The 55923-nt window shown below is 70.6% G+C and carries 51 protein-coding genes and 1 other RNA gene; 18 read left to right on the forward strand and 34 right to left on the reverse strand.

Annotation, left to right across the window (positions count from 1 at the left end; translation table 11 throughout):
* Positions 1-116: 116 nt before the first annotated feature.
* On the forward strand, positions 117-1241 hold the full coding sequence (locus tag ASG51_RS19050) for a DUF2336 domain-containing protein (RefSeq protein ID WP_056382476.1): 1125 nt from the start codon (positions 117-119) through the stop codon (positions 1239-1241).
* 32 nt (positions 1242-1273) lie between these two features.
* On the opposite strand, the gene ASG51_RS19055 is transcribed toward ASG51_RS19050, so the two are convergent.
* From ASG51_RS19055 to ASG51_RS19065, 3 genes are all read right to left on the reverse strand, one after another.
* Positions 1274-1615 (reverse strand): DUF1491 family protein, encoded by a 342-nt coding sequence (locus ASG51_RS19055; protein WP_056269799.1) that lies wholly within the window; start codon positions 1613-1615, stop codon positions 1274-1276.
* 31 nt (positions 1616-1646) lie between these two features.
* Entirely contained in the window at positions 1647-2375 is a 729-nt protein-coding gene (locus ASG51_RS19060; protein WP_056382477.1) for a peptidoglycan-binding domain-containing protein, read from the reverse strand.
* Between the two features lie 89 nt (positions 2376-2464).
* Entirely contained in the window at positions 2465-4405 is a 1941-nt protein-coding gene (locus ASG51_RS19065; RefSeq protein ID WP_056382480.1) for a PAS domain-containing sensor histidine kinase, read from the reverse strand.
* Between the two features lie 321 nt (positions 4406-4726).
* On the opposite strand from ASG51_RS19065, the gene ASG51_RS19070 reads away from it, so the two are divergent.
* Genes ASG51_RS19070 through ASG51_RS25410 form a run of 3 tightly spaced genes read left to right on the forward strand, consistent with a single transcriptional unit; the run spans position 4727 to position 6246 of the window.
* Entirely contained in the window at positions 4727-5041 is a 315-nt protein-coding gene (locus ASG51_RS19070) for a hypothetical protein (RefSeq protein ID WP_056217016.1), read from the forward strand.
* Between the two features lie 39 nt (positions 5042-5080).
* A complete protein-coding gene (gene cydB / locus ASG51_RS19075; protein ID WP_056217013.1) occupies positions 5081-6127 on the forward strand; it encodes a cytochrome d ubiquinol oxidase subunit II in 1047 nt (348 codons plus the stop codon).
* Positions 6124-6246: a hypothetical protein gene (locus ASG51_RS25410; RefSeq protein ID WP_277996216.1), complete on the forward strand. Its 123-nt coding sequence runs from the start codon at positions 6124-6126 to the stop codon at positions 6244-6246. Before cydB ends, ASG51_RS25410 begins: the two co-directional genes overlap by 4 nt.
* A 46-nt stretch (positions 6247-6292) precedes the next feature.
* On the opposite strand, the gene dgcA is transcribed toward ASG51_RS25410, so the two are convergent.
* Both dgcA and dgcN read right to left on the reverse strand, forming a co-directional pair.
* Complete coding sequence (gene dgcA, locus ASG51_RS19080; RefSeq protein WP_056382482.1) at positions 6293-7279, reverse strand: N-acetyl-D-Glu racemase DgcA; 987 nt, start codon at positions 7277-7279, stop codon at positions 6293-6295.
* Positions 7276-8307 (reverse strand): N-acetyltransferase DgcN, encoded by a 1032-nt coding sequence (gene dgcN / locus ASG51_RS19085; protein WP_056382484.1) that lies wholly within the window; start codon positions 8305-8307, stop codon positions 7276-7278. The genes dgcA and dgcN overlap by 4 nt, the downstream gene beginning before the upstream one ends.
* Positions 8308-8492: 185 nt before the next feature.
* Here dgcN and maiA point away from each other — a divergent pair, with 185 nt between their 5' ends.
* The 3 genes from maiA to ASG51_RS19100 all read left to right on the forward strand — a co-directional run bounded on the left by maiA (position 8493) and on the right by ASG51_RS19100 (position 10937).
* Positions 8493-9137, forward strand: a complete 645-nt coding sequence (gene maiA / locus ASG51_RS19090) for a maleylacetoacetate isomerase (protein WP_056217001.1) — start codon at positions 8493-8495, stop codon at positions 9135-9137.
* Between the two features lie 113 nt (positions 9138-9250).
* Positions 9251-10582 carry an NAD(P)/FAD-dependent oxidoreductase gene (locus ASG51_RS19095; RefSeq protein ID WP_056216997.1) on the forward strand — a complete coding sequence of 444 codons (1332 nt, stop codon included), beginning with the start codon at positions 9251-9253 and terminating at the stop codon, positions 10580-10582.
* Between the two features lie 22 nt (positions 10583-10604).
* A complete protein-coding gene (locus tag ASG51_RS19100; protein WP_056216991.1) occupies positions 10605-10937 on the forward strand; it encodes a hypothetical protein in 333 nt (110 codons plus the stop codon).
* Positions 10938-10960: 23 nt separating this feature from the next.
* Here ASG51_RS19100 and ASG51_RS19105 read toward each other — a convergent pair whose 3' ends face one another.
* From ASG51_RS19105 to rnpB, 9 genes are all read right to left on the reverse strand, one after another.
* Positions 10961-12220 (reverse strand): O-antigen ligase family protein, encoded by a 1260-nt coding sequence (locus ASG51_RS19105; RefSeq protein ID WP_056382486.1) that lies wholly within the window; start codon positions 12218-12220, stop codon positions 10961-10963.
* Positions 12221-12329: 109 nt separating this feature from the next.
* Positions 12330-13691, reverse strand: a complete 1362-nt coding sequence (gene murD / locus ASG51_RS19110; protein ID WP_056382488.1) for a UDP-N-acetylmuramoyl-L-alanine--D-glutamate ligase — start codon at positions 13689-13691, stop codon at positions 12330-12332.
* A gap of 5 nt (positions 13692-13696) precedes the next feature.
* Positions 13697-14782 carry a phospho-N-acetylmuramoyl-pentapeptide-transferase gene (gene mraY, locus ASG51_RS19115; RefSeq protein WP_056216982.1) on the reverse strand — a complete coding sequence of 362 codons (1086 nt, stop codon included), beginning with the start codon at positions 14780-14782 and terminating at the stop codon, positions 13697-13699.
* Between the two features lie 85 nt (positions 14783-14867).
* Positions 14868-16343 carry a UDP-N-acetylmuramoylalanyl-D-glutamyl-2,6-diaminopimelate--D-alanyl-D-alanine ligase gene (locus ASG51_RS19120; RefSeq protein WP_056382489.1) on the reverse strand — a complete coding sequence of 492 codons (1476 nt, stop codon included), beginning with the start codon at positions 16341-16343 and terminating at the stop codon, positions 14868-14870.
* The gene (locus tag ASG51_RS19125) at positions 16340-17818 is read right to left on the reverse strand and encodes a UDP-N-acetylmuramoyl-L-alanyl-D-glutamate--2,6-diaminopimelate ligase (protein ID WP_056382492.1); all 1479 of its coding nucleotides are present in this window, start codon (positions 17816-17818) and stop codon (positions 16340-16342) included. The genes ASG51_RS19120 and ASG51_RS19125 overlap by 4 nt, the downstream gene beginning before the upstream one ends.
* The gene (locus tag ASG51_RS19130; protein ID WP_056269988.1) at positions 17815-19608 is read right to left on the reverse strand and encodes a penicillin-binding protein 2; all 1794 of its coding nucleotides are present in this window, start codon (positions 19606-19608) and stop codon (positions 17815-17817) included. Before ASG51_RS19130 ends, ASG51_RS19125 begins: the two co-directional genes overlap by 4 nt.
* A gap of 119 nt (positions 19609-19727) precedes the next feature.
* Positions 19728-20156, reverse strand: coding sequence for a hypothetical protein (locus ASG51_RS19135; protein WP_056216973.1), 429 nt, complete (start codon positions 20154-20156; stop codon positions 19728-19730).
* Positions 20153-21211 (reverse strand): 16S rRNA (cytosine(1402)-N(4))-methyltransferase RsmH, encoded by a 1059-nt coding sequence (rsmH, locus tag ASG51_RS19140; RefSeq protein ID WP_056382494.1) that lies wholly within the window; start codon positions 21209-21211, stop codon positions 20153-20155. Before rsmH ends, ASG51_RS19135 begins: the two co-directional genes overlap by 4 nt.
* A 511-nt stretch (positions 21212-21722) precedes the next feature.
* Positions 21723-22133, reverse strand: an RNA gene (gene rnpB / locus ASG51_RS19670) — RNase P RNA component class A.
* A 237-nt stretch (positions 22134-22370) separates the two neighbouring features.
* On the opposite strand from rnpB, the gene ASG51_RS24695 reads away from it, so the two are divergent.
* Positions 22371-22544, forward strand: coding sequence for a hypothetical protein (locus tag ASG51_RS24695; protein WP_200927173.1), 174 nt, complete (start codon positions 22371-22373; stop codon positions 22542-22544).
* A gap of 73 nt (positions 22545-22617) precedes the next feature.
* On the opposite strand, the gene gloA is transcribed toward ASG51_RS24695, so the two are convergent.
* Complete coding sequence (gloA, locus tag ASG51_RS19145; RefSeq protein WP_056216966.1) at positions 22618-23058, reverse strand: lactoylglutathione lyase; 441 nt, start codon at positions 23056-23058, stop codon at positions 22618-22620.
* 130 nt (positions 23059-23188) lie between these two features.
* Here gloA and pepN point away from each other — a divergent pair, with 130 nt between their 5' ends.
* Together pepN and ASG51_RS19155 are read left to right on the forward strand one after the other, a co-directional pair.
* Positions 23189-25819, forward strand: coding sequence for an aminopeptidase N (pepN, locus tag ASG51_RS19150; protein ID WP_056382496.1), 2631 nt, complete (start codon positions 23189-23191; stop codon positions 25817-25819).
* A gap of 193 nt (positions 25820-26012) precedes the next feature.
* Positions 26013-28403, forward strand: a complete 2391-nt coding sequence (locus ASG51_RS19155; protein ID WP_056269829.1) for an ATP-binding protein — start codon at positions 26013-26015, stop codon at positions 28401-28403.
* A 256-nt stretch (positions 28404-28659) separates the two neighbouring features.
* Here the strand turns inward: ASG51_RS19155 and ASG51_RS19160 are convergent, their stop codons facing one another.
* From ASG51_RS19160 to ASG51_RS19180, 5 genes are all read right to left on the reverse strand, one after another.
* Complete coding sequence (locus ASG51_RS19160) at positions 28660-31578, reverse strand: bifunctional [glutamine synthetase] adenylyltransferase/[glutamine synthetase]-adenylyl-L-tyrosine phosphorylase (RefSeq protein WP_056382498.1); 2919 nt, start codon at positions 31576-31578, stop codon at positions 28660-28662.
* Between the two features lie 3 nt (positions 31579-31581).
* Positions 31582-32994, reverse strand: coding sequence for an ATP-binding protein (locus ASG51_RS19165; RefSeq protein ID WP_056350483.1), 1413 nt, complete (start codon positions 32992-32994; stop codon positions 31582-31584).
* The gene (locus ASG51_RS19170; RefSeq protein WP_056216948.1) at positions 32991-33701 is read right to left on the reverse strand and encodes a response regulator transcription factor; all 711 of its coding nucleotides are present in this window, start codon (positions 33699-33701) and stop codon (positions 32991-32993) included. The genes ASG51_RS19165 and ASG51_RS19170 overlap by 4 nt, the downstream gene beginning before the upstream one ends.
* A 180-nt stretch (positions 33702-33881) precedes the next feature.
* The gene (locus ASG51_RS19175; protein ID WP_056217447.1) at positions 33882-34394 is read right to left on the reverse strand and encodes a DUF3016 domain-containing protein; all 513 of its coding nucleotides are present in this window, start codon (positions 34392-34394) and stop codon (positions 33882-33884) included.
* A gap of 31 nt (positions 34395-34425) precedes the next feature.
* Positions 34426-34962 carry a DUF2244 domain-containing protein gene (locus tag ASG51_RS19180; RefSeq protein WP_056382501.1) on the reverse strand — a complete coding sequence of 179 codons (537 nt, stop codon included), beginning with the start codon at positions 34960-34962 and terminating at the stop codon, positions 34426-34428.
* Positions 34963-34982: 20 nt separating this feature from the next.
* Between ASG51_RS19180 and nth the strand changes: the two genes are divergently transcribed.
* Both nth and purC read left to right on the forward strand, forming a co-directional pair.
* The gene (nth, locus tag ASG51_RS19185; protein WP_082514125.1) at positions 34983-35717 is read left to right on the forward strand and encodes an endonuclease III; all 735 of its coding nucleotides are present in this window, start codon (positions 34983-34985) and stop codon (positions 35715-35717) included.
* 271 nt (positions 35718-35988) lie between these two features.
* Positions 35989-36783, forward strand: coding sequence for a phosphoribosylaminoimidazolesuccinocarboxamide synthase (gene purC / locus ASG51_RS19190; protein ID WP_055955211.1), 795 nt, complete (start codon positions 35989-35991; stop codon positions 36781-36783).
* Between the two features lie 285 nt (positions 36784-37068).
* Here purC and ASG51_RS19195 read toward each other — a convergent pair whose 3' ends face one another.
* The 4 genes from ASG51_RS19195 to ASG51_RS19210 all read right to left on the reverse strand — a co-directional run bounded on the left by ASG51_RS19195 (position 37069) and on the right by ASG51_RS19210 (position 42071).
* Positions 37069-38637, reverse strand: coding sequence for a glycosyltransferase (locus ASG51_RS19195; RefSeq protein WP_082514126.1), 1569 nt, complete (start codon positions 38635-38637; stop codon positions 37069-37071).
* Positions 38638-38772: 135 nt separating this feature from the next.
* Positions 38773-40662, reverse strand: a complete 1890-nt coding sequence (locus ASG51_RS19200) for a glycosyltransferase family 2 protein (RefSeq protein WP_244480197.1) — start codon at positions 40660-40662, stop codon at positions 38773-38775.
* Between the two features lie 157 nt (positions 40663-40819).
* Entirely contained in the window at positions 40820-41485 is a 666-nt protein-coding gene (locus ASG51_RS19205) for a hypothetical protein (RefSeq protein ID WP_056382581.1), read from the reverse strand.
* 55 nt (positions 41486-41540) lie between these two features.
* Positions 41541-42071, reverse strand: coding sequence for an invasion associated locus B family protein (locus ASG51_RS19210; RefSeq protein ID WP_108039224.1), 531 nt, complete (start codon positions 42069-42071; stop codon positions 41541-41543).
* A 192-nt stretch (positions 42072-42263) separates the two neighbouring features.
* On the opposite strand from ASG51_RS19210, the gene ASG51_RS19215 reads away from it, so the two are divergent.
* A complete protein-coding gene (locus tag ASG51_RS19215; protein WP_056382508.1) occupies positions 42264-42656 on the forward strand; it encodes a hypothetical protein in 393 nt (130 codons plus the stop codon).
* A 7-nt stretch (positions 42657-42663) separates the two neighbouring features.
* Here ASG51_RS19215 and ASG51_RS19220 read toward each other — a convergent pair whose 3' ends face one another.
* Positions 42664-43398, reverse strand: coding sequence for a SprT family zinc-dependent metalloprotease (locus ASG51_RS19220; protein ID WP_056216930.1), 735 nt, complete (start codon positions 43396-43398; stop codon positions 42664-42666).
* Between the two features lie 56 nt (positions 43399-43454).
* Positions 43455-44756, reverse strand: coding sequence for a polyhydroxyalkanoate depolymerase (phaZ, locus tag ASG51_RS19225; protein WP_056382511.1), 1302 nt, complete (start codon positions 44754-44756; stop codon positions 43455-43457).
* A gap of 189 nt (positions 44757-44945) precedes the next feature.
* Between phaZ and ASG51_RS19230 the strand changes: the two genes are divergently transcribed.
* From ASG51_RS19230 to purQ, 5 genes are all read left to right on the forward strand, one after another.
* Positions 44946-46331: an ActS/PrrB/RegB family redox-sensitive histidine kinase gene (locus ASG51_RS19230; protein WP_056269847.1), complete on the forward strand. Its 1386-nt coding sequence runs from the start codon at positions 44946-44948 to the stop codon at positions 46329-46331.
* Positions 46332-46385: 54 nt separating this feature from the next.
* A complete protein-coding gene (locus ASG51_RS19235) occupies positions 46386-46988 on the forward strand; it encodes an ActR/PrrA/RegA family redox response regulator transcription factor (RefSeq protein ID WP_056216919.1) in 603 nt (200 codons plus the stop codon).
* Positions 46989-47106: 118 nt separating this feature from the next.
* On the forward strand, positions 47107-47343 hold the full coding sequence (locus tag ASG51_RS19240) for a hypothetical protein (protein ID WP_056216916.1): 237 nt from the start codon (positions 47107-47109) through the stop codon (positions 47341-47343).
* A 115-nt stretch (positions 47344-47458) separates the two neighbouring features.
* Entirely contained in the window at positions 47459-47698 is a 240-nt protein-coding gene (gene purS, locus ASG51_RS19245; protein ID WP_056269849.1) for a phosphoribosylformylglycinamidine synthase subunit PurS, read from the forward strand.
* A complete protein-coding gene (gene purQ / locus ASG51_RS19250) occupies positions 47698-48381 on the forward strand; it encodes a phosphoribosylformylglycinamidine synthase subunit PurQ (RefSeq protein ID WP_056269853.1) in 684 nt (227 codons plus the stop codon). Before purS ends, purQ begins: the two co-directional genes overlap by 1 nt.
* A gap of 135 nt (positions 48382-48516) precedes the next feature.
* Here the strand turns inward: purQ and ASG51_RS19255 are convergent, their stop codons facing one another.
* From ASG51_RS19255 to gap, 8 genes are all read right to left on the reverse strand, one after another.
* On the reverse strand, positions 48517-49062 hold the full coding sequence (locus tag ASG51_RS19255; protein WP_056216903.1) for an adenine phosphoribosyltransferase: 546 nt from the start codon (positions 49060-49062) through the stop codon (positions 48517-48519).
* A 53-nt stretch (positions 49063-49115) separates the two neighbouring features.
* Positions 49116-49910 carry an inositol monophosphatase family protein gene (locus ASG51_RS19260; protein WP_055955245.1) on the reverse strand — a complete coding sequence of 265 codons (795 nt, stop codon included), beginning with the start codon at positions 49908-49910 and terminating at the stop codon, positions 49116-49118.
* A 119-nt stretch (positions 49911-50029) separates the two neighbouring features.
* Positions 50030-51055, reverse strand: coding sequence for a tetratricopeptide repeat protein (locus ASG51_RS19265; protein WP_244480198.1), 1026 nt, complete (start codon positions 51053-51055; stop codon positions 50030-50032).
* Entirely contained in the window at positions 51052-51714 is a 663-nt protein-coding gene (locus ASG51_RS19270) for a thiamine phosphate synthase (RefSeq protein ID WP_056382513.1), read from the reverse strand. Before ASG51_RS19270 ends, ASG51_RS19265 begins: the two co-directional genes overlap by 4 nt.
* A 19-nt stretch (positions 51715-51733) precedes the next feature.
* Positions 51734-52807: a class II fructose-bisphosphate aldolase gene (gene fba / locus ASG51_RS19275; RefSeq protein ID WP_056382514.1), complete on the reverse strand. Its 1074-nt coding sequence runs from the start codon at positions 52805-52807 to the stop codon at positions 51734-51736.
* A gap of 193 nt (positions 52808-53000) precedes the next feature.
* On the reverse strand, positions 53001-54203 hold the full coding sequence (locus ASG51_RS19280; RefSeq protein WP_056382516.1) for a phosphoglycerate kinase: 1203 nt from the start codon (positions 54201-54203) through the stop codon (positions 53001-53003).
* A gap of 35 nt (positions 54204-54238) precedes the next feature.
* Entirely contained in the window at positions 54239-54706 is a 468-nt protein-coding gene (locus ASG51_RS19285; protein ID WP_056382517.1) for a hypothetical protein, read from the reverse strand.
* A gap of 70 nt (positions 54707-54776) precedes the next feature.
* On the reverse strand, positions 54777-55784 hold the full coding sequence (gene gap / locus ASG51_RS19290; protein WP_056382520.1) for a type I glyceraldehyde-3-phosphate dehydrogenase: 1008 nt from the start codon (positions 55782-55784) through the stop codon (positions 54777-54779).
* Between the last annotated feature and the right edge of the window lie 139 nt (positions 55785-55923).

Consider the following 55923-nt stretch of genomic DNA (forward strand, 5'->3'; position numbering starts at 1 on the left):
GGGCTCGGGGCCAGCATGGCGCATGCAGGGACGGTCCCAAGCGACCGTCCTTAAAGGTCGGTTCACGCAATTCCGCTAATCCTCTCGATCAGCGAGTTCTGCGTAACCGAAGTGCCATGTCCCCATCTTTCGACGATGCGCCGGACCTCTCCGGCCTGATCGAGTTGTCGCGTCTCGACAGCCTCGATCTGAAACCCGTCATCCTTCGGGTGCAGACGGATCACTTTCTCTCGGCCACGGTCCGGGACCGGAAGACCGTCGCGGCCTTCGCCTCCCTGGCCGGAGGACTGATCCCGATCGTCGACGCCGAGACCGCCGAGATCGTCGCCCGCAAGCTCGCGCCCTTTCCCGACACGCCGCCCGCCCTCCTCGCCGCCCTGGTGGAGCGTGGCGGCGGCGCCCGGGACGCCGTCCTCGCCCAGGCTCCCATCCTCACGCAGGGGATGATCCAGGCCGCCCTCGCCGAGGACGCCGATCTCGGCCCCGCCATCGCCAGCCGGCACGATCTCAGCCGCGCCACCATCCTGGACCTGATCGGCCGCGAGAATCCCGGCATCGACCGGGCGCTGGCCGCCAATCCGGCCGCCACCCTTCAGGGCGAGTTGCTGGCCCGCCTCGTCGCCCGCGCGCGCAAGCAGCCGGACCTCGGCCGGACGCTCCTCGCCCGCCACGACCTCGCCCATGCCGACGTGGCGCCGCTGTTCCTGTTGGCGGACGAGACCCGCCGCGAGGCGATCGGCCACGCGATGATGGCGACGGCGGCCCTGCGGCCGAATCCGCCGGCACCGCGCGAGGCCGGCGCCGTGCTCACCGGCTTCTCCGCCCGCGGCGACGTGGCCGGGTTCGTGGCCGCCCTCACCGAGATGCTGGGCCTGCCCAAGGGCTTCCTCGCCACCACCCCCGATCCCTCGCTGCGCTACGAGCTGCTGACGGTCGCCCTGCGCGCCGCCGGCCTGCACGAGGAGGAGGCGGTCTACATCTACCTCACCCTGAACGAGACCGTGGCGCAGTCGGTCGACCGCGTGTTCAGCCTGGTCAAGCTGTTCCGGACCCTCCCGCGGGTCGCCGCGCGCGACCTCCTGGCCGCGATCCTGGCCTGGACCCCGCCGGAGCGGGCCTCGCAGGCGGGGCACCAGCCCTACCATGCCCCGGACGCCCAGCGCCCCCGGGCGCAGACCACGGCCAGCGAGCGCCCGCCCCTGCGCACGCCCCTGCCCAGCCGGCAGCGCCAGGCGACCTGATCCGGCCCCGCGAAGCCCGCGCGGGACGCCGCCTATTCGGCGAGATCGAGGCGGTGGCGTCCGGCGCGATCGTCGATCTCGACGATCCAGAGATCGTCGTCGAAGCGCAGCTCCTTGCCGAGGCGCACCTCCACGTCGGCGGGCGCGGCCTCGCTGAGCAGGGCCACGAAGCGGCGGTCGCCGTGGGACTCGGTGTCCACGAGGGATTGCGGGGCCGGGCCGTAGAGATCGGCCCGGCCGTCGAGGCGATCCACCTTCACGAAGATCGCCCCCGCCTCGGGGGAACCGCGGCGGCGCTGCACCGCGGCGATGCCCTCGATGTCGAGGCGGCGAAGATGGGCGGAAACCCAGAAATCCGAGCGCAGGCGTGCCATGTGCCGGTCTATAGCACGCCGCCCCGCCGGATCAGCCCCGGGCGGCGCCCGCCCGGGTGGCGAGCTCGCGGAAGGTCCGCGGCGAGGGCTCGCCCTTCACCGGAAGCTTGCGGTCCCGCTCGAATTTCTCGATCGCCGCCCGGGTGCTGGCGCCCATCAGGCCGTCGGCCTTCAGCGGCCCGTAGCCGAGCTTGACCAGGGCGCGCTGGGCCTGGGCGATGGAGAGGCCCCCGAGGGTCGCCATCGAGGCGGTGGTCTCCGCCCCCGCCGGCTCGCCGGCCCGGATGATCTCGCCGATGCCGTCCCGCGGCGCGCGCGCCGCCTCGGCCCGGGACGGCTCCGCCTTCGAGGACTCGGGCTTGCTGGACACCTCGGGTTTACCGGACGGGTCGGATTTGCCCGCCTCCGCCTTCGCGACCACGGGGGCCGCGGGCTTCGGGGCCTCGGCCGTCCGGGCGAGGGCCGGCTTGGCCGGGAGCTTGGGGAAGATCGGCGCGGGATGGCGGCCCATCTGGTAGCCGAGCGCGTTCAGGCAGATCATCGACACGGCGCCGAGGACGACGGCGACCCCGAGGGCCTCGCCGGGATGGCGCAGGACCGCGCGGCCCGCGCCTCCCGCCAGCGCCCCGAACCCCGCCAAGCCGCCGAGCCCGGCGAAGCGGCCGGGGGCCGGCCGTCGCCGGACAGCGGGCCGGGCCTCGCGGCCGCGGGACGGAACGACGATCTCTCGCTGGTCGCGGCGTGCTTGCGGCTCGCGCATTCGATCTCCTCAGGGCTGATCGCAACGGTGTCCGGGCGCCGCGCGAAGCGGGGTCCGGACGATCCGGTGCCGGCAGGATCGCGGCGCACTCATCCGGCGCGCCGCAGCGGAACGTAGCTCTCGCGCACCGTCTCGGGGCTCGATTCGAACAGGCCCATGGGCCGGCGCATCGGCACGGGACCGTCGTTCACGGCACCGACGAGGCTGCCGCCCGAGACCGACGGGCGCAGGCGGGTGCGGATCGGGGCCGCCGGGACGGCGCCGGTGCCGACCCGGCAGGCGCGGGGCAGGGTGACGATGATCGTGGTGCCCTCGCTCCGGGTGCTCTCGATGGTGATGGCCCCCCCGTGCAGGCCGACGAGGCCCTGCACCACCGAGAGGCCGAGGCCGGTACCCTCGTGGGTGCGCTCGTAGCCGCCGGCGCACTGGTAGAACGGGCTGCCGACGCGGGGCAGGTCGGCCTCGCTGATGCCGATGCCGGTATCGGCGACGATGAGGTCGAGGTGCTTGGCCGAACCGCGCAGGCCGACCTCCACCCGCCCGCCCCGCGGGGTGAACTTCACCGCGTTCGACAGGAGGTTGATGACCATCTGGCGGCAGGCGCGCAGGTCGGCGGTGATCTCCACCGGCGCGACGCTCGCGTCGCGCACCAGGGCGATGCCGGCCTGGTCGAACTTGAGCTGCATCAGGTTGCAGCAGGTCTGGATCAGGGCCGAGAGGTCGAAGGGCTCTGGGGCGTAGTCGAAATGGCCGCTCTGGATCCGCGACATGTCGAGGAGCGTGTTGACGACTTCGAGCAGGTGCTGGCCGGAATTCCGGATGATGCCGGCATATTCCCGGGTGCGCTCCGGATCGGTCGCCATCCCGCCCTCCCCCGAGAGTACCTCGGAGAAGCCGATGATGGCGTTGAGCGGCGTGCGCAGCTCGTGGCTGACATTGGCCAGGAAGCGGCTCTTGACCTCGTCCGCCCGCTCGGCTTCGGCGCGGGCCTGCTCCAGCTCCTCGGCATGGCGGCGGTGCTCGGTGACGTCGCGGGTCACCGCGACGACGCTGGATCGCGGGCGGCCGGGCGAGACCGTCTCCGCCGTCTGGGCGTCGATCCGGTGAATGCGCATCTCGGCGAAGATCACCTGCGGCGCGGTCTCGGCGCGGGCCGCGGCGCTGTCGAGGTGCAGGCGGAACTGGACCCGGGCCGGGCGGCCATGGGCGGCGACGTCGCTCAGCGCCTGCAGCAGCAGGGGGCGGTCGCCCACATGGACGCGCTCCAGCAGGCCGTGGCCGTGCAGGGAGGCCGGTTCGGCCCCGAGGAAGCGGGTGGCCGAGGCGCTGGCCTCGAGGACGCGGCCGTTGGGGTCGTGCCAGGTCACGAGGTCGTCGATGGCCGAGAGCAGCATGCGGTCGCGGCGCTCGTTGTCGCGCAGGCGGGCGAGCCAGCGGCCCTCGTGGCGGAAATGTTCGAGGGCCTGGGCCGCGATGTGCCCGATCGCCGTGATGGCGAAGACCGGCATCGCCAGGGCGCGCGACCACTCGGGCAGCGGGGTGCCCTCGGCGAGGGGCGGCAGCAGGGCCACCGCGAGGGCTCCCAGGGCCGCGATGATGGCGGCCGCCAGGGTGGCGCGCCGCGAGCCCGAGACCACGGCTTCGAGGGGGATCGCCACCAGCCAGATCGCGGCGGCGGAATTGGCGCCCCCCGTCATCATGGCGAGGCAGACCACCACGCCGGTCAGGCCCGCCGAGGAGATGGCGTGGGCGAGCCAGAGGATGCCGGTGCGGGACAGGAGGACGGCGGCGAAGACCGGCAGCATCAGGCTGGCGATGGCCAGGGCCTCGACGCCGGTGGGCACGCCGCGCAGCACGAGGTAGGGCGGCAGGCCCAGCATCATCATCAGGCCGGTGGCGAGGCGGGAGACCAGGAAGCGCTCGTGCCGGAAGCGCACGCCGCCATCCTCTTTCACCGACTCATGGACGAGCCCCGCGAGGCGGACATCGATGAGGGAAGCCAGGGCACCGTAGATACGCAATACCGACACGCACAGCGCGGACAGGGCCCGACGGCCATCCCCGACGCCCCTTGGCTCGACGAAAACTCGACTGAGGGCAACTTCGCAGAGCCGACTTAAGCGAGTCTTGCGCTAGACAGTCCGATTGTCTCCGCATGCTTTCCGGGACGTAACCATGACCGGTCGCTCCAAAAGACCTTTTCGGGGCACGACACGAAAAAGCCTCGAAGGATATCGGGATAAGCTTGTGTTCACCATTCCGGCGCTTTGCGGGCGGCGCGTCAGGGGGTCTTTACCGGTCGCGTCCGACGGTGTTCGCGCGCCGGCCGGGGCGCGTCCGGGACGAGACCCATGTCCTTCCTCATCCGTGCCGGTCTCGTGATCGGCGTCCTGTCCTGGCTGGCGCTTCAGCGCCAGGGCGAGCGCGCGCCCGCGCCACCGGCGGTGGCCGATGCGGCGGCGGCGGCCTGGGACGCGCTGCCCGCGCCCCTGCGCGACGCCGCCCTGCGCGAGGGCGCCGCGGAGATCGGGCGGCGGGCCTTCACCGCCTCGCCCGTCTCCCGCGACACCCTCTCGGACAGCGACAGAAAAGTCCCGTGGCGGGGCGCGCAAACCCACGCGGATCGCGCTACGCTGGCCCAACGCGGGGAACGCGGGCCCCCGTGAGGGGGTAGATGGTTCGCGACGCGGCGAGGGATCCAGCGGATGTTCGGCTACGGGATGGAATACGAGGGCGCCGCCTTCTGGCTGCCCGTTGTCTGGGCGGGCCTGCTGGCGCTCGCGGTGGCGATGTACGTCGTCATCGACGGCTTCGACCTCGGGGTCGGCATCCTGTTCACGGCGGCGCGGAAGGGCAATTGGCGCGACCGGATGATGCTCTCGGTCGCCCCGATCTGGGACGGCAACGAGACCTGGCTGGTGCTCGGCGGCGGGGGCCTGTTCGCGGTGTTCAGCGTCGCCTACGCCATCCTCCTGCCGGCGCTCTACATTCCGATCATCCTGATGCTGATCGCCCTGATCTTCCGCGGCGTCGCCTTCGAATTCCGCTTCAAGGCGGACCGCTCGCAGTTCATCTGGGACAACGCCTTCCACTACGGTTCACTGCTGGCGACCTTCGCGCAGGGCATGGTGCTCGGTGCCTTCGTCCAGGGCTTCAAGGTCGAGGGCCGCGGCTTCGCCGGCGGCACCCTGGACTGGCTCACCCCCTTCAGCGTGCTCACCGGCATCGGCCTCGTCTGCGGCTACGGCCTCCTCGGCGCGACCTGGTGCGTGATGAAGACCTCGGGCGAGCTCGAGATCTGGGCCCGGCGCAAGAGCCTGCAGTTCCTGGCCGCCACCATCGTGTCGATGGCGGTGGTGAGCGCCTGGGTGCCGTTCCTCGGCCTCGACATCCAGTGGCGCTGGATCTCCTGGCCGAACATCCTCTACGTGGCGCCCGTTCCGGTGGTGACGGCCCTGGTGGCCTGGGGCATCTTCCAGGGCATCCGCGACGGCCGCCACGTGGCGCCGTTCCTCCTCACCATCGCGCTGTTCCTGCTCGGCTTCCTCGGCCTCGCCATCAGCCTGTTCCCCTACATCGTGCCGCCGCACTACACGATCTGGCAGGCGGCCAACGCGGTCAGCGCCCTGCAATTCGCCCTCGTCGGCTACGCCGTGGTGATGCCGCTGACCCTGGCCTATACCGGCTACGCCTACTGGGTCTTCCGCGGGAAGGTGGCGGAGGACATCGCATCCGGGGGCTACGGGCATTGAGCGGACGATTTTCCGGGGCCAAGGGCCGCCGGCTGCTCTGGTTCGCCGCCTTCTACGCCGCCAGCCTCGTGACCTTCACGGCGCTGGTCTATCTCCTGCGCGCCGTCGTGAAGGGGTGATCGGCCCGCCGAGTGCGCGGGCCGTTCGCGGGGAGACGCGCCGCCCTCACCCCCACAAGTCTGGTTCGGGCGGATGGATCAGGCTCCCCTCGAAGCGCAGGCCCGGCTCCCGGTCCCGGGCCAGGAGCAGCGGGCCGTCGAGGTCGACGTAGTCCGCGTGGTGGGCGAGCAGCATGGCGGGCGCCATGGCCAGGGAGGTGCCGACCATGCAGCCGATCATCAGGGAGAAGCCCCGCGCCCGCGCCTCGTGGGCCAGCATCACCGCCTCGGTGAGGCCGCCGGCCTTGTCGAGCTTGATGTTGATGGCGTCGTAGCGCCGGCTGAGGGCGTCGAGGCCGGCCCGGTCGTGCAGGCTCTCGTCGGCGCAGATCGGGATCGGCCGGGCGATCTCGGCGAGGAGCGCGTCCTCGCCGGCGGGCAGCGGCTGCTCGATCAGGCCGACGCCCGCCGCGACGCAGGCCGCGAGGTTGGCCTCGATCGTCTCGTGGCGCCAAGCCTCGTTGGCATCGACGATGAGGCGCGCATCCGGTGCGCCGCGCCGCACGGCGGCGATGCGCTCCGGGTCGCCGACGCCGCCGAGCTTCACCTTGAGCAGGGGCCGGTGCGCGGCCTGGCGGGCCGCCGCCTCCATGCTCTCCGGGTCCCCGAGGCTCAGGGTGTAGGCGGTGGTGGCGACCTGCGGTGCCGACAGGCCGGCGATCGCGAAGGCGGGGCGCCCGAGCTGCTTGGCCTCCAGGTCGAACAGGGCGCAATCGAGGGCGTTGCGGGCGGCCCCCGGCTTCATGCCGACCTGCAGGTCCGCCCGGGTCGCCCCCATGGCGATCGCCTCCGCGTGGTCCCGGATCAGCGCGACGACGCTCTCCACGGTCTCGCCGTAGCGGGCATAGGGCACGCACTCGCCGCGGCCGGCCCGGCCCTCCCCGTCGGAGACGGTGGCGACCACGACCACCGCCTCGGTGCGGCTGCCCCGCGCGATGGTGAAGGCCCCGGCGATCGGGAACGACTCGACCGCGACGTCGAGGTGCCGGGTCACGCGCTCGCCTCCGTGGCGGCGGGGGGAAACTCGGACACGATCCGGTCGACGATGGCCTCGACGCCGAAGCGGACCGGGTCGGTGGCCGGCAGGTCGTGGTCCCGGGCGAGGTCGGCGAGCAGCGTGCGGGCCGCCCCCTCCGCCAGGTCCTGCGTGTTGACGGCGATGCCCACCGGACGGATGTCCGGGTTCGTCAGGCGGCCGAGCTGGACGGTGAGATCGATGACCTGCCGGATCGTCGGAAGCGCGTGCTCGACGCCGCGCATCGTCGTGCGGGTCGGCTCGTGGCAGACCACGAAGGCATCGGCCTGCGCCCCGTGCAGCAGCCCGAGGCTCACGCCGGCGAAGGAGGGGTGGAACAGCGAGCCCTGCCCTTCGAGCAGGTCCCAGTGGTCCGGCGCGGCGGCGGGGGCGATCCACTCGACGGCGCCGGAGATGAAGTCGGCCACCACCGCATCGATGGCGACGCCGCGCCCCGAGATGAAGACGCCGGTCTGGCCGGTGGCGCGGAAATCCGCGTCGAGGCCGCGCTCGCGCATGCCGCGCTCCAGGGCGAGCACGGTGTACTTCTTGCCCACCGAGCAGTCGGTGCCGACGCTGAGCAGGCGTCGGCCGGGCCGCTTGGTGCCCTTGCCGGTGGCGAAGGTCTCGGAGGTGTGGCGCACGTCGTGCAGCTGCCGCCCGTGGCGCTCGGCGGCCTCGGCGATGGCCGGCACCGCCCCAAGACGGGCATGCAGCCCGCTGGCAATGTCGAGCCCGGCCTCCAGGGCCGCCACCACCTCGGCGACCCAGTGCTCGGGGAGGACGCCGCCCGCATTGGCCACGCCGATCACCATCGTGCGGCAGCCCTTCGCCACGGCCTCGACCAGGGTGAGGTCCGGGATCCCGAGGTCGGCGGCGCAGCCGGGCAGGCGCAGCTGGCCGACGCACCATTCGGGACGCCAGTCCTTGATGCCGTAGGCGGTCTTGGCGGCCAAGCGATCGGGCACGTCGCCGAGGAACATCAGGTAGGGCGTTTCGATCTGCATCGCGTCACTCATCGGCCGAGGATGGACACCTCGCCTTCTCCTATGCGCGAGGATCACGGCGCTGCCAAATCGTGCCCGCGATGGCCATTCGCCGGCAGAACGGGCTTGCGGGCGGACGCGATGTCGGGTGTGGTCCGGGGCGATAAGAGACGGATAAGATTCCGCCAAGAGGAAACGTTGCGCGCATGAAGATGTACGGTAATTGGCGCTCGGCCGCGGCGTTCCGGGTCCGGGTCGCCCTCAACCTCAAGGGCATCGCCTACGAGGAGGTCTTCCTGGACCTCGATGCCGGCGAGCAGTTCAAGCCGGACTTCCTGGCGATCAATCCGCAGGGGGCGGTGCCGGCGCTCTTCGACGGCGACGGGCCGCCGCTGATCCAGTCGCTCGCCATCCTCGACTATCTCGAAGACATCCATCCGGCCACCCCGCTGCTGCCGGGCGAGCCCCGCGCGCGGGCCCGCGCCCGTTCCCTGGCCCAGGTGGTCGCCTGCGACACCCATCCGCTCTACGTGCCGCGGGTGCGCAACTTCCTGATGGAACGCTACGACCTGCCGCGCGAGCGCATGCTCGACTTCGTGCGCCACTGGATGGCGACCGGCCTGAAGACCCTGGAGACGCGCCTCACCCAGGAGCCCGGGACCGGGCGCTACGCGCAGGGCGACGCGGTGAGCCACGCCGATCTCTGCCTCGTCAGCCTCTGGGTCGGCACCGGCATCTTCGGCGTCGACACGGGCCCCTTCCCGACGGTCCGCCGGATCGCCGAGGATTGCCTCGCCCAGGACGCCTTCGCCCGGGCCCATCCCCTGCGCCAGCCGGGCGCGCCGGCGTGACGGGAATGGCGGTCCACCGGCAATCCTTCTAAGCTGAACCCCTGGATGACGATGCGTCGCTCGCCGTGGGGGCACGCATCCGTACAATCGCGGCACACGAGGACCTGAGCGACATGGTACCGGGCGAAACCGAGGACAATCTGCATCGCATCGTGGTCGTCGGCGGCGGCGCGGCGGGCCTGCAGCTCGCCACGAAGCTGGGCGACAAGCTCGGTCGCACGCACAAGGCGCACGTCACCCTGGTCGACCGGGCGCGGACCCACATCTGGAAGCCGCTGCTGCATGAGGTCGCCGCCGGCAGCCTCGATGTCGGCCACCACGCGGTCGATTACCTGCACCATGCCCACCGGCATCATTTCCGCTACCGGATCGGCGAGATGACCGGCCTCGACCGGTCCAAGCGGGTGATCCACCTCGCGGCCAGCCACGACACTGAGGGCCGCGAGGTCACGCCGATCCGCGAGATCCCCTACGACACGCTGGTGATGGCGGTGGGCTCGACCACCAACGATTTCGGCACGCCCGGCGTGCAGGAGAACGCCATCGCCCTCGACACCCAGAGCCAGGCGGTGCGCTTCCACCAGCGCCTGGTGAACGGGATGCTGCGGGCCCACACCCAGCCGGGTCCGGTGCGGCCGGGCCAGCTCCACGTCACCGTGATCGGGGCCGGCGCCACCGGCACCGAGCTCGCCGCCGAACTCCACCGCACCACCCGCCACGTGGCGGCCACCGGCCTCGACCGCATCGACCCGGCCAAGGACCTGAAGATCACCCTGGTGGAGGCCGCGAGCCGCATCCTGCCGGCGGTGCCGGAGCGGATGTCCCGCGACGTCATGGAGCTCCTCGCCAAGATCGGCGTCGAGGTCCGCACTGGCGCCCGCGTCACCGAGGTCCGGCCCGACGGGGTCCAGCTCGCCGATGGCGGCTTCATCCCCTCCGAACTGGTGGTCTGGGCCGCCGGCGTGAAGGCGCCGCCGTTCCTGCACGAGATCGGCGGCCTTGAGACCACGCGCAACAACCAGCTCGTGGTGACCCCGACCCTGCAGACCACCCGCGACCCGGACATCTTCGCGATGGGCGACTGCGCCTATCTCGTGGAGAAGGGCTCGGATACCCCGATCCCGCCCCGGGCGCAGGCGGCCCACCAGCAGGCCTCGCACCTCATCAAGATCATCCCCGACAAGATGGCCGGCAAGCCGCTGAAAGCCTTCAAGTACCGCGACTTCGGCTCGCTGGTCTCGCTGGGCGAATACTCGACGGTCGGCAGCCTGATGGGGTTCATCAAGGGCAAGAACATGTTCATCGCCGGGCTGTTCGCGCGGATGATGTACCGCTCGCTGTACAAGATGCACGAGCAGGCCCTGCACGGCACCGTGAAGACGACCCTGGACGCGGTCGCCCGGGCGCTGACCCGGCGCACCGAGTCGCGCGTGAAGCTGCACTGAGCACAACCGGAACCCGATCGGCATGTTTCTCGACATCGTGAAAGCGGTCCAGCAGCGCAATCCGGCGCTCGGCTCCTACGTCCTCGTGCTGCGCGGCGACGCGCGGGCGCGCGACCCGGCCGATCCGAGCCGGCTCTCCCCGGAGGCCGAAGCCTGGCTCGCCGAGCACGCGCCGGGCGCCCGGTTCTCCGAGGAGAAGGTGCTACTGGCGCCCTATCCCGGCGCGATGCCGGCCGACCGGGCGGTCACCGTCCTGGCCTTCGCGGATGCCCGCCACCTCGCGGCCTTCGCCACGGCCTGGACGGCCGATCCGGAACCGGAGGAGCCCGAGGCATCGGAGCCCGCGGGGGGCTGAGCCCCCGCCCGCGCCCAGTCGCGTCAGCCCCGCGCCCCGCCCGCGCGCCAGCGCAGGCGGGCGGCTTCCAGGCCCCAGATCATGCCCAGCATCATGTAGACGTGGCGCCACTTCTCGATGTCGATCTGGAGAGCCTGCAGGAAGAACATCAACAGGGCCGGCCAGACGATCTGGGCGTGGCGGCGATAGGGCGTGTCGTGGCGCATCAGCCGGAAGCCGACCACGCTCGTCGTCAGCACGAGGCCGACGAAGGCGACGCCGGCGAGCCAGCCGCCATTGGCGAAGCTGCCGATATAGGTGTTGTGCGGCTCCAGAGCGAAGATCAGGCGCCAGCGCAGGGGACCCATGCCGAGGGGCTCGTCCACCAGCATGTTGAGGCCGCGCAGCTGGTTGCCGAAGCGCCCGGTCTCGCCGGTGTCGTAGTCCTGCGTGACCGCGGCGCGCTGGGAGAACATCTCCGCGGTGTCGCCGATCGAGAGCAGGCCGACGATGGCGACCGTGGTGGCGACGAGGGCCAGCACCGTCAGGGTGACGATGCGGCGGCGCAGGCGCGCCGAGGGGGTGGTGGTGTAGACGCTGCCGACCATCACGGCGACGGCGATGAGCGAGCCCGCCCAGGAACCGCGCGAGAACGACAGGAAGATGCCCGCCACGATCACCATGAGGATCGCCGACGAGAGGACCGGCCGCCGGCTGGTACCGAGGAGGAGGCCGTGCATCAGGTAGAGGGCGCCCAGGGTGAGGAACGAACCGAAGACGTTCGGATCCTGGAAGGTGCCCGAGGCGCGGCCGTACTTGTAGAACAGGTCCTCGGTCGGGATGTATCCGAAGTAGCCGACGATGCCGAAGGCGCTGGACAACAGGCAGCTCGCCACGAAGGTCTTGAGCGCCAGTTCCATCCGCGCCTGCGTGTCGTCGGAGAACAGCATCGCGAAGAACACGCCCGTGATGGCGAGGTAGGCGAGCTGGATCGTCCAGGTGACCGACAGGGGCTGGTCGACATAGGGCATCAGCGCCACCGTGATCGCGCCGACATAGAGGATCAGCAGCCCGAGCAGGGGCACCATGCCCCGGTGCAGGCGCAGGCCGAGGCAGAGCCAGAGCACGATGGTGGGGATCGCCACCACGTCGTAGGGCGAGGTGTCCGAGAAGGCGAAGCAGGCGAAGAAGATGAAGGCGACGAGGAGCAGCGTCGCCAGGCGTCGGAGCACCTTCAGGACGGGGATGTGGGCCCAGGCTCCCGCCTGCCAGCGCGACGCGCCGGGTGCCATCGTGGACGCCATGCACTCAACCCATCCCCGCGCCGCCGACAGGGCGGGACCGCGCTACACCCGCAGGATGGGACGCCAGAATGATTGAGAATTTGGATCGCGATTCCGCGCCCGGCCGGCCTCAGGGCAGCGCACGCACCAGATTCCGGAACTGATCCCCACGATCCTCGAAACTCCGGAACTGGTCGTAGGAGGCGCAGGCCGGCGAGAGCAGCACCACGGGCTCGGCCGCCTCCGACGCGGCGGCGGCCTCGGCCGCCCGGGCGGTGGCGACCGCGAGGGTGCCGCAGGCCGTGTAGGGCACCCGGCCCTCCAGGGTGGCGGCGAAGGCGTCGCTCGCCGCGCCGATCAGGTAGGCGTGGGCGACGCGATCGAAGAGGGGCGCCAGGGGGGCGATGCCGCCCTCCTTGGCCTTGCCGCCGAGGATCCAGTGAACGTCGCGGAAGGCGGTGAGCGCCTTCTCGGTCGAATCGGCGTTGGTGGCCTTCGAGTCGTTGACGAAGAGCACGCGTCCGCGCCGGCCGACGGCTTCCATCCGGTGCGGCAGGCCGGGGAAGCTGCGCAGGCCGGCGACGAGTTCAGCGTCATCGATCCCGAGGGCGCGGACGCAGGCCGCGGCCACCGCCGCGTTCTGCCAGTTGTGCGCCCCGCGCAGCGGCCCGATCCCGCCGAGATCGGCGAGGGGCGTGCCGTCGGCGTCGAACACCGTCCCGTCGCGGGCGGACAGGCCGTCGAAGCCCGCCTCGGGCGTTCCCACGTGGATGCGCACGAGGGGACCGACGCGGTCGTCGGCGATGGCGCGGCTGAGGTCGTCGTCGACGCCGACGATGGCGCATTCCGCGCCCGCCACCAGCCGCGCCTTGATGGCGGCGTAGGCGTCCAGCGTGCCGTGGCGGTCGAGGTGGTCCGGCGTGATGTTGAGGAGGATGCCGAGGCTCGGGTCGAGGCTCGGCGTCAGGTCGATCTGGAACGACGACAGTTCGATCACGTGGATGCGGTCCGGCGCCGGCGGCGCCAGCGACAGGATCGCGGTGCCGATGTTGCCGCCCATCTGCACGTCGCGCCCGGCGGAGGCGAGGATGTGGGCGATCAGCGCCGTGGTGGTCGACTTGCCGTTGGTGCCCGTGATGGCGACGAAGGGCGCGCCCGGTGCGCGCGCCCGGCGCTCCCGGCAGAACAGCTCGATGTCGCCGATCACCGGGATGCCGGCCGCGCCGGCCTTCTCCACCGTCCAGTGCGGCGCCGGGTGTGTCAGGGGCACGCCGGGGGCGAGGATGAGGGCCGAGAAGCCGCTCCAGTCCGCCTCGTTCAGGTCGAAGACGGTGATGCGCTGGTCGCGGGCGCGGCCCGTGCTCTCCGGGGAATCGTCCCAGGCCAGCACGTCGGCGCCCCCGGCGATCAGCGCCCGGACGGTGGCGAGGCCGGAGCCGCCGAGGCCGAACAGGGCGACCTTCTGGCCGGCGAAGGTGGTGACGGGCGTCATGCGGATCAGCGCAGCTTCAGGGTGGCGAGGCCGGCCAAGGCCAGGATCACGGCGATGATCCAGAAGCGGATCACGACCTGCGGCTCCTTCCAGCCCTTCTGCTCGAAATGGTGGTGGATCGGCGCCATGCGGAAGACCCGCTTGCCCGTCAGCTTGAACGACGCGACCTGGATGATGACCGACATCATCTCCAGCACGAACAGGCCGCCCACGATGGCCAGGACGATCTCGTGCTTGGTCGCCACCGCGATGGTGCCGAGGAGACCGCCCAGCGCCAGGGACCCGGTATCGCCCATGAAGACCTGGGCGGGGGGCGCGTTGAACCAGAGGAAGCCCAGCCCCGCCCCGATCACCGCGCCGCAGACCACCGCGAGCTCGCCGGTGTCGCGGACGTAGTTCACCTGGAGGTAGCCCGCCGTGAAGACGTTGCCGACGAGGTAGGCGATGACGCCGAAGGTGCCGCAGGCGATCATCACCGGCACGATGGCGAGGCCGTCGAGGCCGTCGGTCATGTTCACCGAATTGCCGGCGCCGACGATCACGAAGGCGGCGAACAGCACGTAGAACCAGCCGAGGTTCAGGAGCGCGTCCTTGAAGATCGGGAAGGCGAGCTGGTTCTGCAGGGTCGGAGGCGAGTAGACCGCGATCAGCACGCAGGCCGCGATGGCGATGCAGGCTTCCAGCAGCAGGCGGAACTTGCCCGAGAAGCCCTTGTGCGACTGCTTCGTCACCTTGAGGTAGTCGTCGTAGAAGCCGATCGCGCCGAAGCCCAGCGTCACCGCCAGGGTGACCCAGACGTAGTGGTTGCGCGGGTTGGCCCAGAGCAGGATCGCCACCACGCAGCCGGCCAGGATCATCAGGCCGCCCATGGTCGGGGTGCCCCGCTTCGTCAGCAGGTGCGACTGGGGGCCGTCCTCACGGATCGGCTGGCCCTTGCCCTGGCGCAGGCGCAGCGAGGAGATGATCAGCGGCCCGAACCAGAACACGAACAGGCCCGCCGTGAACAGCGCGCCGCCGGTGCGGAAGGTGATGTAGCGGAAGACGTTGAGGGCGGAGACGGTGCCGCTCAAGTCCGACAGGAGATACAGCATCCAGCACCCGGCCGTGGTTCGATTCGGAATCGGCCGGAGACCGGGGGCGCGCCGCGCCCCCTCCCCGGCCGTGATGACGGTCGCCTCAGCGCGCGACGGCGTGCGGCGGTTCGGCTTGGGCGTTCGCGTAACGGGCTTTGAGCGCTTCCACAATCCGGCCCATGCGGATGCTGTTCGAGCCCTTCACCATCACGGCGTCTCCGGGACGGAGCGCGGAGAGCACGGGCTCGAGGAGGTCGGCCGAGGTCGCCGCGCAGGCGCCGCGCCGGCTCACCGGCAGGGCCTCGAACAGGTTTCGCATCAGCGGGCCGGCCGTGAAGACGAGGTCGACCTTCGCCGTCTCCACCGGTCCGGCGAGGTCGCGGTGATGGGCCTCGCCCTCGGGCCCGAGTTCGAGCATGTCGCCCAGCACCGCGATGCGGCGCCCGCGCGGGCCGGTCTCGATGCCGGCGAGCGTCGCCAGGGCGGCGCGGATGGAGGCCGGGTTGGCGTTGTAGCTCTCGTCGACCAGGAAGGCCTCGCCCGCCCCGATCGCCAGGGCGGTGCGCTCGCCGCGGCCGACGGGCGGGCGCAGGGCCGCCAGCGACAGGGCCGCGCGGGCGAGGTCCGCCCCGAGCGCATGCACCACCGCCATCACGCCGAGGGAATTCATGGCCGTGTGCCGGCCCGGCGTGCCGAGCTGGTAGGTCACCGGGATGCCCATCACCACCGCATCCACCACCGAGAGGTCGGGGCGCAGGACGATGCGCTGAGCGCGGACATCCGCCTCCGGGTGCTCGCCGAAGCTGACGACCCGGCCCGCCCGCGAGGCCTGGGCATGGGCGAGGAGGCGGGCATAGTGGGGGTTGTCGCGGTTGAGGATCGCGGTGCCGCCGGCCTTCAGGCCCGAGAAGATCTCGCCCTTGGCGTCGGCGATGGCCGACACGGAGGCGAAGTGCTCGATATGGACGGGCTCGACCGTCGTGATCAGGGCGATGTCGGGCTGCACCATCGCGGTGAGCGGCACGATCTCGCCCCCGTGGTTCATGCCGATCTCGAACACGCCGAACTGCGTCTGGGCCGGCATCCGCGCCAGGGTCAGGGGGACGCCCCAGTGGTTGTTGTAGGAGGCGATGGAGGCGTGGGTCGCCCCCTGCGCGGACAGGACGTGGCGCAGGGCCTCCTTGGTGCCGGTCTTGCCGACCGACCCCGTCACCGCGACGATGCCCGCGTCGGTTCGGGCGCGGGCCGCGGCGCCGAGCGCCCGCATGGCGTCGAGGATCGGGTCCTCGCCCGCCCCCGCCACCGCCAGGACCGGCCCGGCTTCGGCGAAGTCCGGCGCCCGGTCGGCGGCGACCACGGCCGCGCCGGCACCGCGCGCCAGGGCGGCCGCGACGAAGTCGTGCCCGTCCCGGGCCTCGCCCCGGATGGCGAAGAACAGGTCGCCCGGCTCCAGCGTGCGGGTGTCGATCGAGGCGCCGGTGATCGGCCTGCCCGCGCCCAGGAGGGTGCCGCCGGTGGCGGCCTCCAGGGCTTCGACGCTCCAGAGCGGGGCCGTGCCGGGCGGGGTCGTTTGGGTCATGCTGAGCGTTCCGCGATCGCAGCCCGGAGGACGTCGTGGTCCGAGAAGGGCAGAACCTGTGACCCCACGATCTGGCCGGTTTCATGGCCCTTGCCGGCCACCACGAGGACGTCGCCGGGCTCCAGGGCCCGCACGGCGGTACGGATCGCCTCGGCCCGGTCGCCGATCTCGACGGCGCCCGGGGCGGCGGCCAGGATCGCGGCGCGGATCGCCGCCGGGTCCTCGCTGCGCGGATTGTCGTCGGTGACGATGACGACGTCCGCCTTGTCCGCCGCGATGGCGCCCATGATCGGGCGCTTGCCGGTGTCGCGGTCGCCGCCGCAGCCGAAGACGAGGCGCAGGCGCCCCGTCGCGAAGGGGCGCAGGGCGGTCAGCACGCCCTCGAGGGCCTCCGGCTTGTGGGCGTAGTCCACGAGGCACAGGCCGCCATTCGCTTCGCCGATCCGCTCCATCCGGCCCGGCACGCCGGTGAGGTGGTCGAGGGCGGCGATCACGCCCGCCGGGTCGGCCCGGCCGGCGGGGGTCGCCAGGACGAGGCCGGCGGCGAGGAGCGCGTTCTCCACCTGGAAGCCGCCGACCAGCGGCAGGCGCACGGCGTAGTCCTGCAGCCGGCCCGAGGGACCGGGCGCCTGCAGGGCGAGGTGCTGGTGGAAGCCCTCGGTGCGCGCGGAGACCAGCCGCACCGTGTCGCCCTTCGACCCCGTGGTGTGGACGTCGAGGCCGCGGGCGGCGGCGGCCGCCACCACGACGTCGGCATAGGCGCCGTCGTGGTTGATCACCGCCGGGATGCCGGGCTGCGCCAGGGTCGTGAACAGCCGCAGCTTGGCCGCCAGGTAATCGTCCATGGTGGCGTGGTAGTCGAGGTGGTCGCGCCCGAGATTGGTGTAGCCCACCGCGGCGAGCTCGACCCCGTCGAGGCGGCGCTGCTCGATCCCGTGGGAGGAGGCCTCCATGGCGAGGTAGGCGATACCGTCTTCGGCCAGCCGCGCCAGGGTGGCGTGCAGGGTCACGGGGTCGGGGGTGGTCAGGGAGCCGTAGGTGGCGCCCCGGTTGGTGACGATGCCCACCGTGCCGAGGCTCGCGGCCTCGGCGCCGAGGCGGGCCAGGATCTGGCGCACGAAATCCGTGACCGAGCTCTTCCCGCTCGTCCCCGTCACCGCCACCACCTGGGCCGGCTGCCGGCCCGAGAAGGCCCGGGCCGCGCGGGCGAGGCTGCGGCGCACGTCCGCCACGGCGACGTAGGGCACGCGCCCGTCGAGCCCCTTCGGCCGCGCGCCCTCGCTCACCACCGCCACGGCGCCGGCGGTCGCGGCGTCCGCGGCGAAGCGGCGGCCATCCGCGACGGTGCCGGGCACGGCGACGAAGACGAAGCCCGGCGCGACCTTGCGGGAGTCCGCCGTGAGCCCCGCGACCGGCAAGCCGGCGAGGCCGGCCTCCGCCTCGGGAAAGAGCCCGCCGAGGGTCGGCCCGCTCATCGCCCGTCCACCTGCGTGGCGTGGTAGGCGCCGAGCTTCACCATGAGGGGGAAGGGCTTCGCCGGCGGATCGAATTGCGGCGGCAGGCCCAGGATGGGCGCAACCCGCTCGATCGTCCGGCCGGTGACGACGCCGGAATTCCAGGCCGCCGTGGCGTAGCCGCCGGATTCCGGCAGGCCCTGCGGCTCGTCCATGATGGTGACGAAGAGGTATTTCGGGTTGTTCATGGGGGCGGCGGCCATGAAGGTCGTGAACAGGCGGTTCTTCACGTAGCGGCCGTGGATCACCTTCTCGGCGGTTCCGGTCTTGCCGCCTACGAAGTAGTACGGGATCGCGGCCTTCTTGGCCGAGCCCTCGACGGCGTTGAGGCGCATGATGAAGCGCATGGCCTCGCTGGTCTCGGGCTTGAGCACCCGGGTGGCCTTGGCCATCGCCGCCTCGGGCGTGGTCTTGAGGAAGGTCGGGGTCATCAGGAAGCCGCCATTGGCGATGGCCGCCACCGCCGCAGTCGCCTGGATCGGCGCCACCGCGAGGCCGTGGCCGAACGCGATGGTGATGGTGTTGATCTCGGTCCAGCGCGGCGGCACCAGGGGTTCGGCGCTCTCGGGCAGCTCCGTCCGCATGCGGTCGGTCAGGCCCATCTTCTTCAGGAAGGCCTTGTGGCCGGGCACGCCGATGCCGAGGGCCATCTTGGCCGAGCCGATGTTGGACGAGTGCGTGAACACCTCCGGCATGGTGATGACCCGGTTGGTGCCGTGATATTCGTGGATCTTCTGGCGGCCCCAGTTCAGCACGCCGCCGCGGGTGTCGAAGGTCGAGTTGACGTTGTACTTGCCGGAATCGAGCGCCATCGCCAGGGTCATCGCCTTGAAGGTCGAGCCCATCTCGTAGACGCCGACGTTCATGCGGTTGATGCGGTCGGGGTTGAGCGCATCGGCCGGGTCGTTCGGGTCGAAGTCCGGCAGGGAGGCGAGCGCGATGACCTCGCCGGTCTGGACGTCGAGGATCATGCCGGCGGCGGCCTTGGCCTTGAAGTGCTCCAGGCCCCAGGCGAGCTCGTCCCGCACGGCGAACTGCGCGCGCAGGTCGATGGAGAGCTGGATCGGCGCGAGGTCGGTCTGCTTGGCCACGAGGCCGAAATCGTTGAGGGCCTTGTTGCCCTGGTTGTCGATGTACTTCTCGATGCCCGCGATGCCGATGTTGTCGAGGTTGGTCACGCCGAGGATGTGGGCCGCGGCCACGCCGTTCGGGTAGACGCGCTTGTGGTCGGGAAGGAAGCCGATGCCCGGGATGCCGAGGCGGTGGACCTCCGCCTGCTGCTTCGGCGTGATCTCGCGCTTGACCCAGACGAAGCCCTTCTTGGTGGAGAGCTTGGCGCGCAGTTCGGTGGCGTTGATCTGCGGCAGCACGGCGGTGAGGAGTTCGACCGCCTCGTCCTTGTCGTAGATGTTGCGCGGCTCGGCGAAGATCGAGACCGTGCGGATGTCGGTGGCGAGGATCTCGCCGTTGCGGTCGACGATGTCGGGCCGGATCGCCGTGGTGGCGGCGGCCGCGATCCGGCGGTCGCCGTTGTCGGCCTCCGGGAAGGCCGCCCCGAGGATCAGGCGGCCGGCGATGGTGCCGAACACCAGCGTGAAGGCGAGGCCCACGAGGCCGACGCGGGTGTAGGAGCGCTCGATGGCGAGGTGGAACATCGCCCGTGCGTTGCGGATGACCCAGGCGCGCCGCGACACGGGCGGTGGCGCGAGGCCCTCGGCGGCCGGCTCCAGCCGCGTCCGCTCGACGGGCATCTCGTCCGGCGCCGCGACGGCAGTGGGCTCGGCCGGCGCGGGGGTCGACGCGGCGGCGGAATCGGCGTCTCGGGCGGGAATCGGGTCTCGGCCGGGCGGCGGGACTTCGGACACGGGCACTACCTCGAAGTCGTGGTCGGGGTTCTGGTCGTGGTGGTGCGCGGCGTGATGCTGCCGGTGGTGCGCGGCTCGTCGCCGCCGCGGCCCGCCACCGGCTTCTCCTTCGGCGTCGCGGTGGCGGCCAGCAGCCGGCCGATCTCGTCGCCGCGGTCGGGCCGCGCCGGCAGGTCGGCGAGGCGGCCGAGATGGGCGGTGCCGATGGGCTCGAGGGCGAGGTAGCGGTCCACCGCCGCCTGGAGCCGGTCGGGCCGGGTCAGGAGCTGCCACTCGGCGCGCAGCACCGCGATGGCCTGGCGCTCCTTCTTGAGCTGGGTCTGGGCCTTCGAGACCTGCCCGGCCTGGTAGAGCGTGTCGTACTTGATCGAGTAGGCGTAGATCGCCGAGCCGATCAGGCCGAGCACCGCGATCAGGTTGAGCAAACGGATCACCGGCGTGCTCCTCCGCTCCGACCGGTCCGCGCGGGCAGCGCGGCCAGGGTCTCGATGGCGGCCAGGGGGGCGGGCACGGGGGCGTCCGTGCGTTCCACCGCGCGCAGCTTGGCCGAGCGGGCACGGGGATTGGCGGCGGTCTCGGCCTCGGTCGGCAGCACCGGACCCTTGGTCACGGCCGCGAAGCTGCGGGGGGCCGGCGCTTCCAGGCTCGGCAGGTGGCGGGAGGCCTGGGCCGCCCGGCCGCTGCGGGCCGAGAAGAACTGCTTCACGATCCGGTCCTCCAGCGAATGGAAGGTCACCACCGCGAGGCGGCCGCCGGGCCGCAGGATGCGCTCGGCGGCGTGGAGCGCCTGCACGAGCTCGCCGAGCTCGTCGTTGACCGCGATGCGCAGGCCCTGGAAGGTCCGGGTCGCCGGGTGGATGCCGCTGGCGGGATCCGCCCAGACCACGCTGGCGACGATGTCGGCCAGGGCCGCGGTGGTCTCGATGCGGCCCCTGCGGCGCGCCTCGATGATCGCCCGGGCGACGGCGCGGGAGCGGCGCTCCTCGCCGTAGTGGAAGATGATGTCGGCGAGGTCGGCTTCCTCGGACTCGTTGACGAGGTCGGCGGCACTCGGCCCGGCGCGCTCCATGCGCATGTCGAGGGGGCCGTCGTTGCGGAAGGAGAAGCCGCGCTCGGGCTGGTCGATCTGCATCGACGAGACGCCGATATCGAGGACGACCGCGTCGGCGGCGGCATGGCCGGCGCCCCGAACGCAGGCGTCGAGCCCGCCGAAGCGGCCCGGCACCAGAGTCAGGCGCCCGCCGGCCTCGGCCACCAGGGGTGCCCCGCCCGCGATGGCGCCGGGGTCGCGATCGATCGCCAGAACGTGAACGGACGGATCGGCCGCGAGCATCGCGCGGGTGTAGCCGCCGGCCCCGAAGGTGCCGTCCACGGCCAGCGCCCGGCCCGGCAGGTCGAGGGAATCGAGGACCTCCGCCAGGAGGACGGGGACGTGCGGCGCCCCGTTGGGCACCCGGTTCACCCGCGCCTCGCGGGGAGCGCGCGTCATCGGGGCGCCCCGGCGCGCGGCGGTCGCGCGCGCCCGGGGACGGACGCCGCATGGGCGGAGGGACGAAGCGAGGACTCGACCGGACTGATGCGGCGCATGCGTCCCTTCCACGGGGCTGGAGCGCGCAGGCGCGGCTCGGAGAGACGGGGCGTCTCCGGGTCGACGCGTGACGCGACCGCGCATGCGGACACCGGCCTGCCTGGGACAGGGTGCGTCCGTCGATCCGAAAATCGCCGTTGACGGGATGAATCGGGGTACCATGGGCCTCTGAGCGCCGTCAACGAACCTGGCCGAGGGGGAGCGGCTCGGGACGATCAGACCTCAGCAAGGTTAACCGAGCGTAAGTTTTCCCGCGCAAAGCGGTCTGCCGGTGCGCGCCGTCGCAACCACCGGGAATGGGGCACCGACGGCCATTTCTCATCGCGCGCGGGCAGTCCGGCGCCTCAAACGGTCCGCCGGCCGGGCCGGGCAAGACGTCCCGGGCGGACGCCGCCCGCGATGAACCTTCAGGCGGATCAGTCGGCCTATAAGCCGGGTTCTGTAGGGCCCGGGACCCTCGCGGTCCCCGGACGTGGCGGCCATTCCTCTGGGACGATCGTTGCCGATCGCCTCGAGCAACCAACCCGGGCGACGGGCCTGGAGAGAGGGCCTGACGGACCGTAAGGCCCGCCGTGTCGCCCCTATTCGGTCTTGCTCCCGGTGGGGTTTGCCGTGCCGTCCGCGTTGCCGCGTCCGCGGTGCGCTCTTACCGCACCCTTTCACCCTTACCGCGGATCGGCTCGCGCCGGTCCGTGGCGGTCTGCTCTCTGTGGCACTGTCCCTGGGGTCGCCCCCGCCGGACGTTATCCGGCACCGTCTCTCCATGGAGCCCGGACTTTCCTCCCCGGACCTTGCGGGCCGGAGCGGCCGCCCGGCCGACTGATCCGGCGCGGGTGTGCGCCGGGCACGGCCCGGGGGTCAAGGCCCCGGACGTCGCCGGGCGGGGAACGGGCGCTGCCGCACGGAGCGGCATGCCCGGATTTTGGCCTCGCCGCTTGCGGAGCCCGCGCCTCGCGCCAGGTGTCCAGGGCTGGCGCGCCGGCGGGTCCGGCGCCGCCACGGACCATCCGGGGTCCCGGGTCCGACGGGATCCCGGACCGCAACGGATCAGGAGGACGCGATGGCGACGAACGACACGGCCTGGACGCTCGAATCCGTCCAGCAACTCACCGAGATGGCCCGCGAGGGCATCCCGGTCTCCGTCATGAGCCTGAAGCTGCGCCGGCCGATCGAGATCGTGGCGGCCAAGCTGACCCAGCTCGGCATCACGCCCGTGCCCGAGACCGGCGCCTGAGAGCGGGGACCGACACTGGGGATCTGGACCGGGACGAACGGCCCCGCGCGGGGTCGTCCGTCCCGGGTGGACGCTACCAGGAGCCGGTGTTCTCCATGGAGGACCAGGGCTCCTGCGGCGGCTTGGCCGGGCCCTTCTGCAGCAGCTCGATCGAGATGCCGTCGGGGGACTTCACGAAGGCCATGTTGCCGTCGCGGGGCGGGCGGTTGATCGTGACCCCGGCCGCCTGCAGCTTGGCGCAGAACGCGTAGATGTCGTCGACCTCGTAGGCGAGGTGGCCGAAGTTGCGCCCGCCCGAATAGGTCTCCGGGTCCCAGTTGTGGGTCAGCTCGATCACGGGCGCCTGGGTCTCTTTGGCCGTGCCGGCATCGTCGGGGGCGGCGAGGAACACGAGGGTGAAGCGGCCCTTCTCGTTGTCGACGCGCCGCACCTCCTGCAGCCCGAAGGTGTTCACGTAGAAGTCGAGGGCGCGGTCGAGGTCCGCGACGCGGACCATGGTGTGCAGGAATCGCATGGGTTGGAGCTCTCCGAGGGACTGGCGCCTATGTGGTCCGGCGCGCGCACGCGTCAACGCGCCGGAGCCGGCGCGCGTTGCGCCGCCGCGGCGCACCCCGCACAGTGGGGGCTCAGCCCGAGGAGTCCGCATGCGCACCGAAGCCCCGATCCCGATCCGCCTGGAGGATTACCGCCCCAGCGACTACCGGATCGACACGGTGGACCTCGACGTCGCGCTCCATCCCACCGCCACCCGGGTCCGGGCCCGGCTGACCCTGGCCCCCAACCCGGCCGGGCGCCCGGGCGCCCCCCTCGTCCTCGACGGCGAGGACCTGGTGCTGGAGCGCCTCACCCTCGACGGCGCCGACCTCGCGCCCGAGGCCTACAGCGTCTCGCCGGCCGGCCTGACCGTGCACCGGCCGCCGGCGGGCCCCTTCACCCTCGGCATCGAGACCCGGATCGACCCGAGCGCCAACACCAAGCTGATGGGGCTCTACCGCTCGAACGGGGTCTACTGCACCCAGTGCGAGGCCGACGGCTTCCGGCGGATCACCTACTTCCTCGACCGGCCCGACGTGATGGCGGTCTACACCACGCGGATCGAGGCCGATCGCGACGCGGCGCCGGTTCTGCTGGGCAACGGCAACCGCGTGGAGTCTGGCGCGGCCGGCCCCGGGCGCCACTTCGCGACCTGGCACGATCCCCACCCGAAGCCCGCCTACCTCTTCGCCCTGGTGGGAGGCCGCCTCGACGCCGTGCGGCGCCCCTTCACCACCAGCGAGGGCCGCGTGGTGGAGCTCGCCGTCTATGTCGAGCCCGGAAAGGCGGCGCGCGCCGACTACGCCCTCGACGCGGTGGCCCGCTCGATGGCCTGGGACGAGACCGCCTTCGGCCGCGCCTACGACCTCGACGTCTTCAACGTCGTCGCGGTCTCGGACTTCAACATGGGCGCGATGGAGAACAAGGGCCTCAACATCTTCAACGACCGCTACGTCCTGGCCTCCCCCGAGACGGCCACCGACGCGGACTACGCCGCCATCGAGGCGATCATCGCGCACGAGTACTTCCACAACTGGACCGGCAACCGCATCACCTGCCGCGACTGGTTCCAGCTCTGCCTCAAGGAGGGCCTGACGGTCTTCCGGGACCAGGAATTCTCCTCCGACATGCGCTCCCGCGCGGTGCATCGCATCGGCGAGGTCCGCACCTTGAGGGCACGCCAGTTCCCCGAGGATGCCGGACCGCTGGCCCACCCGGTGCGGCCGCGGCACTACACCGAGATCAACAACTTCTACACGGCCACCGTCTACGAGAAGGGCGCCGAGATCGTGCGGATGCTGCGCACGCTCCTCGGCGCGGACGCCTTTCGTGCCGGGATGGACCGCTATTTCACCGACAACGACGGCACCGCCGCCACGGTTGAGGATTTCCTCGCCGCCTTCGCAGCCACCTCCGGCCGCGACCTCACCGCCTTCGCCCGCTGGTACGAGCGCCCCGGCACGCCGCGGGTCGCCGTGCAGGGCCACTACGACGCCGAGGCGCGGACCTACCGCCTCGCCCTCCGCCAGAGCCTGCCCGGCAGCGCCGAGGCCCCGCCCCTGGTGATCCCCATCCGCCTCGGCCTGATCGGACCGGACGGCCCCCTCGCCGGGGCGGCGAGCGACCGGGTCGCCGACGGCGTGTTCGTGCTCGACCAGGCCAGCGACAGCCTGACCTTCACCGACGTCCCCGTGCGCCCCGTGCCCTCGCTGTTTCGCGGCTTCTCCGCCCCGGTGCGGGTCGAGATCGAGATGCCGGATGCCGACGCGCTGACGCTGCTGCGCCACGACACCGACCCCTTCAACCGCTGGCAGGCGGCCCAGAGCGTGGCCATGCGCCTCCTCGTGCAGGGGACGCGGTCGGGCACCCTGCCGGAGGCCGGGGCGGACGGGTTCGGTGCGGCCCTCGCCGGGTTCCTGGCGGACGAGGCCCTCATCGACCCGGCCTTCGCCGCCCTGGTCCTCGCCCTGCCGAGCGAGGCCGACGTCGCCAACGAGATCGCCACGGAGATCGACCCGGACGCGATCCACCGGGCCCGGCACGCCCTGCGCCGGGCGCTGGGGACGCGCCTGAAGCCGCAGCTCCTCGCCTTGCGCGACGCGCTGGCGGACGCGCCCGGCACGCCGTTCAGCCCCGAGGCCGCGGCCGCCGGCCGGCGCGCCCTCCGCAACGCGGCCCTCGACCTCGTGGCGGCGGCCGATCCGGCCGCGGCGAGCCTGCTCGCCGCACACCAGATGGACGCGGCGACGACGATGACGGACCGGCTCGCCGCCCTCTCGGTCCTGTCCCAGGTTCCGGGTCCCGAGCGCGAAGCGGCGCTCGACCGATTCGCAGAGGCCTACCGCGCCGAACCCCTGGTCCTCGACAAGTGGCTGGCGATCCAGGCCGGGATCCCGGAGGCCGAAACCCCTGACCGCATTCGCCGCCTGCAGACTCACCCGGCCTTCTCGATGGGCAATCCGAACCGGGTCCGGTCCCTCATCGGCAGCTTCAGCATGGGCAACCCGACCCAGTTCAACCGGCCCGACGGCGCGGGCTATGCCCTTGTGGCGGAGACGGTTCTGGCCCTCGACAAGACCAACCCGCAGGTGGCCGCGCGCCTCCTGACGGCCTTCGGATCGTGGCGGATGATGGAGCCGGAGCGCCGCGGCCGGGCCGAGACCACATTGCTGAAAATTCGCGCTGTTGCCGGTCTGTCACGGGACGTCGGGGACATCCTGGAGCGGACCCTCGCCGGCTAGCAAGTGCCTGAAGGGAATCGTTTTTTTGCCCCACCCCGGCGTCGATTCCGCACCTCGGATTCGCAACGGGAGTCAAGCGTGGCCGGAAAAAACGCGTGGACAAAACCCCACCGGAAATGTTGAATCGTATACGATTCGGAAAGCGGGGCGGCCCGCCTTCCCGGTGCTACAATCCCAACGGCGGAGTTAGTCCATGCTGGAGGCGGATTCCGCTTCCCTCTCCGCGCGTGCGGATACGATTCTTGGCATCCACCGGCCGCAACACGCCGCCCATGTCCGTTTCGTGCGTGCCGAGACCTGGCTGCGCTTCGCCCTGCCGGCCCTCTTCGCCACGTTCCTGATCTGCCTCGGGGCGGTGGCGGCTATGCTGCTGCAGGCCCAGCGCGAGGAGGTGATCCGGGCGGCGACCACGGACGTGGAGGCGGTGACCCGCCTCGCCGCGGCGGCCTTCGCCGGAATCGACATCGACGGCGAGGCCAAGGGCGAGGCGGCCCACCGCAACCTCGGCGCCCTGTTGCCGCCGGGCCTGCTCCATGCCGGCCGTCAGATCCTGCTGATCTCCCCCAACGACGTCATCGTGGCGGCCAATCCGCCCCTGCCCGGCCCCCGCCGCACCCTGACCCAGCATCTCGGGGAGATGCAGGCGCTCTCCACCCTGGGCGAGAGCGCGGGCGTGATGACCGTGACCCTGGCGGACGGCTCCGTGGTGATCGCGGCCCTGCGCAACCTGCCCGGCGGGCGGGGCCAGGTGGCGGTGCTCCAGCCGCTCACCGCCATCACCGCCGCCTGGACCACCCGGATGCGCAACCAGGCGATCCTCCTCGGGGCCGCCGCCCTGGTCATCATCGGCACCGGCATCGCCTACGCCCTGCAGACCCGCCGGGCCTACGCCGTCGACCGGGTCTGCGAGGAGATCAAGCAGCGCCTGGACACCGCCCTCGGCCGCGGCCGCTGCGGCCTCTGGGACTGGGACATCCCGCGCGGACGGATCTACTGGTCCGATTCAATGTACGCGCTCCTCGGCTATCACCGCGAGCGCGAGTTCCTGTCCTTCGGCGATGTGAACGCCCTGGTGCACCCCGACGACGGCGACCTCTACAGCCTGGCGCGCCACCTCGCGGCCAGCCAGTCCACCGTCGACCACGAGTTCCGAGTGCGCGGCGCCACCGGCAACTGGGTCTGGATGCGGATGCGGGCCGAGATCGTGCCGGACACCATCGACGGCGGCCGCCACCTCGTGGGCATCGCCCTCGACGTCACCGAGCAGCGCAATCTCGCCGAACTGAACGCCACCGCCGACATGCGCCTGCGCGACGCGGTGGAGGCCATCTCCGAGGCCTTCGTCCTCTGGGACACCGGCAACCGCCTCGTCCTCTGCAATTCGAAGTTCCGCCACCTCCACGCCCTCAGCCCCGAGGACGCGATTCCAGGCCGGCGCTACGCCGAGATCATGGGCCGGGGCGTGCTGCCGCCGGTCCGGCGCGAGCTGCGGGACCTGGAGCCGAGCGGCGCCACCGCCCGCACCTTCGAGGCCGAGCTCACCGACGGGCGCTGGCTCCAGATCAGCGAACGCCGCACCAAGGACGGCGGCTACGTCTCGGTGGGCACCGACATCACCAGCCTCAAGCGCCACCAGGAGCAGCTGGTCCAGTCCGAGCGCGAGCTGATCGAGACCGTGCGCGACCTCAAGCGCTCCCGCCGGACCCTGGAGCTCCAGACCCAGCAGCTCGCCGACCTCGCCGAGCGCTACCTCGACCAGAAGGCGCAGGCCGAGGGCGCCAACCAGGCCAAGTCCGAATTCCTCGCCAACATGAGCCACGAGCTGCGCACGCCGCTCAACGCCATCATGGGCTTCGCCGAGCTGATGGAGAGCGAGGTCTACGGCACCCTCGGCTCGCCCCGCTACACCGATTACTGCCGGGACATCCGCACCAGCGGCGACTACCTGCTCTCGGTGATCGACGACATCCTCAACATGTCGCGCATCGAGGCCCAGACGGTGAAGCTCGCCCCGCGGGAGATCGCGGTGGCCGGGGCGATCGAGGGCACCCTGAAGCTCGTAGGCGAGGCGGCCCGGGCCAAATCCCTGACGATCAACGTGGACGTGGTCGAGGACCTGACCGTGCTGGCCGACGAGCGCGCTCTGCACCAGATCCTCACCAACCTCGTGCAGAACGCGGTGAAGTTCACGCCCCCCGGCGACGGCCGCATCATCATCAAGGCGCGGCCGGCCGGTTCCAACGTCCACATCTACGTGGAGGATACCGGCATCGGCATCCCGAAATCGGCCCTGCGCCGCCTCGGCGCGCCGTTCCAGCAGGTCGAGACCAACCTCACCCGCAGCCACAAGGGCTCGGGGCTTGGCCTCGCCATCGCGCGCTCGATGGCCGAACTGCACGGTGGCGCCCTGCGCATCCGCTCCCAGGAGGGCCTCGGCACCATCGTGATGGTGCGGCTGCCGATCCCGACCGCGGAGAACCGCCGCAACCTCGTCGACGCCGCCGCCCAGGAAACCGTCGCGTCCCTTCGCGACGCCGCCGGCGCCACCCCGCGCCCGCCCGAGGCGGTGCCGGAGACGGTCTGAGGTCTTTTCGGGGCGGGGGCCTCTGGCAGGCAGGGGGATTGAAGGGACCGATCCGCTCGTCGGCAACCCACGCGCAGCACCACGTCATCCCGGAGCCGCGCAGCGGAGTCCGGGATCCAGACACACAGGTGGTGCAGGACTTTCCCTCGTCTGCGGCTCTGGATTCCGGGCTCGCCTGTGGCGCCCCGGAATGACGGTGCGCTGCCGTCGGTGATCGCGCTGCCGGGACGGAGGGCATCGGCCCGCCCCCTCGTCCTCACCCCGCCATCAGGCGCTCGAACAGCGCGCGGATCTCCATGCGCGCTTCGTCGAGCCCGGCGACCAGCCGGTTCGAATCCGGTGAACCCATCGCCACCGCGAGGCGCGAGAGGGCCACGGGCGAGGCCTCGGCCGGGTCGCCCTCCACCATCAGGCGCTGCCAGTGCAGCACGTCGTCGAACTGGCGGTAGGCTTCGATCAGGCGCTCCGCCGCGGGGCGGGCGAGGTCGCCGTGGTCGGCGGCCTTCGCGAACACCGCGCAGGCCCCGAGACCGACGAGGTCCGGCCGCCGGTGGGCCAGCCCGAGCACCAGGGCCTGGGCCAGGAAGTCGAGGTCGAGGAGGCCGCCGGGGGCGAGCTTGAGGTCGAGGGGGCCGCGATGGCCCTTCTCCCGCTCCACGAGGGCGCGCATCTCCCGCACCGCGCGCCGCACGTCGGCGGGGTCCCGCGGTCGGGCGACGATGGCGCGGATCTCGCCGTCGAGCTCGGCGCCGAGGCCCGCATCGCCGGCGATCACCCGGGCGCGGGTCAGGGCCATGTGCTCCCAGAGCTCCGCCTCCTCGGCGTGGTAGCTGCGGAAGCTGCGCCACTGCACCGCCACCGGGCCCTGGCCGCCGCCGGGCCGAAGGCGCAGGTCGACCTCGTAGAGATGGCCGCGCCGGGTCGGCACCGTGAGGGCGGCGACGATGCGCTGGGCGAGACGGTTATAGGCCACCGCCGCGTCGAGGGGTTTGGAGCCGGCGCTGGTGCGGTCTTCGGGGTCGAAGTCGTAGACCAGCACGAGGTCGAGGTCGGAATCCGCGGTGAGCTGGCGCGCGCCGAGACGCCCGAGGCCGAGCACCGCGAGGCGTCCCTTCGGCACCGCCCCGTGCTCGGAGAAGAAGGTCGCGGAGACGCGCTCCACCGTCACGGCGATCACCGCGTCGGCGATGCCCGCGAAGGCGCGGCCGGCCTCCTCGGGCGAGAGGATGCCGGAGAGGAGCCGGGCACCCGTGAGGAAGCGGAGCTGGCGGGCGGCGTCGCGGATCCGGTCCAGGAAGTCCTCGTGGTCGCTCGCCTGACCGAGGCGGGCGCGAACCTGCTGCGCCAGGGCCTCGGCATCCGCGCTGGCATCGGCGAAATCCCGGTCGATCACCGCGTCGAGGACGTGCGGGCTGAAGGCGACGGTCTCGGCGAGGCGCGGCGCCGTACCGAGGAGGTCGGCGAAGAGCAGGCGCAGGCGCTCGTTCGAGCGCAGGATGGTGAGGAGTTCAAGGGCCGCCGGCATCCGGGCGAAGGCCCGGTCGAGAGTGTCGAGGGCGGCGTCCGGATGGGCGGTACCGCCGAGCGCCTGCATCAGCACCGGCACCAGCTCGGTCAGCACCTCGCGGGCGCGGGGCGTCCGCACCGCCGGCCGCCGGCCGAAATGCCAGCCGCGCACGGTCTCCACCGCCCGCTCGGGCTCGCGGAAGCCGAGCTTCTCCAGGGTCGCGAGGGTCGCCGGGTCGTCGCCGGTGCCGCTGAAGACGAGGTCGCCGACATCGGAGGAAAGATCGGGCTCGGCCTCGAACAGCAGGGCGTAGTGGCCCTGCACCCGGCGGGCCTGGTGGAACAGGGCGGCCTCGAAGGCGTCCCGCGTGGCGAAGCCCGCGAACCGCGCGAAGCGCTCGAGCTCGTCGGCCTCGCTCGGCAGGCGCTGGGTCTGCTCGTCCCGCAGCATCTGCAGGCGGTGCTCGATGGTGCGCAGGAAGCCGTAGGCCACCGTGAGGTCGTCGCGGGCGGTGGCGTCGATCCAGCCGTCGCGGGTCAGGCCGTCGAGCATGGCGACGGTGCCGCGCCCGCGCAGCTCGGGCCGGCGCCCGCCGAAGACGAGCTGCTGGGTCTGGACGAAGAACTCGATCTCGCGGATGCCGCCGCGCCCCAGCTTGATGTCGTGCCCCGCCACCGCGATCGTGTCGTGGCCGCGCACGGCGTGGATCTGGCGCTTCATCGCGTGCACGTCGGCGATGGAGGCGAAGTCGAAGTACTTGCGCCAGACGAAGGGGCGCAGGTTCGCCAGGAAGGCCTCCCCGGCCGGGATGTCGCCCGCGATCGCCCGCGCCTTGATGTAGGCCGCCCGCTCCCAGTTCTGGCCGAGGTTCTCGTAATAGACGTAGGCGGCGTTGAGCGAGAGGGCCGCCGGGGTCGAGCCCGGGTCCGGGCGCAGGCGGTAATCGACCCGGTGGACGTAGCCGTCGGCGGTGCGCTCCTGCAGCAGTTTGGCCATGCCCTGCGCCAGCTTGCTGAAGAAGGGCGTCGGCGGCAGGTCGGCCTTCAGGGGGGCGGTCTCGGGGTCGAAGAAGACCACGAGGTCGATGTCGCTCGAATAGTTCAGCTCGCCCGCCCCGTGCTTGCCGAGCGCCAGGACGATGAGCCCGGAGCCGGCCTGGGGTGCGCTCGGATCGCGGGGCAGGAAGCGCCCGGCCGCCGCGGCCTGGAGCAGCATGGCGTCGGCGGCCGCCCGCACCGAGGCGTCGGCGAAGTCCGAGAGGGCCTGGGTCACCGTGGCCAGGGGCCAGAGCCCGCCGAGATCGGCCAGAGCGACGAGGAGCGCGTGCTCCGCCCGGTTCTGCCGCAGCGCGCGGGCGACGGCGTCGAGGTCGGGCCCGCGCCCCGCATCCCGCTGCCGGGCGACGAGGGCCGCCAGGGCCGCCTCCGGCTCGGCCTCGACGAGGGCCGCGAGGCGCTCGGGCGCCCGGGCGACCAGCTGCCAGAGAAACGGGGAATGGTCGGCGAGGCCGAGGAGCAGGGCACGCAGGGGCGCGTCGAGGAAGCCCGCCGGCCAGGCGGGCGCCACCTCGGCGAGGCGCGCGGCCGCCCCGTCGGGATCGGACAGGACCGGGGCGGCGGACAAGCGCGCCCGAAGGCGGCGGCTCTGCGCGTCGGCGGCCTGGTTCATGCCCTACCCTCCCGTCGGATCTCCGGCCGGCAGAGTTATCACGACGGCGAGCCCGGGGGCATGGTCTTCCAGCGCCAGCGTGCCCTGGTGCAGGCGCACCACCGCGTTGACGAGGCTCAGGCCCAGGCCGAAGCCCGGCCGGGAGCGCGCCTCCTCCAGCCGGACGAAGCGGTCCAGCACCCGGCCGCGGGCCTCGCTGGGGATGCCCGGTCCGGAATCGGCGACGCCGAGGCGCAGGGTGTCGCCGATCCGCGCGGCGCTGAGGCGGATCTCGCCGCTGGCCCCGCCATACTTCACCGCGTTGTCGATGAGGTTGGCCAGCGCCTGCCCGATCAGCTCGCGGCTGCCTCGCAGGGTCAGGGGCGCGCCCTCCGTCTCGACGTGCAGCGCCAGGCCCTGCTCGGAGGCCAGGGGCTCGTAGAGCTCGGCCACGGCCTGGACCACGGCGGCGACGTCGAAGGTCTGGAAGTCCTCGCGGGCGTTCACGCCCTCCAGCCGGGCGATCATCAGGAGCGCGTTGAAGATCCGGATCAGCCCGTCGCTCTCCTCGATCACCCCCTCCATCGCGGCCCGGAGGGCGTCCGGCGTCTCGGCCGTGCGCAGGGCCTCCTCGGCCCGGTTGCGCAGGCGGGTCAGGGGCGTCTTGAGGTCGTGGGCGATGTTGTCGGAGACGTCGCGCAGGCCGCGCATCAGCTCGCCGATGCGCTCCAGCATGGCGTTGAGGTTGCGCGCCAGCCGGTCGAGCTCGTCGCCGGTCCCCGCCACCGCGAGGCGACCGTCGAGGTCGCCCGCCATGATCCGGCGGGTGGTCTCGGTCATGGCGTCGACGCGCTTCAGGACCCGGCTGGCGATGAACCAGGCGCCGATCACGCCCAGCACCACCACCAGCCCCACGGACGAGCCGAAGGTCCGCCCGATCACCGCCCGCAGCCGGTCGCGCTCGGCCACGTCGCGGCCGACGAGGAGCCGGAAGCCGCCGGGCAGGACGAAGATCTGCATGATCGCCCGGTGCTCGACGTCGCGCGCGCCCCCGATGCGGGCGTAGTTGGCCTCGGTCTGGCCGGGATCGACGATGAGCCCGGTGGGCAGGGCGTCGATGTTGCCGACGAGGCGCTCGCCCGCCGCGTTGGTGACGAGGTAGAGGGAGGCCCCGGGCTCGCCGGCGCGCCGCTCCACGGCGGAGATCAGGCGCCGCAGGCCCCCGACCTTGTACTGCTCGGACAGGCCGTTGATCTCGGCCTCGATGGTGGAGACCATCTGGTCGTCGAGCGCCCGGCTGGCGTTCCAGGCGACGTAGCCGAGCGCCAGCAGGGCGAAAGTGGCGAACACCACCAGATAGGCGAAGGACAGCTTGAAGGCCGTCGTCCGGAACAGGTTGCCGAGGCGCCCGGCCGGGGCGTCGTCGAGATTCGTCACGACGCCGGGCCGGGGCCGCGCGCCTCGTCGACGCGCAGCACGTAGCCGGTGCCGCGCACGGTGTGGATGATCGGGTGCTCGAAATCCTTGTCGACCTTGGCGCGCAGGCGCGAGACGTGGACGTCGATGACGTTGGTCTGCGGGTCGAAATGGTAGTCCCAGACATGCTCCAGCAGCATCGTCCGGGTCACGACCTGGCCGGCATGGCGCATCAGGTACTCGAGCAGGCGGAATTCGCGCGGCTGCAGCGCGATCTCGTGGCCCGCCCGGGTGACGCGGTGGGACAGGCGGTCGAGCTCGAGGTCGCCGACCCGGTAGGCGGTGGCCTCCGCGGCCGTGCCCGGCCCGGCCCGGCGGCGGGCCAGCACCTCGGCCCGGGCGAGGAGCTCGGAGAAGGCGTAGGGCTTGGGCAGGTAGTCGTCGCCTCCGGCCCGCAGGCCCTTCACCCGGTCGTCCACCTGGCCGAGAGCCGAGAGGATCAGAACCGGCGTGGTCACGCCCTGCTCGCGGAGCGAGCGGATCAGCGACAGGCCGTCGAGCTTGGGCAGCATGCGGTCGACGATGAGCACGTCGTAGTCGCCCTCCTGGGCCAGGGCGTAGCCGTCGAGGCCGTCGGACGCCTGGTCCGGCACGTGACCGGCCTCGCGAAACGCCTTGAGCAGGTACGCGACCGCCTCGCGGTCGTCCTCGATGATGAGCAGACGCATGGGACGGAGTGATAGGGGCTCGCCCGTCCGCGCGAAACCGCCTTGTCCGGCAACGCTCATGCCGCATCCCTCCTCGCCGGGTCGATGGCCCGGAGCATGGGAAGCGGCGGGTTGCGCGACGCTGGCGGAAACATGACGTTTTGGTCATGTGGCGGCCCCCGCCGCCACGGGGCGGCGCGCCTATTCGGGCCGCGGCCCCGGACCGCCGGCGCGCCCGGAGAGCCGGGTGCGGGCCCAGTCGCGCAGCAGGGCCTCCTCGTAGCCGAAGCTCCCGAAGGCCGCGGCGGCGCGGGCGCCGAACAGGAAGTTGATGTCGGTCAGGCGCTCCTCGCCCCCGGCGATCCGGCGGCCGCCCCGCCGCAGGTCGTAGCGCAGGCGGATCGCCGGCGGGGTCACGTCGCTGACGATCCGCAGGCCCGAGGGGATGTTCAGGTCCGGGCGCACGAAGCCGGCCCGGTCGATGTCGAGGACGTCCACCACCAGCGTCTCGTCCGGTCCCATCACCCGCAGGGCCGAGGCCTCGATGATGCGGCGGATCTCCGCGAGGGTGCCGCGCAGGCCGGGCCCCGAGCCGTAGCGGTCGTCGGCGTCGGTGTAGCGCTCCGGCGCCACGAAGCGGACGGTGACCTGTGCCGGCGCCGCCGCGCCGTCCCGCGAAAAACCGGCACTGGCCAGCCCCGCGCCGATCAGCACGGCCAGCCATCCGCGCCCGCGCCGACTCACCTCAATAGCCCTTCTTCACCTGCGCCAGCGCGCGGGTCAGGCCCTCGGCGATCACCTCGCGCTCCGGCGGCGAGGCGTCGCGGGCGACCACCACGAATTCCCGGCGCGATTCGAGGGTCAGGGTCTGCATGCCGTACTCGTCGTCCTCGACCCGGGTGAGCTTGGTCCAGAGGGGGTTGAAGTGCCATTCCCGGCGCTCGCCGCGGTGCGTCACCCGGGCGAGCATCACCTCGATCGGGGTGATCGCCACCTCCTCGAAGGAGCGACCGCGCCGGAAGCTCGCCTTCAGCGCCACGTAGAGGGCGATCATATCGAGGCCGAAGAAGCCGGCCACGGGCCAGAACCCGGCCCGGACGCAGGCGATCGAGGTCACGAGGGAGACGGCGCAGCACCCAATCATCACGTTGCGGAAGCCGTCGGGGCTCAGGGATTGGTGCGGCCGGATGGTGGCCTGGAAGACAGGCCGATCCATGCTGTCGGGATCGAGGCCGTCCGGATGCCGGCCGATCGGAGGGACGTGGTCATTGCCGCTCGCCATACGGGGAATATAACGCAGGGATGCCCAGCCGACAGCCGACCCGACCCCGGAAATCGCCGATCTCCGCGCGCCTCGCCGCGCCGATCGTCGCAGAGGCGCCCGCGACGCCCGATCCCGTCGGCCCGGAGGCGGTGTCGGAGATCTTCGCGCGGCTCAGCGCGGCCAATCCGGAGCCGCGCGCCGAGCTGGAATTCCAGAACCCCTTCACCCTTCTGGTGGCGGTGGTGCTCTCGGCCCAGGCCACCGACCGCAGCGTCAACCTCGCCACAGCGCCGCTCTTCGCCGTCGCCGACACGCCGGCCGCGATGCTGGCCCTCGGGGAAGAGCGGGTGCGCGAATTCATCCGCACCATCGGCCTGTTCAACACCAAGGCGAAGAACGTGATCGCCCTGTCGCGCATCCTGGTGGAGGAGCATGGCGGCGAAGTGCCCCGCACCCGCGAGGCCCTGGAGGTGCTGCCGGGCGTCGGCACCAAGACCGCGAGCGTGGTGCGCAACGTCGCCTTCGGCGAGGAGGCCATCGCGGTCGACACCCACATCTTCCGGGTCTCCAACCGGATCCCGCTGGTGGTCGCCCCCACCACCGACAAGGTCCAGGCCGGGCTCGAAGCCCTTGTGCCCGCCCCCTACCGGCTGAACGCCCATCACTGGCTGATCCTGTTCGGCCGCTACATCTGCAAGGCACGCAAGCCCGAATGCTATCGCTGTCCCATCGCCGACCTCTGCCGTTTTCCGGCCAAGACGCCGGCGCCCTGACCCGGAGGCGCGCCCCTCCCGGCGGCGCTTCCTCCGGCCGGCCTCGGCCGCCGCGCCCTTGCCTCCGGCACGGACTCCCCGTTATCACCCGGCCTCTCCCTGAACGGCATGGGTCCCATCCGGCCAGCGCGTTGTGCTGCCAGCCGCCTTCGGGTAGTTTGCGCCACGGTCGCGGAGGCTTTCGACGTACGACGTGTCTCTCGGCCCGGCCCCACTCACAGGCCGCCACGCCGCGGATTCCGCATCGTTCGCTCGCAAGGAGTCACGGCCCATGGACTTCCTCAAACCACGGTACACGCCTATGAACCGCCGCCGTCGCATCTACGAGGGCAAGGCGAAGGTCCTCTACGAGGGTCCGGAGCCGGGAACGCTCATCCAGCACTTCAAGGATGATGCCACCGCCTTCAACGCGCAGAAGCATGATGTCATCGACGGTAAGGGCGTACTGAACAACCGGATCTCCGAGTTCGTCTTCCAGCACCTCAACGACATCGGCGTGCCCACGCACTTCATCCGCCGCCTGAACATGCGCGAGCAGCTGATCCGCGAAGTCGAGATCATCCCGCTCGAAGTGGTGGTGCGCAACGTCGCCGCCGGCTCGCTCGCCACCCGCCTCGGCCTCGAGGAAGGCACGCAGCTGCCGCGCTCGATCATCGAGTTCTACTACAAGAACGACGCGCTCAACGACCCGATGGTGTCGGAAGAGCACATCACGGCCTTCGGCTGGGCGACCCCCCAGGAGATCGACGACATCATGGCGCTGGCCATCCGGGTCAACGACTTCCTGTCCGGCCTCTTCCTCGGCGTCGGCATCCGCCTCGTCGACTTCAAGATCGAGACCGGCCGCCTCTGGGAAGGCGACATGATGCGCATCGTCGTCGCCGACGAGATCTCCCCGGATTCCTGCCGCCTGTGGGACATCAAGTCGTCGGACAAGCTCGACAAGGACCGCTTCCGCAAGGACCTCGGCGGCCTGATCGAGGCCTATACCGAAGTGGCCAAGCGCCTCGGCATCATGTCCGAGAACGAGAAGGTCCAGACGGGCGGCCCCCGCCTCGTCCAGTAAGACGCGCCGACCGGTCCCGCGGGTTTCGATCGCGCGGGCCGGCTGGGTTTTTCGAACGGCGACTCCTGAACCAGCGGTCGTTGGCGGACGGCACCGCGCCGTCATTCCGGGTCGCCGCAGGCAAGCCCGGCCCCGGAGGGGCGCGCCAGCGGCGTGCAATCCAGAACCGCCGACGCGGCGTCATATCCGGCACTTCCTGCGTGTCCGGATCCTGGGCTCCGCTGCGCGGCCCCAGGATGACGGGGTGCTGCGTGAGGGTTTCCGGACTTGAAGCCGGCACGACGCTCACCGCAGATCCACCGTGCCCGCCTCCGGCCAGTCCGGGCGCAACCGCGCGTAGGTGCCGAGATCGGGATCGAATCCCGGGTGATAATGGGGGTCCTGCGCCAGCAGCGGCCCCCATCGTTCGTGAAAGGCCGCGACTTCGCGCCCGTGGCGCGCCCGGGCCTCCGGCGTCCAGCGCCGGCTCGCGGCCTCGTCGTGGCGCAGCACCGCCCCCGGGACGAACAGGGTGCGATAGCCCGCCGCCCCGAGGCGCAGGCACAGGTCGACGTCGTTGAAGTCGACCGCGAAGGCGCCCGCATCGAAGCCCCCGACCGCCGCGAACTTGCGCGCCTCCACCACGAGGCAGGCGGCCGTGACCGCCGCCACCGCGCGGGTCGCCCGCAGCCCGCCGAGGTAGCCCGGCGCGTCGCCGGGAAAGAACCGGTGCGCGTGGGTGACCAGCCCGCCCGGCCCGAGCAGCACCCCGCCGTGCTGGATGCGACCCTGCCCATCAAGGAGCTTGGCGCCCACCGCTCCCACATCCGGCCGCAGGGCCTCCCGCACCAGCCGCTCCAGCCAGTCCGGATGCAGGGCGGCGACGTCGTTGTTGACGAAGGCCAGGACCGTCCCCCGCGCCTGCGCGGCGGCCCGGTTGTTCATGCCGGCGAAATCGAAGGGGCCGGGACAGGGCACGATTCGGGCGAGGCCGGCCGCGTCCAGCTCCCGGAAATACGCCAGGGTCTCGGGCGCGCGACTGTCGTTGTCGCAGATCAGGATCTCCCGCTCCGGCCAGTCGGTGCAGGCGACGAGGCTGGCGATGCAGGTCCGCAGGAGATCGACCCGGTCCCGGGTCGGCACGATGAGGCTGACGCGCGGAGGCACCTCCGGCAGGGGGTGCGCCAGGGTGAGCACGCCGTCCGCCTCCACCCGGATCGCGACGGCGTGGTCGCCGCGGCGGTCCAGGGCCCGGCGCAGGGTGGCGGCGCGCGTCGCCGGGTCCTGCGCCCCGTCCGCCGCCGCCTCGCCGCGCGAGAGGAGGCGCGGCAGGTGCCCGATCGCGCCGCGCCCGAACCGCTCCGCCACCCGCTCGGTGAGGTCGAGGGCATCCGTGAGCGGCCCCTCCGTCTCGGTGATGGCGGCGAGGGCCGAGGCCCGGACCGCCAGCACGGGGCCGAGATACGGCACCGCCCGGGCGTAGTCGGGGTCGAAGGCGGGACGCAGCAGCGGCATCGCCGGCCCGGTCTCGGGCCCCAGCAGCGCATCGCCGTAGGCGAGCTGGTGCGCCGGGGACCGCGCGAACGCCGCGGCGAGAAGGGCGGTGGCGCCCGGCAGCAGGGCATGACCCGGCGCCGCGAGGACGAGGAGGTCGGCGCCGGAGGGCGGTTCGCTCCCCAGATCCGCGACGGACAGGACCGCGACGGTCTCGCGCGGACGCGCCGCGCCCGCGGTCGTGGTCGTGGTTGCCCGCAGCAGCCGGCCTTGCGCCGCGGGGCTGCAGAGGAGCCCCGCATGGTCGAGGCCGAACAGGGCGGCCGCGGCCTGGCCGGCGCGGACGCGCTTGCCCGCCAGCCGCGCCCGCAGGATCGCCATCCCCTCCCCCCGGTGGCGGAGCAGGTGCCCAGCGGCCAGCGCCCAGCGCCGCCAGACCGGGCTCCGGGCCACGCCTGCGAAGGCGAGCGCCGGGTCGAGCCTCCTATTCACGGTCCTGCCTCGTCAAGATCTTCCCTATTCTAGATCTTCTCCGAACGTCGTCAGCGACAGGTCCGGATGGTAATAGGGATCGTGCCGGATGGTGTCGCGCCAGCGCGCCACGAAGCGGTCGGCCTCCGCCTCGAAGCGCGCCCGCGCCGCTCCGACCGCCGGTCCGCGGCTGGTCGATTCGAGGTGGGCCATCACGGCCCGCGGCGTCCAGAGCGTCCGGTAGCCGGCCGCCGCGAGACGCAGGCAGAAATCGACGTCGTTGAAGTCGACGGCGAAATTGTCCGCGTCGAGGCCGCCGACCGCGTCGAACTTGGCCCGCCCGACCGCGAGGCAGGCCGCGGTGACGGCCGAGACCTCGTGGGCGACCCGCATCCGGCCGAGCATGCCGGGGGTGTCGGCGGGCCGCCGGCGCAGGATGTGCCCGGCCCGGCCCCCGAGCCCCACCACCACGCCGGCATGCTGCAGGGTCCCGTCCGCATAGAGGAGCTTCGCCCCCACCGCGCCGATCTCCGGCCGGCAAGCTTGGCGCACCAGGGCGCTGAGCCAGTCCTCGCGCAGCACCGCGACGTCGTTGTTGAGGAGGACCACCACGTCGCCCCGCGACGCGGCCACGCCGGCATTGATCATCGCGGAGAAATTGAACGGCCCCGGACAGGACAGGAGGCGGACCCGCGGATCCCGCCGCAACGTCTCGTAATGGGCGAGCACCGCCGGATCGGTGGAGCCGTTGTCGACGATGACGAGCTCGATCGCCGGGTAGTCCGTCCCGTTGAGCACCCCGTCGGCGGCCACCCGGATCAGGTCCAGGCGATCCCGGGACGGGATGACGACGCTGGCGAGCGGCGGCGGCTCCGGCAACGCCCAGAGCAGGTCGAACCCCGTCGGATGTGCCTCGACCCGCGCCGGACGGCGGGTCTCGGCAAGGTGCGTCTGGAGAATCGCCGCATGACGCTCGGCTGAATCCGGCGGCGGAGGCGCCACGCGCGCGAGAACGCGCGGGACATGCGCGACCTCGTCGCGACCCGCGTGGTATACCGCGGCGAGCCCGAGGCGAACCGCGAACGCGTCCGGCGCGCCGAGCGGGATGGCCTTAAGGCGTTCGAGCAGGCCCCCGGCATAGAGGGTCGGGGTGCCGGGATAGGCCGTGGTCAGCGCCAGGTCCGGGCTCCAGTCCGGCTTGAGCGCCGGCGTCGGGTCCGGGCCCTCGCCCTGGGCATCCGCATAGACCATCTGCGGACGGTCCGGCTCCGCCAGGGCGCGGACCAGGATCGCCAGGGCGTCCGGATCGAGGGTGTCGCCCGGGGCAAGCAGCGCCAAAGCGCTGTCACCATTCAGCAAATCACCGAGGCAGGCCGAGGCCGGCCAGACGCGTTGCGCGATCCGCGCATCGTCCGTGGGGATGGCGCCCCCCGCCTCCGACCAGCCCACGACGAGGCGCCAGACCGCGTAACGCTGGGCCTTCAGGCTCGCAATCGTGGCGGCGACCCGCTCCGCGTCCGCCGGCCCGGCCGGCATCACCAGCCGAACCGCCGGCCCGGCCGGCACCGGAGCCGCATCGGCGCGGGTCCGCTGGCGCGCCCAATCCGCGAAATCCGCGACCGGCGTTACCCCGCAGCTCCCCCGGAGGATGTCGCGGGTGCGGCGCTCGTTGCGCCTAAGCCTCTGATAAAAAGCGGAAATCGCCCGGAGCGGACGTACGCGCAGGCATTCGGCGAACACGCTCGCCTCCGAACGCAGGCCGACCCGTTCCAGCACGAAGCCGCTGCGTTCGTCGATGGCGAGGTTGATCGCCGCGGCATCCGCCGGCAGGAAGCCGAGCCAGCAGGCCGCCCCCTGCCCCGCCCCGGGCAGGACGAAAAGTTCGCGCCGTCCGTCGTCGCGGGTCAGGCGCAGGAGCGGCCGCAGCGGACGCACGACCGGATTTGCTCGATATATCAACACGATCCAGCGACCGCGCCCATTCTCGGCGAGGCGAAGCCGGTGACCGAAGAGGGGATCATCCGTGGTGTCGAGCGAGAAGGCGACGGAGCGTCCGGATGCGGTCAGGACATCACCTGCGCAGGCTCACCGCTCACTCGGCCGCATCCGTGGCGGGCGCCGCCACGCGATCCTCCGACGTGGCGGAGACCGCGGGCTTCTTCTTTTTCCGCGGCGCCGTCTTCTGCGGCGCAGCCCCGAGACGAACCTCGATGTCGTAGTCGCGGGCCATCGCCGCCGGGACGACGAGATTGTCTTCGACGAAGGAGAACAGTCCCTGCGCCGCCCCCGCGGGCACCGTGACCGGCACCCTGTGGACGCGGGACAGCACGACCTTGTCGCCGGCCTTGATGCTGATCGAGACCGGAGCTTCGAAGCGACCCGGCTTACCGACGGGCCCGAGCAGAACCTGCCCCTCGACGCCGACCTTCACCGACACGGATCCGTCCTGAAGCTTGGCGCATTCCCGGGCCAGGCGACCGATCGTGACCTGGTGCCGGAGGCTGGTGCCGTCTCCGGCCCGGCCCGCATAGCTCTGGATCGCTGCGCCGCCTTCCGGCACCGCCACCGTCGGGCAATAGGGCGGATCGGTGTCGTCCGGCTGAGACGGCGGCACCGTGGTCCCGCCGAATTTCAGCATGTTCATGAAGACGTTGCCCTCCTCCGCGGAGGTGGGGCCGACGCCGACGCCACTCGCCGCGAGGGTCGCTGCCAGGAGGAGCCCCAAACGCTGCCGGCCCTTCGCCCTGCTGAGATTCATGCCGAGATCCCGCATTCTTCGCACCAACCGTCTCACCCGCACGCCGCGAAGCCCGTCACTTGAGGCTATCGAAGCCCTGGGCGAATCCCTTCATCGACAGAGGAATGCCGACGCCCTCCTCCGGCGTCTGGAACACGATGAAGGTGGCCTGCGCCCCCCCGCTGAACTGCTTGATCAAGCCGTCATCCATCACGACCTCGGCGACACAGCCCGTCGTCAGACACCGCACGAAGCCGGCGCGGCCCACATCGGTCTTGTCGATCTTCAGGCCGAGGCCGGACGGCAGCAGGACACCGAGCGGCGCGACCACCCGCAGGAGATAGCCACGGTTGTCGGCCGTCTTCAGGACGATGACGACCAGCGTGAGGTTCGGCCGGTCCTCGGCGGCCAGGTATTGCACCAGGGCGCATTGCTCGGCCTTGGCGCCCGCCGGGGTCTCGCACCGCAGTTGCCAATCGCCGAACGTGTTGCGAACCATCCCCTGGGCGGCTGCGCCCTCGGGCCCGAAGCCGGCGAGCAGGATCCCTGCACCGAGCAGGCCCACCGCGACGCCCCGGGCGACCAGGCCGCGTGCAAGCTGCACCATTCCTCGAAACCCCACGCGTCGACCCTTTCGCATGGCCCGCCGCCCCGCGAACCGTTAACGGAAAACACGGGTGTTCCGACCATGCTGGGCCATCGAATGTCAAGCGAAGGCCGGCCTGCGGGAACCGACTATCGCGCCGCGCGTACAGCCTCTAGTGCTGACAGCCACGCTTGCCCGACAACGGACAGATCCATGCGACTGCGCGCCCCCCTCCTCCTCGCCACCCTCGCCCTCGCCGGTCCGGCCCTCGCCGGTCCGGCCCTCGCGGAGCCGCTCCCCGTGGGCGAGACGACCTATGTCGAGCGCTCCCTCAACCGGGATGGTCCCCTCGTGATCGAGCATCGCCCGGTGGCACGCACGCCCGGCGGCCGGCGCGGCGGAAGCTCGGCCGAGATCGCGGGCTTCTGCCGCGACGGCGGCATCATCCGCCGTCGGGACGAGTTCGGCCAGCCGGTGATCCTGCGCCAGCGGGAAGTCTGCGACAGCGTCGCGCCGCGCACCCTGAACCCGGGCGATGTCGATCCCCGCCCGACCTGGCCGGCCGAGCAAGTCGTACGCGGCCGAGCACTCCGCGTCCGCGGTTGAGCCGACCTCAACCGTAGCGGTGCAGGGTGGCGCCGTTGCGCTTCAGCCAGCGCTCGGCTTCGTCCACATGCGGGCAGAGCGACCCCACCAGGGTCCAGAATCGTGCCGAGTGGTTCATCTCGCGGAGATGCCCCATCTCGTGCGCCACCAGATAATCGAGCACCATCGGTGGCGCGAAGATCAGCCGCCAGGAGAAGTTCAGCTCGCCACGCACCGTGCAGGAGCCCCAGCGGCTTCGCGTGTCGCGTAAGGTGATGCGCGTCGGCCCCTGCCCCAGCTTCTCGGTGTAGCGCGCCACCGCCTCGGTCAGATCACGCCGGGCTTCCCGCTGCAGGAAATCGGTGACTCTTCGCGCGATGTGCGGCGCGTCGCAGGCAACCGAGAGGACGGGCTCCTCGGCAAGCGTCTCGAGCCGGGTGAGCCCGCTTCGACGGTCGCGATGCAGGACCCTGTGCGGCACGCCTCGGATCGGCAGAACAGCGTCCGCCGCGAACAGCACCCGCTCGGGCATGCGCGCCAGCCGAGCCGCGATCCATCCCCCGTGGCTGATGGCAAAGGTTCGGGCGACACCGACCGAGGTGCGCGTCGGAAGCGTCATGACCACTTCGCCGGTAGCACTCGAGACGCGCAGGGTCAGACGACGTGCTGTCGGCCGGCGACGCAGCAGGACGCGGAGGGTCTCGCCCTCGTGCAGGATGTCGAGGTGATCCGGGTCCGCCCCGCGCAGCAACGCCAATCGCATCTCGCCAGCTTAGCCGCTGTCGCGCCCCTTCGCCATCGACCCGAGCGCCCCCATCCTCAGGCAGGCGCCCCCGATAGGTCGGGTTTCGGCCGATGGCTGATTGCCACTCCTCCCCCCTCGGAATCCCCCATCTGGCGAATGAAGGCGGCGATACGGGGCGCGATGATGGTGCGGTAGCGCGACCCGTTGAACACCCCGTAATGTCCGACAGCTTGCTGAAGATGATAGGCTTTTCGCTGCGGAGGAAGGTTCGGCGTGAGGTCCAGGGCAGCTTGGGTCTGGCCGACGCCGGAGATGTCGTCGTTCTCGCCCTCAATGGCGAGAATGGCACAGCTACGGATTGCGCCGAGGTCGACGCGGGCGCCACGATGGATCATCGATCCCCTCGGAAGGGCGTGATCGACGAAGACCGTCTTCACCGTCTGCAGGTAGAACTCGGCCGTCAGATCCATCACGGCGAGATACTCGTCGTAGAACTCGCGGTGCTTCTCAGCCGAATCGCCATCCCCCGTCACGAGATGGTCGAACATCTCGGCGTGGGCGTTGACGTGACGGTCGAAATTCATCGCCATGAATCCGGAGAGCTCGAAGAAGCCCGGATAGACGCTGCGCCAGACGCCGGGATAGCCGGCGGGCACGGTGGTGATGCAGTTGCGCTCGAACCAGGCCGTCCCGCGCTCCTGAGCCACACAGTTCACGGCGGTCGGTGAACGCCGCGTGTCGATGGGACCACCCATCAGCGTGATCGAGCGCGGCACCGGTGCGTAGCCCTGCGCCTCCATCACGGCGACCGCCGCCAGGACCGGCACGGCCGGCTGACACACGGCCATGACGTGAAGCTCCGGTCCGAGGTCGCGAAACATGTCGATGAGGTAGTCGATGTAGGAATCCAGATCGAACCGCCCGGCTCCGATCGGCACCATGCGCGCATCGGCCCAATCGGTGACGAAGACCTGATGGTCGGGTAGCATGGCCTCCACGGTGCCGCGCAGGAGCGTGGCGTAGTGGCCCGACATCGGCGCGACGATCAGAAGCTTCGGCTGTGGCGCCGTGGGGCCGCCTAAGAAGCTTCGATCGAAGGTGATAACCCGGCAGAAGGGACGCTCCCACACCACTCGCTCGCTGACCGGAACGCTCGTTCCGTCGACGGTGACGCTGGTGAAGCCGAAGGACGGCTTGCCGTAGCGCCGCGTGACCCGCTCGAACATCTCGCAGGCGGCCGCCAACGAGCGGGCATAGGGCGAGTAGGCGAGCAGATTGGCGGGGTTCTGCAGGCCGTGCTTGGCGACGTCGACGACAAGTCGCGCCGGCGTCGTCATCAGTCGGGCGGCCTCGTACCAGAGGTAGGACAAGTTCACGGACCATTCCCCATTTCACGGGCGTCGCTTCCCCGAGCTGCCTGAGAAATGCGCCGTCGGCTCGGCGCTCCACATCGACCTCTGCGGATTCGCTCCCCTCGGTTTAGCGCAAAAGCGATGTCGACAAGAGCGGATGTCCGAACCCGGAGGGATAGACGCGAGACAGCCAGGCCCTATCGTTCCACTGACATGATCGACATGAGCACCAACGGCTTCGTCCGCGACGCACGGCATCTGCGTCTCGACACCTTCGTGCGCCTGCGATGGCTCGCGATCACCGGGCAAAGTGCGGCGGTGGTCGGGGCGCAATTCGGATTGGGCCTTCCGTTGCCTTTCGGCTGGTGCTTCCTCGTCATCGCCACATCGTCCTGGCTGAACCTCGCGCTGCGCATCCGCTTTCCCGCGAGCTACCGCTTGAGCGACGATTCCGCGGCCCTGCTGCTCGCCTTCGACATCATCCAGCTCGCCGCCCTGCTGTTTCTGACCGGCGGACTGCAGAACCCGTTCTCGCTGCTGTTCCTCGCGCCTGTGCTGATCTCGGCAACCGCCCTGCCGCCCGAACGGACCCTGGCGCTCGGTCTCTTGGCAATCGGCCTCGCGACCCTGCTCGCCCTCGTGCACCGCCCCCTGCCCTGGTTTGCCGACGGGCGGTTGGAACTGCCTTTCCTGTACATCTCGGGCATTTGGACCGCGATCCTGCTCGGAACCGCCTTCACGGGCGTCTATGCCTGGAAGGTCGCGGAGGAGACGCGCCAACTGGCGCAGGCCTTGGCCGCCACGGAACTGGTGCTGGCCCGCGAACAGCACCTGTCACAGCTCGACGGGCTCGCGGCCGCAGCCGCTCACGAACTCGGTACGCCGCTCGGCACCATCATGGTGGTCACCAAGGAGTTGACCCGTCAATTGGCGACGACCGCCAGCCCTTCGGTGCGGGAGGACCTTGCGCTCCTGCGCGACCAGGTCGATCGCTGCCGTGGTATCCTCTCGAAGCTGACGTCGCTCGACAGCGACGAGGCCGGCTTCCTGCAGACGGTCAGTCTCAGCCACCTCGTGGAGGAGCTCGTCGAGCCGCAGCGTGCCATGGGCATCATCCTCGACGTCTCCAACCAGGGAGAGGGTCCGGAGCCGGTTTGCCGGCGCAATCCGGGCGTGATGTTCGGCTTGGCCAACATCGTGGATAACGCAGTCGACTTTGCCACCGAGCGGGTCATCATCGAGGCGCGCTGGACCCTCGAGCGGGTTTGGCTGGAGATCCGGGACGACGGACCCGGTTTCTCGAGTGAGGTCCTGCTCCGGGCCGGCGAGCCCTACGTGACGACTCGGAGCCCGGATCGCTCCCGCAGCCCGGACAGCACCGGCGCCGGTCTAGGCCTCGGACTTTTCATCGCCAAGACCCTGATCGAACGTTCCGGCGCGCAGCTGACGTTGTCGAACGTCTCGCAACACGAGGCGACGGGCGCCGTGGTTCGTGTCAGCTGGGCGCGTCACATCTTTGAGCGAGGCGCCTCGACGGTCGATCATGCGCAATTGAGTAGTGGGCAACCCCTGACGGAAACGGGTGCGACACCTATATGAGGACCACAGCAGAACCCTATCGAAGATGGTTCGTGAACTACGGAGGAGCGTCGGATGCTGACGCAGACTGGAACCACGGCGCCGAGTGCTGAGATCGCTCAGCTCGCCGACAATGACCCCCTGGCCGCTTTCCAGGATCGCACTCTGCTGATCGTCGATGACGATAAGCCGTTCTCGACCCGGCTGGCCCGTGCCATGGAGATGCGCGGCTACGAGGTGCAAGTTGCCGAAAGCGTCGCCGAAGGCGTCTCGATGGTCGACGTCCGTCCGCCGGCCTTCGCGGTCATCGACATGCGACTCGGCGACGGCAATGGGCTCGACGTGATCGCCCGCCTGAAGGAGCGCCGCCCGGACGCACGGGGGGTTATTCTCACCGGCTACGGCAATATCGCGACGGCGGTCACGGCCGTGAAACTCGGTGCGTTCGACTATCTAGCCAAACCAGCCGACGCCGACGAGATCCATGGGACGCTGATGGCGCAGCCGGGCGAGCGGGCTGACCCGCCGGAGAACCCGATGTCAGCGGACCGGGTGCGCTGGGAGCACATCCAGCGTGTCTACGAACTGTGCGGACGAAACGTTTCCGAGACGGCGCGTCGCCTGAACATGCACCGCCGGACGCTTCAGCGTATCCTGGCCAAGCGCGCCCCACGCTGAAGGTCGGGGTCGAAACGAGGGCGACGTTGCGCGACCCGTCCGGTTCGCGCTACGTCGCCCTCGATCATGTTTGCGCCGGGTCTCCCGCGCGTGAAGCCGGTAACGGGGCGACGCTTTAGTGAACACGCGCAATCTCATCACCATCCTGAGCATGATGGTTCTCGTCGGCACAGAGGTGTTCGCCGTCGCCATCGCGGCGGGCTGGGCTCTAGCCGGCCTCTTCGACCTCGGCGACACGGTGGGGCATGTGCTGATGGCGCTGTTCAGCCTCTTCGCAGCTTGGGTGATGCTGCAACTCTGGCGGCGCGCGACGAGCATCGAGCCTCTGCGGGGACCAGATCCCACCACCCGCTGATCGGAACACACAGCTTCGACGTCTATGCGCGGCCGCTCTTGGGCCGTTTCGCGTTGCTTGCCTGGCATTTCCCGATTATCGGCAGGTTGCCCCTACACCAGACGAGTTCGAAACCATGAAAGCACGCATCATCGTCACCCTGAAGACCGGCGTGCTGGACCCGCAGGGCAAGGCGATTGAGGCGGCCCTGACGTCGTTCGGCCTGTCCGGTATCGACAGCGTCCGCCAGGGGAAGGTTTTCGACGTCGAGATCGTGGGGGAGGACCGCGCGGCTGCAGAGGCGACGCTGAAGAGCGCCTGCGAGAAGCTGCTTGCGAACACGGTCGTCGAGAACTACGCCATCGAGATCGCCTGATGCGCGCTGCCATCATCGTTTTTCCAGGCTCCAACCGCGATGCGGACGTGGCCCGAGCCTTGACCCAATCGGGTGCGGAGGTCGTGAAGGTTTGGCACGCGGATACCGCGCTACCGGCCGGCACCGATCTGGCCGTGCTGCCGGGGGGATTTTCGTACGGCGATTACCTCCGCTGCGGCGCCATCGCCGGCCGCGCAGCCGCGATGGATGCCGTCCGTGCGCACGCCGCGCGGGGCGGCTTGGTGCTCGGCATCTGCAACGGCTTCCAGATCCTGTGCGAGTCCGGCCTTCTGCCGGGCGTCCTGATGCGGAACGTGGACCGGCGCTTTATCTGCCATCGCCAGCTGCTCCGGGTGGAGCGTGCCGACACCCGTTTCACCTCGGCCTATGCCGAGAATCAGGTCATCGACGTCTGCGTGGCCCACGGCGAGGGCAATTACTTCGCAGACCCAGATACCATTGCGCGTCTCGAAGGTGATGGCCGGGTGGCGTTCCGCTACTCGGACGCGGCTGGCAACCTCACCGTGGACGCCAATCGCAACGGCTCGCTGAATTCCATCGCGGGCATCTACTCCGAGAAACTCAACGTGCTCGGCCTGATGCCGCACCCGGAGAATTTCGTAGAGGATCTCGTCGGCGGGACCGACGGGCGCGGCCTGTTCACGAGCTTGGCAGCGGCGTAGCCTCCGCTTGCCTTTTTCTTCTCCGGAGAGAGGCTGCCCGCCGACGGCTGACGCTGGGTCGAGGTGGGTGAGGGGTCAGGATAGGTCCCGTACCCTCACCCACCTGCCCCGCGCGTGTCCCCGAAGGGGCGAAGGTCAGTGGCCGTCGAATTCCATCAAGGTCCGGACCGGTACATCGAGGTCGCGCAGCTTCTGCGCGCCGCCGATTTCCGGCAGATCGATGACGAAGCAAGCTGCCACCACTTCGGCGCCGATCCGACGCAGCAGGTTCACCGCGGCACAGGCCGTCCCCCCGGTGGCGATCAGGTCATCCACCAGAAGCACCCGGTCGCCCGGCTTGATGGCATCAACGTGGATTTCCATTTCGTCCGTGCCGTACTCTAGGGCGTAGGCGATCGATACCGTCGTGTGCGGAAGCTTGCCCTTCTTGCGGATTGGAACGAAGCCGGACGAGAGCTGGTGTGCCACCGCGCCGCCTAGAATGAATCCACGCGCCTCAATGCCTGCCACCTGATCGATGCGTCCCCCCGCGTACGGATGTACCAGCGCGTCGACCGCCCGGCGGAACGCGCGCGGGTCGCTGAGAAGCGTGGTGATGTCGCGAAACACGATGCCGGGCTTCGGGTAATCCGGGATGGACCGGATCGAGTCCTTCAACGCGATGTGGCGGCGGGTTTCCATGGGGGAGCCCTTGTCGAGGAGAGTGGAGGCGAGGAAGCGCGCGAGGGCGCCCCTCAGGCGTTGGCGCGGCGCAGGAGCTTCACGAGCTCACCGTGCAGAATCTCATTGCCGCAGGCGACCGAGCGGGCTGCCAGGGGCTCGGCACCCCCATCGGCGCTGGTGACGAAGCCGCCGGCCTCGCGCACAAGAATGATCCCCGCGGCGATATCCCAGGTTTGCAGATCGCGCTCCCAGTACAGGTCCGAGCGGCCGCAGGCGACGTAGGCGAGATCCAGGGCGGCGGAGCCAAAGCGGCGGGCGCCCCCGGTCACGGCCATCACGGCGGCGACTTCCCGCAGGAGCTTCGGATGATCGCCGCGGCCGAGATAGGGTGATCCGTAGGCGACCAGGGCATCGGCCATGTCGGTGCGCCCGGAGACGCGCAGGCGACGGTTGTTGAGATAGGCACCCTTGCCGCGCTCGGCCACGAACAGTTCATCCTTGGCCGGATCGTAGATCACGCCGGCGACGATCTGTCCCTCACGCTCCAGCCCGACGGAAATCGCGAAGTGCGGGATGCCATGAAGAAAGTTCGTAGTTCCGTCGAGGGGGTCGACGTGCCAGGTGTGGCTCTTGTCTGCGCCCTCGACGTTGCCGGATTCTTCCAAGATGAGCCCATAGCCCGGACGTGCCTTCATCAGGGCATCCTTCAAGACTTCCTCGGCCTTGCGGTCGGCCGCTGAGACGAAGTTTCCGGGGCCTTTGCGAGAGACCTGTAAATTTTCGATCTCGCCATAGTCGCGCTTGAGACCGCGGGCCGCCTTGCGCACGGCGTCGACCATGACGGTCATGAGAGGTGAGCTGATCATCGATCTTCAGGTCCAGGCCGATTCAAAGAACGTCGATTCACGTAACATTCGGCGCGGCCATAGCACGTTTGCGCGCCGGCTCACCCCTATCGAAAGCGGGTCTGCCCCACGGGACGCAGCTAATTGACCTTCGCGCGATCCGCGGCCAGCGCTTCGGCGCGCTGTCGCTCGGCTGGCTCCAGGCCCTTCAGGTTCTCATCGAGCCAGCCGTCGGACAAACCCTGTGCGGATGCCGCGAGATTCCAGGCTGCCGCCTCGACCAGATTCTTCTGAACGCCGCGCCCGACCACGAACAGCCGCGCGATCCGGTTCTGCGCGATGGCATTGCCGCGGGCAGCGGCATGCTGGAAGTAGCGCGCCGCACGGGTCTCGTCCTTCGGGAGGCCCGTCCCGTTGAATAGAAGGATGGCGAATTCGACCTCGCCGGCCAGATCACCGTTATCCGCCGCACGCCGAAACCATTCGGCGGCCTGGGTTGGATCCTTCTGCACACCGCGCCCCTGCAGGTAGAGGACGCCGAGATCGTGCTGGGCCGCGCCGATCTCCCCGTCCGCCGCCCTGCGGAACAGGGTGGCGGCCCGGGCCTGATCCGGCTCGGAGCCCGTCCCGAGGAGAATCAAGGCGAGATTGTAGGCTGCCGTCGTGTCACCGTTCCCGGCGGCCTTCTCGAGCCATTGTCGGCCGGCCTTCATGTCCTTGGCGCCGCCCCGCCCGTCGATCGACATCAGGCCCAGCGACGCCATTGCGTGCACGTCGCCCTGGGCCGCCGCGAGTCGGTACCACTCCGCCGCCTTGACCGGATCCTGCTTAATGCCGAGGCCCTGATTGTAAAGCTCACCCAGCAGCGTCATCGCCGCCGCATCCTTCGGGTCAGCCGCGATCCGCTTCGTCGCCTCACGAAACGCGGTGGTGTATTGCCCGCGCTGGTAGGCGCCAAAGGCTGTATCGGCTGCCTTGTCGCTGGGCTTCGCCGTGAAGGGGACCGCCCGCATGGCATTGGGCGAATAGGGAGTCGGCAATTCCTTTAGCGGGGCGGAAAAGACCTCGCGTGTCGCAGGCTTGGCCGCTTCCGACGACAGAGACGACGCGGCCCGGACCTCGGACAGGCCGAGCATCAGAGCCAACAGGCTGAACGCCACCCTCACGCGGCCGTCTCCCCGGCGGCGGCAACCCGTGCTTGGATTCCGGCTACGTCGGCGTGCTCGCCGATCCAGAGGCCACTCTCCAGGCCGAGGAACTCCACGCCGGTCGCCAGAAGTGGATTGATCTGGTCGACAGCGTCTGCAACGGCGATGCAGGGCGTCTCGAAGATCTCGGTCCACCAACCGGCCCGTTCCAGGACCGTCTCGGAGTCGGGAGACATCCCATCCGGGTAGAGGCCACCGAACATGACGTAGTCGACGCCGGCCTCGCCGGCCTCCATCGCGGCGTGCTTCTGCTCGTGACCGCCGGCCCCCAGGATTCGTCCGTCGGCCAAGCGCTCGCGCAGGTCGCGCAGGTCGCCATCCCGAGCCTTGTCGAGGTGAACACCATCGGCACCGCCGCGGGCGGAGACGCTGACGAGGTCGCCGTCGAAATGCGCGCAGGCGACGACCACGGCCGCGCCGGCCTCGTGCGCGGCCGGGGCCAGGCGCTTGACCAGATTGACCAGGCTGCGCTCGTCGACCGGGGCCAGTCTTAGGATGACGGCCGCGACGTCGCCGGCCGCACAGGCGGCCGTGATCGCCGCGCCGAGCGCGTCGGCATCACCGGCCTCGACCCGGTGGGGGCTGAGCAGGGCGAGGCGGGTGCGGGGTTCCGACATACAGGGTCCTTCCGGCGCCTCAGCTCAATGCGCCGATCTTCGGATCGAGGGAGCCGTTGGCATAACGCTTGGCCATGGTGGCCACGGAAACCGGGCGAATCTTGGAACCCTGGCCGGCGGTACCGAACTCCTCGAAGCGCTGCCTGCACAGTTTGGTCATCGCCTCCATGGCAGGCTTCAAGTACTTACGCGGATCGAACTCTGCCTTGTTCTCGGCCAGAATCTTCCGAATCTGGCCCGTCATCGCCATCCGGTTGTCCGTGTCGATGTTGATCTTGCGAACGCCATGCTTGATGCCGCGCTGGATCTCCTCGACCGGCACGCCCCAGGTCGGCTTCATCTCGCCGCCATACTGGTTGATGATGTCCTGAAGGTCCTGCGGCACAGATGAGGATCCATGCATCACGAGGTGGGTCGTGGGCAGGCGGCGGTAGATCTCCTCGATGACGTTCATCGCCAGGACGTCGCCGTCGGGCTTGCGGGTAAACTTGTAGGCGCCGTGCGAGGTGCCCATGGCGACCGCGAGCGCGTCGACTTTGGTGGCCTCCACGAACTTCACGGCCTCGTCGGGATCGGTGAGGAGTTGGTCGTGGCTGAGCACGCCCTCGGCGCCGTGGCCGTCCTCGGCCTCGCCCTGGCCGCTTTCCAGGGAGCCGAGCACGCCGAGCTCGCCCTCGACCGAGACGCCGGCCCAGTGGGCCATCTTGGTGACGTTGCGGGTGATCTCGACATTGTAGTTGTAGTCGGCCGGGGTCTTGCCGTCGGCCTTCAGCGACCCGTCCATCATCACCGAGGTGAAGCCGTACTGGATCGCCGTGGCGCAGGTGGCCTCGTCGCTGCCGTGGTCGAGGTGCATGCAGACGGGAATATGGGGATAAATCTCCACGAGGCCGTCGATAAGCTTGGCCAGCACGATGTCGTTGGCATAGGCGCGCGCGCCCTTGCTCGCCTGCAGGATTACCGGGGAGTCGGTCGCATCCGCCGCCGCCATGATGGCGAGGCCCTGCTCCATGTTGTTGAGATTAAACGCCGGCACGCCGTATTCATGCTCGGCGGCATGGTCCAGGAGTTGCCTCAGGGTGATGCGGGCCATGGGTTTCTCCTCAGATACGATCGCCGCCGAGGCGATCCGCCAATCGTCGCGCCAGAAAACGCGAGCCTTCCAAATTCGTTCGTCATTTCGGACCTTTGCGGATCCGTTGCAACTCTCGCAGGACAGCATTCCGGTGACGCCGCGTTGCGTGACGGAGACTGTCATCCCGCAAAAGACCGCGTCGCGGATGCGATCAGCCCTTGGCCCGCAGGGCCTCGACACCGGGCAGTTCCTTGCCCTCGAGCCACTCGAGGAAGGCGCCGCCCGCGGTAGAAACGTAGGAGAAGGTCTCGCCCACGCCCGCATGGTTGAGCGCCGCGACCGTGTCGCCGCCGCCGGCCACCGAGACGAGTTTGCCGGCCTGGGTCCGCTCGGCCGCGTGCCGGGCGGTCGCTACGGTGGCGGCATCGAACGGGGTCAGCTCGAAGGCCCCCAGCGGGCCGTTCCAGACCAGGGTGGCAGCCTCGTCGATGGCCGCGTTGATCTCAGCCACTGAGGCGGGACCGGCATCGAGGATCATGCCGGTCTCCGGCACGGCGTCGACTGGGACCGTCTCGTGCGCAGCGTTGGCCTTGAACTCGGAGGCCGAGACCGCGTCGACCGGCAGGATGATCCGGCACTTGGCCGCCTTGGCCGCCTCGACGATGCGCAGGGCGGTGTCGGCGAGATCCTTCTCGCAAAGCGACTTGCCGACTGCCTTACCCTGCGCGTGCAAGAAGGTGTTGGCCATACCGCCGCCGATAACGAGCATGTCGACTTTCGCCACGAGGTTCTGGAGAAGGTCGATCTTGGAGGAGACCTTGGCACCGCCGACGAGGGCGATGACCGGGCGGGTCGGGGCTTCGAGCCCCTTGGTCAGAGCGTCGAGCTCCGCCTGCATCAGGCGACCCGCATAGGCCGGCAGCAGGTGGGCCAAGCCCTCAGTGGAGGCGTGTGCGCGATGCGCGGCCGAGAAGGCCTCGTTGACGTAGAGGTCGCCATTGGTAGCGAGCTGCTCGGCGAAGGCCCGGTCGTTCTGTTCCTCTCCGGCATGGAAGCGGGTGTTTTCGAGGAGGGCGACGTCCCCGTCCTGCAGGCGCGCGACTGCGTCCGCCGCCGCCGAGCCCACGCAATCCTCCGCGAAGGCGACGGGACGGCCGAGCTTTCGGCTCAAGGTTTCGACTACGGGCTTCAGCGATTCTGTGGCGACGGGCTTGCCCTTCGGGCGTCCGAAATGGGCCAGCAGCACGACGCGGCCGCCCTTGCCGGCGATCTCGTTGATGGTCGGCACGATCCGCTCGATGCGGGTGGCGTCGGTGACACGCCCACCCTCCATCGGCACGTTCAGGTCCACGCGCAGGAGCACGCGCTTGCCCTGGAGCGGGCCGGCATCGTCGAGGGTGCGAAAAGCGGTCATCGGGGCCTTGACATTAGACGGGCGGGACGGGGCGATCAGCGCGGGGGCAGCATTGCATCCAGGTGGAAGCGCTGAGCCGCGAGGGTCAGCGCGACCGTGAGAACGGCGGTGATGATGGCGGTGAGCACGAGTGCGCCGGAGCCGGGCAGGCCGCGTGTGCGGTCCGCGATGGCACGGACCTCGCTTCGCAGAGCGGAGAGATCACTTTGGCGGGCCGCCTCGTTCATGCGGCCGGCGGCGCCCTCGACCTTCTCCTCCACGCGCGACAGCAACGCCTCGGAGCGGGCGTACTTGTCCTCGATCCGTGAGCACTTGTCCTCGATCCGGGCGAGCTGATCGCTCCCCGGAGTACTGCCGAACGACGGCAGGGGCTCCGCCTTCCCGACCACCACGGAGGGTGCGGTGGTCGGAGCGGCCGGGATTGCCGCCGGCGCGGACGCCGGGGGCGGGAGCGCTGAGGTGCCTGGAATGAAGCCGCGTTCGGAGGGGGAGGTCTCTATCATGTCAAGCACACCATGCTGGTCTCGCTTCGTCCTCGGGAACGTTCGATCCGTCAGGATACGGCGATGCGGCTCAGAGAAGCTTGCCCATGGCCACGGCCGTGTCGGCCATCCGGTTCGAGAAGCCCCATTCGTTGTCGTACCAGGACAGGATGCGCACGAAGGTGCCGTCCATGACCTTGGTCTGATCGAGGTGGAAGGTCGACGAGTGAGGATCGTGATTGAAATCGATCGAGACGTTTGGCTGGTCGGTGTAGGCCAGCACGCCCTTCAGCGGGCCGTCCGCAGCGGCTCGGATCGCAGTGTTGATCTCTTCGACCGTGGTCTGGCGCTTTGCGGTGAACACGAGGTCGACGGCCGAGACGTTCGGGGTCGGCACGCGGATCGAGGTGCCGTCGAGCTTGCCCTTGAGTTCCGGCAGCACGAGGCCGACAGCCTTCGCGGCGCCGGTCGAGGTCGGGATCATCGAGAGCGCCGCGGCACGGGCCCGATAGAGGTCCTTGTGCATCTGATCCAGCGACGGCTGGTCGTTCGTATACGAGTGGATCGTCGTCATGAAGCCGCGCTCGATCCCGACGAGATCATTGAGCACCTTGGCCACCGGGACGAGACAGTTGGTGGTGCAGGACGCATTCGAGATGACGAGATGGTCGGCGGTCAGCTTGTCGTGGTTGACGCCGTAGACCACGGTCAGGTCGGCGCCGTCGGCGGGCGCCGAGACGATAACGCGCTTGGCTCCGGCATCGAGGTGCGCCTTTGCCTTGTCCTTCGAGGTGAAGATGCCCGTGCACTCGAGGGCGATATCGACGCCGAGCTCACGGTGTGGCAGCTCGGCCGGGTTACGCACGGCCGTGACCTTGATGCGTTTGCCGTCGACGACGATGAAGTCGCCGTCGACCTCGACCTTGGCGGTGAACCGGCCGTGAATCGAATCGAAGCGAAGCAGGTGGGCATTGGTCTCGACGGGGCCGAGATCGTTGATCGCCACCACCTCGATGTCCTGGCGGCCGGCCTCATGGATGGCGCGCAGAACGTTGCGGCCGATGCGTCCGAACCCGTTGATGGCAACCTTCACCGACACGGCGTGAGTCCTTCCCATAATCGGGCGCCGGCCACGCAGCACCCTCCAGCCATTTGATCGTCGCGGCTCGCCCGAACGGCAGGCCTCGATCCGTCGCCCGCTCTGTGCGAGTCCCGATTGAACGACAGATGAACTGCCG

The organism is Methylobacterium sp. Leaf465 (assembly GCF_001424705.1).
In the GTDB taxonomy this organism is placed as follows: Bacteria; Pseudomonadota; Alphaproteobacteria; order Rhizobiales; family Beijerinckiaceae; genus Methylobacterium.

Bases quoted from the DNA above. Each gene is read 5' to 3' on its own strand.
- ASG51_RS19050 (WP_056382476.1), top strand. From the start codon at position 117: ATGTCCCCATCTTTCGACGATGCGCCGGACCTCTCCGGCCTGATCGAG.
- ASG51_RS19055 (WP_056269799.1), bottom strand. From the start codon at position 1,615: ATGGCACGCCTGCGCTCGGATTTCTGGGTTTCCGCCCATCTTCGCCGC.
- ASG51_RS19060 (WP_056382477.1), bottom strand. From the start codon at position 2,375: ATGCGCGAGCCGCAAGCACGCCGCGACCAGCGAGAGATCGTCGTTCCG.
- ASG51_RS19070 (WP_056217016.1), top strand. From the start codon at position 4,727: ATGTCCTTCCTCATCCGTGCCGGTCTCGTGATCGGCGTCCTGTCCTGG.
- cydB (WP_056217013.1), top strand. From the start codon at position 5,081: ATGTTCGGCTACGGGATGGAATACGAGGGCGCCGCCTTCTGGCTGCCC.
- dgcN (WP_056382484.1), bottom strand. From the start codon at position 8,307: ATGCAGATCGAAACGCCCTACCTGATGTTCCTCGGCGACGTGCCCGAT.
- maiA (WP_056217001.1), top strand. From the start codon at position 8,493: ATGAAGATGTACGGTAATTGGCGCTCGGCCGCGGCGTTCCGGGTCCGG.
- ASG51_RS19095 (WP_056216997.1), top strand. From the start codon at position 9,251: ATGGTACCGGGCGAAACCGAGGACAATCTGCATCGCATCGTGGTCGTC.
- ASG51_RS19100 (WP_056216991.1), top strand. From the start codon at position 10,605: ATGTTTCTCGACATCGTGAAAGCGGTCCAGCAGCGCAATCCGGCGCTC.
- ASG51_RS19105 (WP_056382486.1), bottom strand. From the start codon at position 12,220: ATGGCGTCCACGATGGCACCCGGCGCGTCGCGCTGGCAGGCGGGAGCC.
- murD (WP_056382488.1), bottom strand. From the start codon at position 13,691: ATGACGCCCGTCACCACCTTCGCCGGCCAGAAGGTCGCCCTGTTCGGC.
- mraY (WP_056216982.1), bottom strand. From the start codon at position 14,782: ATGCTGTATCTCCTGTCGGACTTGAGCGGCACCGTCTCCGCCCTCAAC.
- ASG51_RS19120 (WP_056382489.1), bottom strand. From the start codon at position 16,343: ATGACCCAAACGACCCCGCCCGGCACGGCCCCGCTCTGGAGCGTCGAA.
- ASG51_RS19125 (WP_056382492.1), bottom strand. From the start codon at position 17,818: ATGAGCGGGCCGACCCTCGGCGGGCTCTTTCCCGAGGCGGAGGCCGGC.
- ASG51_RS19130 (WP_056269988.1), bottom strand. From the start codon at position 19,608: ATGCCCGTCGAGCGGACGCGGCTGGAGCCGGCCGCCGAGGGCCTCGCG.
- rsmH (WP_056382494.1), bottom strand. From the start codon at position 21,211: ATGACGCGCGCTCCCCGCGAGGCGCGGGTGAACCGGGTGCCCAACGGG.
- ASG51_RS24695 (WP_200927173.1), top strand. From the start codon at position 22,371: ATGGCGACGAACGACACGGCCTGGACGCTCGAATCCGTCCAGCAACTC.
- gloA (WP_056216966.1), bottom strand. From the start codon at position 23,058: ATGCGATTCCTGCACACCATGGTCCGCGTCGCGGACCTCGACCGCGCC.
- pepN (WP_056382496.1), top strand. From the start codon at position 23,189: ATGCGCACCGAAGCCCCGATCCCGATCCGCCTGGAGGATTACCGCCCC.
- ASG51_RS19155 (WP_056269829.1), top strand. From the start codon at position 26,013: ATGCTGGAGGCGGATTCCGCTTCCCTCTCCGCGCGTGCGGATACGATT.
- ASG51_RS19160 (WP_056382498.1), bottom strand. From the start codon at position 31,578: ATGAACCAGGCCGCCGACGCGCAGAGCCGCCGCCTTCGGGCGCGCTTG.
- ASG51_RS19170 (WP_056216948.1), bottom strand. From the start codon at position 33,701: ATGCGTCTGCTCATCATCGAGGACGACCGCGAGGCGGTCGCGTACCTG.
- ASG51_RS19180 (WP_056382501.1), bottom strand. From the start codon at position 34,962: ATGGCGAGCGGCAATGACCACGTCCCTCCGATCGGCCGGCATCCGGAC.
- nth (WP_082514125.1), top strand. From the start codon at position 34,983: ATGCCCAGCCGACAGCCGACCCGACCCCGGAAATCGCCGATCTCCGCG.
- purC (WP_055955211.1), top strand. From the start codon at position 35,989: ATGGACTTCCTCAAACCACGGTACACGCCTATGAACCGCCGCCGTCGC.
- ASG51_RS19195 (WP_082514126.1), bottom strand. From the start codon at position 38,637: ATGGCGATCCTGCGGGCGCGGCTGGCGGGCAAGCGCGTCCGCGCCGGC.
- ASG51_RS19205 (WP_056382581.1), bottom strand. From the start codon at position 41,485: ATGAATCTCAGCAGGGCGAAGGGCCGGCAGCGTTTGGGGCTCCTCCTG.
- ASG51_RS19210 (WP_108039224.1), bottom strand. From the start codon at position 42,071: ATGGTGCAGCTTGCACGCGGCCTGGTCGCCCGGGGCGTCGCGGTGGGC.
- ASG51_RS19215 (WP_056382508.1), top strand. From the start codon at position 42,264: ATGCGACTGCGCGCCCCCCTCCTCCTCGCCACCCTCGCCCTCGCCGGT.
- ASG51_RS19220 (WP_056216930.1), bottom strand. From the start codon at position 43,398: ATGCGATTGGCGTTGCTGCGCGGGGCGGACCCGGATCACCTCGACATC.
- ASG51_RS19230 (WP_056269847.1), top strand. From the start codon at position 44,946: ATGATCGACATGAGCACCAACGGCTTCGTCCGCGACGCACGGCATCTG.
- ASG51_RS19235 (WP_056216919.1), top strand. From the start codon at position 46,386: ATGCTGACGCAGACTGGAACCACGGCGCCGAGTGCTGAGATCGCTCAG.
- purS (WP_056269849.1), top strand. From the start codon at position 47,459: ATGAAAGCACGCATCATCGTCACCCTGAAGACCGGCGTGCTGGACCCG.
- purQ (WP_056269853.1), top strand. From the start codon at position 47,698: ATGCGCGCTGCCATCATCGTTTTTCCAGGCTCCAACCGCGATGCGGAC.
- ASG51_RS19255 (WP_056216903.1), bottom strand. From the start codon at position 49,062: ATGGAAACCCGCCGCCACATCGCGTTGAAGGACTCGATCCGGTCCATC.
- ASG51_RS19260 (WP_055955245.1), bottom strand. From the start codon at position 49,910: ATGATCAGCTCACCTCTCATGACCGTCATGGTCGACGCCGTGCGCAAG.
- ASG51_RS19270 (WP_056382513.1), bottom strand. From the start codon at position 51,714: ATGTCGGAACCCCGCACCCGCCTCGCCCTGCTCAGCCCCCACCGGGTC.
- fba (WP_056382514.1), bottom strand. From the start codon at position 52,807: ATGGCCCGCATCACCCTGAGGCAACTCCTGGACCATGCCGCCGAGCAT.
- ASG51_RS19280 (WP_056382516.1), bottom strand. From the start codon at position 54,203: ATGACCGCTTTTCGCACCCTCGACGATGCCGGCCCGCTCCAGGGCAAG.
- ASG51_RS19285 (WP_056382517.1), bottom strand. From the start codon at position 54,706: ATGATAGAGACCTCCCCCTCCGAACGCGGCTTCATTCCAGGCACCTCA.